The organism is Nocardiopsis sp. MT53, from assembly GCF_019598965.1.
In the GTDB taxonomy this organism is placed as follows: Bacteria; Actinomycetota; Actinomycetes; order Streptosporangiales; family Streptosporangiaceae; genus Nocardiopsis; species Nocardiopsis changdeensis.
Map to the genome: position 1 here is coordinate 1,210,500 of NZ_CP080599.1, position 57,671 is coordinate 1,268,170.

General features: G+C 72.2%; 44 protein-coding genes (2 of these 44 cut by a window edge). 24 read left to right on the plus strand and 20 right to left on the minus strand.

What is annotated here, in order from left to right; all coding sequences use genetic code 11:
• Positions 1–445, plus strand: partial view of a glycosyltransferase gene (locus K1J57_RS05075; RefSeq protein ID WP_220563320.1) — the 3' end only. 836 nt of this gene lie to the left of the window's left edge; only the last 445 of its 1,281 coding nucleotides appear in the window; its start codon lies beyond the left edge, outside the window; the stop codon is at positions 443–445.
• Here K1J57_RS05075 and K1J57_RS05080 read toward each other — a convergent pair.
• The 3 genes from K1J57_RS05080 to K1J57_RS05090 all read right to left on the minus strand — a co-directional run bounded on the left by K1J57_RS05080 (position 435) and on the right by K1J57_RS05090 (position 3,717).
• The gene (locus K1J57_RS05080) at positions 435–1,898 is read right to left on the minus strand and encodes a HAMP domain-containing sensor histidine kinase (RefSeq protein ID WP_220563321.1); all 1,464 of its coding nucleotides are present in this window, start codon (positions 1,896–1,898) and stop codon (positions 435–437) included. The genes K1J57_RS05075 and K1J57_RS05080 overlap by 11 nt on opposite strands.
• A 32-nt stretch (positions 1,899–1,930) precedes the next feature.
• A complete protein-coding gene (locus K1J57_RS05085) occupies positions 1,931–2,629 on the minus strand; it encodes a response regulator transcription factor (protein WP_220563322.1) in 699 nt (232 codons plus the stop codon).
• A 140-nt stretch (positions 2,630–2,769) separates the two neighbouring features.
• Positions 2,770–3,717, minus strand: a complete 948-nt coding sequence (locus tag K1J57_RS05090; RefSeq protein ID WP_220565351.1) for a CoA ester lyase — start codon at positions 3,715–3,717, stop codon at positions 2,770–2,772.
• Between the two features lie 115 nt (positions 3,718–3,832).
• Here K1J57_RS05090 and K1J57_RS05095 point away from each other — a divergent pair, with 115 nt between their 5' ends.
• Positions 3,833–6,160, plus strand: coding sequence for a molybdopterin-dependent oxidoreductase (locus tag K1J57_RS05095; RefSeq protein ID WP_220563323.1), 2,328 nt, complete (start codon positions 3,833–3,835; stop codon positions 6,158–6,160).
• Between the two features lie 67 nt (positions 6,161–6,227).
• Positions 6,228–6,764, plus strand: coding sequence for a GNAT family N-acetyltransferase (locus K1J57_RS05100; protein ID WP_220563324.1), 537 nt, complete (start codon positions 6,228–6,230; stop codon positions 6,762–6,764).
• Positions 6,765–6,797: 33 nt separating this feature from the next.
• On the opposite strand, the gene K1J57_RS05105 is transcribed toward K1J57_RS05100, so the two are convergent.
• From K1J57_RS05105 to K1J57_RS05115, 3 genes are all read right to left on the minus strand, one after another.
• The gene (locus tag K1J57_RS05105; RefSeq protein ID WP_220563325.1) at positions 6,798–8,948 is read right to left on the minus strand and encodes a PrsW family intramembrane metalloprotease; all 2,151 of its coding nucleotides are present in this window, start codon (positions 8,946–8,948) and stop codon (positions 6,798–6,800) included.
• A 102-nt stretch (positions 8,949–9,050) separates the two neighbouring features.
• The gene (locus tag K1J57_RS05110) at positions 9,051–10,334 is read right to left on the minus strand and encodes a methyltransferase (RefSeq protein ID WP_220563326.1); all 1,284 of its coding nucleotides are present in this window, start codon (positions 10,332–10,334) and stop codon (positions 9,051–9,053) included.
• A complete protein-coding gene (locus K1J57_RS05115; protein ID WP_370634598.1) occupies positions 10,334–11,290 on the minus strand; it encodes a hypothetical protein in 957 nt (318 codons plus the stop codon). The genes K1J57_RS05110 and K1J57_RS05115 overlap by 1 nt, the downstream gene beginning before the upstream one ends.
• A gap of 95 nt (positions 11,291–11,385) precedes the next feature.
• Here K1J57_RS05115 and K1J57_RS05120 point away from each other — a divergent pair, with 95 nt between their 5' ends.
• Both K1J57_RS05120 and K1J57_RS05125 read left to right on the plus strand, forming a co-directional pair.
• Positions 11,386–12,078, plus strand: coding sequence for a TetR/AcrR family transcriptional regulator (locus tag K1J57_RS05120; protein ID WP_220563327.1), 693 nt, complete (start codon positions 11,386–11,388; stop codon positions 12,076–12,078).
• Positions 12,079–12,406: 328 nt separating this feature from the next.
• Positions 12,407–12,904 (plus strand): NUDIX domain-containing protein, encoded by a 498-nt coding sequence (locus K1J57_RS05125; RefSeq protein ID WP_220563328.1) that lies wholly within the window; start codon positions 12,407–12,409, stop codon positions 12,902–12,904.
• A gap of 456 nt (positions 12,905–13,360) precedes the next feature.
• Here the strand turns inward: K1J57_RS05125 and K1J57_RS05130 are convergent, their stop codons facing one another.
• Both K1J57_RS05130 and K1J57_RS05135 read right to left on the minus strand, forming a co-directional pair.
• Complete coding sequence (locus tag K1J57_RS05130; protein ID WP_220563329.1) at positions 13,361–14,377, minus strand: DUF3592 domain-containing protein; 1,017 nt, start codon at positions 14,375–14,377, stop codon at positions 13,361–13,363.
• 287 nt (positions 14,378–14,664) lie between these two features.
• Entirely contained in the window at positions 14,665–16,146 is a 1,482-nt protein-coding gene (locus K1J57_RS05135) for an NAD(P)H-hydrate dehydratase (protein WP_220563330.1), read from the minus strand.
• Positions 16,147–16,289: 143 nt separating this feature from the next.
• Here K1J57_RS05135 and K1J57_RS05140 point away from each other — a divergent pair, with 143 nt between their 5' ends.
• Positions 16,290–18,239: an N-acetylmuramoyl-L-alanine amidase gene (locus tag K1J57_RS05140; protein WP_220563331.1), complete on the plus strand. Its 1,950-nt coding sequence runs from the start codon at positions 16,290–16,292 to the stop codon at positions 18,237–18,239.
• 79 nt (positions 18,240–18,318) lie between these two features.
• Positions 18,319–18,717 carry a hypothetical protein gene (locus K1J57_RS05145; protein WP_220563332.1) on the plus strand — a complete coding sequence of 133 codons (399 nt, stop codon included), beginning with the start codon at positions 18,319–18,321 and terminating at the stop codon, positions 18,715–18,717.
• A 279-nt stretch (positions 18,718–18,996) separates the two neighbouring features.
• On the opposite strand, the gene K1J57_RS05150 is transcribed toward K1J57_RS05145, so the two are convergent.
• On the minus strand, positions 18,997–20,361 hold the full coding sequence (locus K1J57_RS05150; RefSeq protein WP_220563333.1) for an aspartate aminotransferase family protein: 1,365 nt from the start codon (positions 20,359–20,361) through the stop codon (positions 18,997–18,999).
• Positions 20,362–20,575: 214 nt separating this feature from the next.
• Between K1J57_RS05150 and K1J57_RS05155 the strand changes: the two genes are divergently transcribed.
• From K1J57_RS05155 to K1J57_RS05180, 6 genes are all read left to right on the plus strand, one after another.
• Entirely contained in the window at positions 20,576–22,075 is a 1,500-nt protein-coding gene (locus K1J57_RS05155; RefSeq protein WP_255646850.1) for a gamma-aminobutyraldehyde dehydrogenase, read from the plus strand.
• A gap of 78 nt (positions 22,076–22,153) precedes the next feature.
• The gene (locus K1J57_RS05160) at positions 22,154–23,326 is read left to right on the plus strand and encodes an ABC transporter ATP-binding protein (protein ID WP_220563334.1); all 1,173 of its coding nucleotides are present in this window, start codon (positions 22,154–22,156) and stop codon (positions 23,324–23,326) included.
• 104 nt (positions 23,327–23,430) lie between these two features.
• The gene (locus K1J57_RS05165; RefSeq protein WP_220563335.1) at positions 23,431–24,696 is read left to right on the plus strand and encodes a PotD/PotF family extracellular solute-binding protein; all 1,266 of its coding nucleotides are present in this window, start codon (positions 23,431–23,433) and stop codon (positions 24,694–24,696) included.
• A 24-nt stretch (positions 24,697–24,720) separates the two neighbouring features.
• Positions 24,721–25,578: an ABC transporter permease gene (locus K1J57_RS05170; protein ID WP_220563336.1), complete on the plus strand. Its 858-nt coding sequence runs from the start codon at positions 24,721–24,723 to the stop codon at positions 25,576–25,578.
• Positions 25,575–26,414 (plus strand): ABC transporter permease, encoded by an 840-nt coding sequence (locus K1J57_RS05175; RefSeq protein ID WP_220563337.1) that lies wholly within the window; start codon positions 25,575–25,577, stop codon positions 26,412–26,414. Before K1J57_RS05170 ends, K1J57_RS05175 begins: the two co-directional genes overlap by 4 nt.
• Before the next feature lie 100 nt (positions 26,415–26,514).
• Positions 26,515–27,939 carry an FAD-binding oxidoreductase gene (locus K1J57_RS05180; protein WP_220563338.1) on the plus strand — a complete coding sequence of 475 codons (1,425 nt, stop codon included), beginning with the start codon at positions 26,515–26,517 and terminating at the stop codon, positions 27,937–27,939.
• 425 nt (positions 27,940–28,364) lie between these two features.
• On the opposite strand, the gene K1J57_RS05185 is transcribed toward K1J57_RS05180, so the two are convergent.
• From K1J57_RS05185 to K1J57_RS05220, 8 genes are all read right to left on the minus strand, one after another.
• Positions 28,365–29,933: a polyamine aminopropyltransferase gene (locus K1J57_RS05185; protein ID WP_220563339.1), complete on the minus strand. Its 1,569-nt coding sequence runs from the start codon at positions 29,931–29,933 to the stop codon at positions 28,365–28,367.
• 62 nt (positions 29,934–29,995) lie between these two features.
• Positions 29,996–30,424, minus strand: a complete 429-nt coding sequence (locus K1J57_RS05190; RefSeq protein ID WP_220563340.1) for a DUF350 domain-containing protein — start codon at positions 30,422–30,424, stop codon at positions 29,996–29,998.
• Positions 30,425–30,471: 47 nt separating this feature from the next.
• Positions 30,472–30,807: a hypothetical protein gene (locus K1J57_RS05195; RefSeq protein WP_220563341.1), complete on the minus strand. Its 336-nt coding sequence runs from the start codon at positions 30,805–30,807 to the stop codon at positions 30,472–30,474.
• On the minus strand, positions 30,804–31,340 hold the full coding sequence (locus K1J57_RS05200) for a DUF2617 family protein (RefSeq protein ID WP_220563342.1): 537 nt from the start codon (positions 31,338–31,340) through the stop codon (positions 30,804–30,806). Before K1J57_RS05200 ends, K1J57_RS05195 begins: the two co-directional genes overlap by 4 nt.
• An 8-nt stretch (positions 31,341–31,348) precedes the next feature.
• Positions 31,349–31,900 carry a DUF4178 domain-containing protein gene (locus K1J57_RS05205; RefSeq protein WP_370634668.1) on the minus strand — a complete coding sequence of 184 codons (552 nt, stop codon included), beginning with the start codon at positions 31,898–31,900 and terminating at the stop codon, positions 31,349–31,351.
• 227 nt (positions 31,901–32,127) lie between these two features.
• A complete protein-coding gene (locus K1J57_RS05210; protein ID WP_220563344.1) occupies positions 32,128–32,982 on the minus strand; it encodes a sulfurtransferase in 855 nt (284 codons plus the stop codon).
• 49 nt (positions 32,983–33,031) lie between these two features.
• Complete coding sequence (locus tag K1J57_RS05215; protein ID WP_220563345.1) at positions 33,032–33,460, minus strand: hypothetical protein; 429 nt, start codon at positions 33,458–33,460, stop codon at positions 33,032–33,034.
• On the minus strand, positions 33,453–33,815 hold the full coding sequence (locus K1J57_RS05220; RefSeq protein WP_220563346.1) for a hypothetical protein: 363 nt from the start codon (positions 33,813–33,815) through the stop codon (positions 33,453–33,455). The genes K1J57_RS05215 and K1J57_RS05220 overlap by 8 nt, the downstream gene beginning before the upstream one ends.
• A gap of 139 nt (positions 33,816–33,954) precedes the next feature.
• Here K1J57_RS05220 and K1J57_RS05225 point away from each other — a divergent pair, with 139 nt between their 5' ends.
• A complete protein-coding gene (locus K1J57_RS05225; RefSeq protein WP_220563347.1) occupies positions 33,955–34,140 on the plus strand; it encodes a hypothetical protein in 186 nt (61 codons plus the stop codon).
• A gap of 122 nt (positions 34,141–34,262) precedes the next feature.
• On the opposite strand, the gene K1J57_RS05230 is transcribed toward K1J57_RS05225, so the two are convergent.
• Positions 34,263–34,556 (minus strand): hypothetical protein, encoded by a 294-nt coding sequence (locus K1J57_RS05230; RefSeq protein WP_220563348.1) that lies wholly within the window; start codon positions 34,554–34,556, stop codon positions 34,263–34,265.
• Positions 34,557–34,808: 252 nt separating this feature from the next.
• Between K1J57_RS05230 and K1J57_RS05235 the strand changes: the two genes are divergently transcribed.
• Positions 34,809–35,639 carry a DUF4354 family protein gene (locus K1J57_RS05235; RefSeq protein ID WP_220563349.1) on the plus strand — a complete coding sequence of 277 codons (831 nt, stop codon included), beginning with the start codon at positions 34,809–34,811 and terminating at the stop codon, positions 35,637–35,639.
• 84 nt (positions 35,640–35,723) lie between these two features.
• On the opposite strand, the gene K1J57_RS05240 is transcribed toward K1J57_RS05235, so the two are convergent.
• On the minus strand, positions 35,724–36,179 hold the full coding sequence (locus tag K1J57_RS05240) for a flavodoxin family protein (RefSeq protein ID WP_220563350.1): 456 nt from the start codon (positions 36,177–36,179) through the stop codon (positions 35,724–35,726).
• A gap of 330 nt (positions 36,180–36,509) precedes the next feature.
• Here K1J57_RS05240 and K1J57_RS05245 point away from each other — a divergent pair, with 330 nt between their 5' ends.
• The 9 genes from K1J57_RS05245 (at position 36,510) to K1J57_RS05285 (ending at position 50,776) form a co-directional block, all read left to right on the plus strand.
• Positions 36,510–37,352 carry a nitrilase-related carbon-nitrogen hydrolase gene (locus K1J57_RS05245; protein WP_220563351.1) on the plus strand — a complete coding sequence of 281 codons (843 nt, stop codon included), beginning with the start codon at positions 36,510–36,512 and terminating at the stop codon, positions 37,350–37,352.
• 8 nt (positions 37,353–37,360) lie between these two features.
• Entirely contained in the window at positions 37,361–38,767 is a 1,407-nt protein-coding gene (gene hydA, locus K1J57_RS05250; RefSeq protein ID WP_220563352.1) for a dihydropyrimidinase, read from the plus strand.
• Between the two features lie 18 nt (positions 38,768–38,785).
• Complete coding sequence (locus K1J57_RS05255; RefSeq protein WP_220563353.1) at positions 38,786–39,799, plus strand: TIGR03842 family LLM class F420-dependent oxidoreductase; 1,014 nt, start codon at positions 38,786–38,788, stop codon at positions 39,797–39,799.
• A gap of 193 nt (positions 39,800–39,992) precedes the next feature.
• On the plus strand, positions 39,993–41,612 hold the full coding sequence (locus tag K1J57_RS05260) for an NCS1 family nucleobase:cation symporter-1 (RefSeq protein ID WP_220563354.1): 1,620 nt from the start codon (positions 39,993–39,995) through the stop codon (positions 41,610–41,612).
• Between the two features lie 512 nt (positions 41,613–42,124).
• Positions 42,125–43,582, plus strand: coding sequence for a bifunctional cytidylyltransferase/SDR family oxidoreductase (locus K1J57_RS05265; RefSeq protein ID WP_220563355.1), 1,458 nt, complete (start codon positions 42,125–42,127; stop codon positions 43,580–43,582).
• The gene (locus tag K1J57_RS05270) at positions 43,579–45,627 is read left to right on the plus strand and encodes a glycerophosphotransferase (protein WP_220563356.1); all 2,049 of its coding nucleotides are present in this window, start codon (positions 43,579–43,581) and stop codon (positions 45,625–45,627) included. Before K1J57_RS05265 ends, K1J57_RS05270 begins: the two co-directional genes overlap by 4 nt.
• Positions 45,628–45,932: 305 nt before the next feature.
• Positions 45,933–47,345 (plus strand): bifunctional cytidylyltransferase/SDR family oxidoreductase, encoded by a 1,413-nt coding sequence (locus K1J57_RS05275; protein WP_220563357.1) that lies wholly within the window; start codon positions 45,933–45,935, stop codon positions 47,343–47,345.
• Entirely contained in the window at positions 47,342–49,333 is a 1,992-nt protein-coding gene (locus K1J57_RS05280) for a glycerophosphotransferase (protein ID WP_220563358.1), read from the plus strand. Before K1J57_RS05275 ends, K1J57_RS05280 begins: the two co-directional genes overlap by 4 nt.
• Before the next feature lie 24 nt (positions 49,334–49,357).
• Positions 49,358–50,776, plus strand: coding sequence for a polysaccharide pyruvyl transferase family protein (locus tag K1J57_RS05285; RefSeq protein WP_220563359.1), 1,419 nt, complete (start codon positions 49,358–49,360; stop codon positions 50,774–50,776).
• 642 nt (positions 50,777–51,418) lie between these two features.
• Here the strand turns inward: K1J57_RS05285 and K1J57_RS05290 are convergent.
• A protein-coding gene (locus K1J57_RS05290; RefSeq protein WP_220563360.1) for an RHS repeat domain-containing protein crosses the window boundary here: on the minus strand, positions 51,419–57,671 show its 3' portion. It continues 293 nt past the right edge of the window; 6,253 of the gene's 6,546 nt are visible here — the last part of the coding sequence; its start codon lies off the right edge, out of view — the gene reads right to left on this strand; it ends in the stop codon at positions 51,419–51,421.

The window sequence follows — 57,671 nt, forward strand, 5'->3', positions numbered from 1 at the left end:
GTTGGAGGACCTGGCCGCGTCCGAGGGGGTCGCCGACCGGGTGGTGTTCCTGGGGTTCGTCGCCCACGAGGACCTGCCGGACGTGTACCGGGCCGCCGACGTGTTCGCCATCGCGGGCATCGCCGAACTCCAGAGCATCGCCACCCTGGAGGCCATGGCCTCCGGGCTGCCGGTGGTGGCCGCCGACGCCATGGCCCTGCCCCACCTGGTGGAGGAGGGCGCCAACGGGTTCCTGTACCCGCCGGGGTCGCCGGAGGCGCTGGCCGCCCGGCTGGACGAGGTGGTCGCCGACGAGGCGCGGCGGCGCGCCATGGGCGCGCACAGCAGGGAGATGGCCTCCGCGCACCGGCTGGAGGACTCCCTGGCCCGGTTCGAGCGGATCTACCGGGAGGCGGCCGCCGAGGGCGTGTCCCTGCCCGTGGGCGGGTTCGCCGTCAGCCGGTAGGCGGTCCGGCCGGCCCGGACGGCCCGGACGGCCCCGGGGGCGGCGGTGCGGCGGGTGTGATCACCGGGAGTGTGAAGCCGATGGCGGCCCCGCCGCCCTCCCGGTTGCGGGCGAACACGTCGCCGCCGTGGGCGCGGGCGATCTCCCGGACCATGGACAGCCCCAGGCCCGAGCCCGGCAGCCCGCGGGCCGAGGTGGCCCGGTAGAAGCGCTCGAAGATCCGCCCCGTCTCGGCCGGGTCGATGCCCGGCCCCCGGTCCAGCACCTCCACGGTGCCGTTGCGGATGCGGATCGCGATGGGCGCGGAGCCGTCGGGGTCGAACTTCGCCGAGTTCTCCACCGGGTTGGCCATCGCCCGTTCCAGCGCGCTCGGACGTCCCTGCACGGTGCTGTCGTCGGCGTCCACGACGATCTCCCGGCCGGTGCGCCGCCGGGTGCGGGCCGCCACCTTCTCCGCCACGTCGGCCAGGCGCACCGGGCTCGGCGTCTCGTCCTCGTGGTCGCCGGTGGCCAGCCCCACCAGCTCGTTGACCAGGGTCGTCAGCTCCCGGGTCTCCCCGCGCAGGTCGTCGATGAGGCTGGAGCGCGCCTCCGGCGTGAGCCGGTCGGCCCTGCCCAGCACCTGGATGTTGGTGTAGAGGCTGGTCAGCGGGGTGCGCAGCTCGTGGGCGGCGTCCTGGACCAGGCGCCGCTGCTCCTCCTGGGAGCGGGCCAGCCGGGCCAGCATCGCATTGAAGGCGTCGCCGAGGCGGTCCACCTCGTCGTGCCCGCCTTCCCCGGCGGAGGAGTCGCGGTGCCCGGCCAGCGGGTCGAGGCGGCCGGTGGAGCTGACGTATTCGGCGGTGTCGGTGAGCCGGGCCAGGCGGCCGGTGGTGCGGTGGCCGATCAGCCACCCCGCGCAGGCCGCGAACAGGGCGACGAGCAGGCCCACCCACAGGATCTGGGTGGCCAGGCGGTCGAGCATCCGCTCGGTGGGCGACATCTGCTGGATGACCTGGAGGGCGCCCGCGCCCTGGCCCAGGGACACCGTCGCCACCCGGTAGGCCTGGCCGTTCACGGCCTGCTCGCGGGTGGCCACCTCGCCGGGCCCGTCGGCCAGGACCATTTCCATGTCCTCGTCGCTGGGCGCGAAGAGCACCACCTCGGAGGTGGCCGACACCTCGACCTGGCGTCCGCCGTCCGGGGTCAGCAGGTGGATCTGGAGGTCCTTGCCCGCCAGGATCGGGCTGCTGACCGACGCGGCGGCACCCGTCCGGCTCTCGCGCAGCGAGACGATCTGGTCGGACAGGGCGGTGACGACCCGGTCGAACTCGTCGCGGACGTCGGCGCGGATGAGAGCGGCCGCCGTGGTGTAGGCCAGGGTGCCGACCAGGGCGATGGTGACCGCCACGACCAGCGCGAACATCACGGCGAACCGGGTGCCCAGGCGCCAGCCGCTCGGGTGCAGGAGCATGCGGGGCGGGGTCCGGCCCTCGGACACGGCCCTCACCCCTGCGGACGCAGCGTGTACCCGACACCGCGCACGGTCTGGATGAGCGGCGGCCCGCCGTCCTCCAGCTTGCGGCGCAGGTAGCTGATGTAGACGGCGAGGTTCTTGGACTCCGGACCGAAGTCGTAGCCCCAGATGCGGTCGTAGATGGTGGCGTGGTCCAGCACGATGCCCGCGTTGCGGACCAGCAGTTCGAGCAGGTCGAACTCGGTCTTGGACAGCTCGATCTCGCGGTCGCCCCGCCACACCCGGCGGGCGCGCGGGTCCAGGGCCAGCTCGCCGACGCGCAGCGTCCCGCCCTCCGGGTCGCCCGGGACCGGGGCGGCGCGGCGCAGCAGCGCGCGCAGCCGGGCCAGCAGCTCGTCCAGCTCGAAGGGCTTGGCCAGGTAGTCGTCGGCGCCCGCGTCCAGGCCCGCGACCCGGTCGGGGGTCTCCACGCGGGCGGTGAGCATGAGGATCGGGGTGCGGTCGTGCTCGGCCCGCAGCACCCGGGCCACGCCCAGCCCGTCCACGCCCGGCATCATCACGTCGAGGATGAGCAGGTCGACGGGGTCGGAGTGGACGGCGGCGAGCGCCTGGACCCCGTCGGCGACGGTCCGGACCGTGTAGCCCTCCAGCTGGAGCGCGCGCTCCAGCGACTCCCTGATGGCGCGGTCGTCGTCGGCGACCAGCACGGTGGCGGTGGTGGCGTCCATGGGCCTCATGCTGCCGTATCCGGGTGAGAGGCCGGTAAGAGGCGGTTCGGGCGCGTGTCAGAGCCGCGGCCGCGCCCTCCCCGGCCGGGCGCCCTGCCCTCCCCCGCCGGGCTCCGGCCCGGGGCCGGTCCGGGCGCGTGTCAGGCGGGCGGGGTGAAGGAGCGGGTGCGGGCGAGCCCCGCGGCCCGGCCCTTGCCCGCGATGACCAGGGCCATCTTGCGGGACGCCTCGTCCAGCATCTCCTCGCCGAGCATGACGGCGCCGCGCCGCTCCACCTCGGTGGCGTGGGCGTAGGCGTCCAGGATGAGCTCGGCGTGGTCGTAGTCCTCCTGGGAGGGGGCGAAGGCCTCGTTCGCGGCCTCGACCTGGAGCGGGTGCAGCACCCACTTGCCGTCGAAGCCCAGGGCCGCGGTGCGCCCGGCGGCGCGGCGGAACGCGTCCACGTCGCGGATCTGGAGGTAGGGCCCGTCGATGGCCTGCAACCCGTGGGCGCGGGCGGCGGTGAGGATGCGCATGAGGACGTAGTGGTAGGCGTCACCGGTGTCGTAGCCCGGCGGCTGCTCGCCCACGACCAGGGTCTTCATGTTGAGGGAGGCCATGAAGTCGGCCGGCCCGTACACCAGGGTCTCCAGGCGCGGGGAGGAGGCGGCGATCTCCTCCACACGGGTCAGGCCGCCGGCGTCCTCGATCTGGGCCTCGATGCCGATCCGCCCCACCGGCAGGCCGACGGCGCGCTCGATCTGGGTGAGGAGGGTGTCCAGCCACTGGACGTCGCGTGCGGCGGTGACCTTGGGCAGCACCAGGGCGTCCAGGTTCGCGCCCGCGCCCTCCACCACCTCGATGACGTCGCGGTAGGCCCAGGCGGTGCTGGCGTCGTTGACCCGCACCGTGCGGACCCTGTCCCCCCAGCCGCCGTCGTTGAGGGCGGCGACCACGGTGGCGCGGGCGGCCTCCTTCTCGGCGGGGGCGACCGCGTCCTCCAGGTCGAGGAAGAAGGCGTCCGCGTCCAGGCCGCGCGCCTTCTCCACGAACCGGGGGTTGGACCCCGGCACCGCGAGCACCGACCGTCGCGCCCTGAGCCCGCCCATACCGCTCCCCCTGTCGTCCCGCACGTCCCACCTGGTGCCGGGCCCATCATGGCATCACCGCGTGCATAGAGTGGGACGGGGCCCCGTGGGTCCCCAGAACCGGGAGGAGCCGCCGATGTCCACCACGTCGTACCCGACCAGCGCCCACTGGGGCAGCTACCGGGTCCTGGTCCGCGACGACCGGGTGGTGGGGGTACGGCCGGACCCGGACGACCCGGCGCCGTCCCCCGTCATGGAGAACACGCCCGTCGCCCAGCACCACGGGTCGCGCGTGGCCCGGCCCGCCGTGCGGCGGCGCTGGCTGGAGCACGGGCCCGGGCCCGACCCGCGCCGGGGCGACCCCGACGACGAGTACGTCGAGGTGGGCTGGGACCGGGTGCTGGACCTGCTCGCCGGGGAGCTGGACCGGGTGCGCACCGCGCACGGGAACGCGGCGATCTACGGCGGGTCCTACGGCTGGGGCAGCTCCGGGCGGGTGCACCACGCGCAGAGCCAGCTGCACCGCTTCCTCAACAGCATCGGCGGGTACACGCGCTCGCGCACGACCTACAGCCACGGCGCGGTGGAGACCCTGTTCCCGCGCATCATCGGCACCCCGGCCGCCAACCGGCTGCTGCACCGGGCCCCCTCGTGGGAGGTCATCCGGGAGCACACCGACCTGGTGGTGACCTTCGGCGGGCTGCGGGTCTCCAACATGTGGATGACCTCGGGCGGGCGGGCCGCGCAGACCGCCGGGCCGTCGATGCGGGCGGCCTCCGACGCGGGGGTGGGGTTCGTGTCGCTGTCGCCGCTGCGCGACGACACCCCCGACGACGTGAAGGCCGAGTGGGTGCCGCTGCGGCCGGGCACCGACACGGCGGTGCTGCTGGCGCTCATGCACGTGCTGTTCACCGAGGGCCTCGCCGACACGGCGTTCCTGGACCGGTACACCGAGGGTGCCGACGTGGTGCGCTCCTACGTCCTGGGCGGGCGCGACGAGCGCGGGAACCGCCCCGGCCTGCCCCGCACCCCCGAATGGGCGGAGCGGATCAGCGGGGTGCCCGCCGACGACATCCGCGAGCTGGCCCGGAGGATGGCCCGGGGCCGGACCCTGGTCAATGTGGGCTGGTCGGTGCAGCGCGCTCGGTACGGCGAGCAGCCGCTGTGGGCGGGGCTGGCGCTGGCCTGCTGCCTGGGCCAGGTGGGCCTGCCGGGCGCCGGGTTCGCGTCCGGGTACGGGTCCATGGGCAACTACGGCGGCGGGTCGACGCCGCTGGGGCTGCCGGTGATGCCGCAGGGCGACAACGCGGTCAAGGACTTCATCCCGGTGGCGCGCGTGTCGGACATGCTGCTGAACCCGGGCGGGACCTACCACTACGACGGCGAGGAGCGCCGCTACCCGGACATCCGGCTCGTCTACTGGGCGGGCGGCAACCCGTTCCACCACCACCAGGACCTGGCCCGGCTGACCCGGGCGTTCGGGCGGCCGGAGACCGTGGTGGTGCACGAGACGCACTGGACGGCGACCGCCCGGCACGCCGACATCGTCATCCCGTCCACGACGGTGCTGGAGCGCGACGACCTGACCGCCAGCCGGGGCGACCTCAGCCTGCGGGCGATGCCCCGCGCGGTGCCGCCGCACGGGGAGGCGCGCGACGAGTACGACACCTACGCCGACCTGGCCGAGCGCCTGGGCGTGCGGGAGGAGTTCACCGAGGGCCGCACCTCGGCCGACTGGATGCGGGAGATCTACCGGCGGTGGCGGTCGCTGGTGACGCGGCGCGGGATCGAGGTCCCGGACTTCGACGCGTTCTGGGCAGCGGGCCGGGTGGCGATGCCGGGCCGGGTCGAGGACGAGGCGCTGCTGGGCGGGTTCCGCGCCGACCCGGAGAAGAACGCGCTGCGCACGCCGAGCGGGCGGATCGAGCTGTACTCGGAGACGATCGCGTCGTTCGGGTACGAGGACTGCCCGGGGCACCCGGTGTGGCTGCCCGGTCCGGTGCTGTCGGACCGCGGCGGCGAGTTCCCGCTGGTGCTGGTGGCCAACCAGCCGACCGGGCGCCTGCACGGGCAGCAGGACATGGGCGCGCACAGCATGCGCGAGAAGGTCGGCGGCCGCGCGCCCGTCCGCCTGCACCCGGCCGACGCCGCCGCCCTGGGGATCACCGGCGGCGACCTCGTGCGCGTGGTCGGCCCGCGCGGCTCCTGCCTGGCCGGCGCCGTGCTCAGCGACGCGCTGATGCCAGGGGTGGTCCAGCTGTCGACGGGCGCCTGGTACGACCCGTCCTCGGCGGAGGCGACCTGCGTCCACGGCAACCCGAACGCCCTCATCGCCGACGAGGGCACCTCGTCCCTGAGCCAGGGCTGCACGGGGCAGCTGGCCCGGGTCCGGGTGGAGCGCTTCGACGGCACCCCGCCGCCGGTCCGCGCCTTCGTCCCGCCCCGCGGTACCACCCCGGCCTGACGGGGGGCGGGCCGGGCCCCGGCGATACGGGTGGACGCCCGGCCCGCCCCCGTCTAGGGTTCCTGGGATGAAGCTCAGACCAGGCGGCCCCGACGACCTCTCCACCGTTCTCGGCATGCTGGACGGCGCCGTCGAATGGCTCGTCGCCCACGGGCGCACCGGGCAGTGGGGCACCGAGCCCTGGTCCTCCCGGCCCCGGTCCGTCGAACGGATCAGGAAGATGCTCACCGAGGCCGAGCCCTGGATCGCCGAGGCCGACGGCGGGCCCGCGGGCGCCCTCGTGCTCGACGGCGCCCCCGGCCCCGAGCTCCCGCCCGCCAACGAGCCCGAGGTCTACGTGCGCCTCCTGGTCACCGACCGGCGCTTCGCCGGCCGCGGCGTGGGCGCCGCCCTCCTGGAGCACGCCGCCGAGGAGGCCCGCCGCCGGGACGTCTCCCTCCTGCGCGTGGACTGCTTCGCGGGCGGCGGGGGCCGCCTGGTCGCCTACTACACCGGCCAGGGCTTCACCCCCACCGAGACCTTCACCGTCGGCGACTGGCAGGGCCAGGTCCTCGCCAGGCGCGTCGGACCGCACCCGGCCGGGGAGGCCCCGGCGGACCGGTAGCCGACTCTCTGCGGACGGTCCGGCGACCCGCGGTCAGCGGACGAGGAGGCGGTCGGCGGAGCGGGGCAGCAGCAGGCCCGCGAGGCCGACGGCCGCGTACACCACCTGTCCCGGCGCGAGCATGCCCAGGACCGCCCCGCCGTTGGCCGAGGGCGAGCGCAGGAAGGCCCGCATGTCCGGGTGGGCGCGCGGCACCCCGTTCCCCGACACCAGCAGGAGCAGCACCGCGCACAGCAGCACCGCCGCCCACACCGCGTCGAACGCCGACAGCCCCCCGAACCAGGTCTGGAACCGCTCCAGCGCCAGCAGCGCGTACCCCGGCTCCCCCGCCGGGACACCCGGCGCGGCCACCGGGACCACGGCGACCGCCACCGCCGCCGCGCCCGCCATCGCCGTGACCCCGCCCGTGGCCGCCAGCCCCAGGCGCCGCGCCAGCTCCCGCGCCGTCCGGGTCAGGTCCTGCTGCGACGGGTGGTGCCGCCACGGCCGCCCCGCCGACCGGGCCTCCCCCATGGCGTTCGCCCGCCGCTGCCGCAGGAACCTCCAGGTGTCCCCCAGCACGGCCGGCCCGCGCCGCGCCGCGATGGTGCACGCCGCCAGCTCGTGCACGATCATCGCCAGCGTCGTCGTCAGCGTGACCGGCAGCTCCGCCCAGGCCAGCGCCGCCCGGCGGAACCCCGTCGCGATGTCCCCCGGCACCCGCACCCGCGTCGCCACCGCGCGTCCGCGCGCCCGCCGGCGCAGCCCCGCCAGCGGCGGCAGCCCCGGCAGCGGCGGGGTGCTCTCCGCCGCCGTCGCGATGAGCCGGTAGTCCAGCGCCACCGCGCACAGCACCAGCACCACCAGGAGGAACGGCGTCAGCACTCCCCCGCCGAGCAGCCCCAGCACCACGCCCGACGCCGGGTGCAGCGCCGCGCCGGCCAGGACCGCGTTCAGGTTCAGGTGCTCCAGGAACGCCAGCAGCACCGCCAGCGGCGGCAGCGCCCACAGCCACCGCCCCCGCCCCACGACCGCCAGCCCCAGCGCCGCCCCGACCAGGCCCGTGGTCACCGCGTGCCCGGAGAACACCGCGACCACGGCCCCGGTCCCCCGGTCCACGAGCTCGCTGCCGCCCGGCAGGAACCACCCGCCGCCGCCGGAGCCGCCGACCGCGAGCGCGGTGACCAGGTGCTCGGCCAGCTGGAACCCCGCCCCCGACGCGGCCGCCAGCAGCGCGAAGTCCACCGCCGCGAGCCTGCGCGCCCGGCGCGGCGCCACCAGCGGCAGCAGGAGCAGCGGGAGCAGCTTGCCCACCTCCTCCACCGTCACCGCCACGTAGGTGTACGGGACCACGTCGTAGGTGTCCGCGCCCAGCGCCCCCGCGACCGCCCGCTCGGCCAGCCCCATCGGCCACAGCAGCAGCGCCCCCAGCGCCGCGACCCTCAGCAGGGAGGCGAAGGCCACCGTGCGGGACCGCGCGAGCAGCGCCAGCTGGAACAGCACGGCGAAGAGCGTGACCACCGCCGGCAGGACCGGGGCCGCCACGGCGGAGACCGCCAGCGGCGCGATGGCCGCCACCGCCAGCGCCGTCCAGCCCGCCGCCCCGCGCAGCGCCCGCAGGCCGCGGGCGGCCCGCCCGCTCCGGACGCGGTCGGCCCCGGCGGCGACGCGTTCGTAGAGGTCGGGTCCCGGGGCGCGCTGGGGCCCCGCGCCGGAGCACCGGTACAGCGCCGCCGCCCGCACCAGGTCCGGGGTCTTCTCGATCTCCGCCCGCGACGCGAAGTGCGCCCGGGCCTGGGGGATGTCCGCCCCCACCAGTTCGCGCACGAAGTCCGCCGGGCCCGCCGCCACCGTCAGGTCGTCCGCGGTGATGAGCACCGCCGCCGAGAAGTCCTCCACGCACACCAGGAAGTCGGTGGGGTCGGGCCCCCACCCGCGCACCAGGTCGATGAGGGTGTCGGTGTGCAGCGGGATCTCGGTGACGGGCTCGTAGGAGAACTCGGGCCGGGTGCGGCACACCAGCAGCCGCTCCACCCCCATGGACCGCCCGGCGGCGATGACGGCGCGCACAAGGTTGCGGTCGCGCGGCACGAGGAACGGCGTGGTGACCTTGCCGTCGGCCCGGATCCACTGCGGGTCGAGCTCGGTCGCTCCGGCGCACACGCGCAGGACCAGGTCCCGCGCGAGCATGGCCTGTTCTTCCATCTGGGGATCCTCGGCCGTCTGGGGGTGGGGAGGTCGGGGCCGGGCGCCCGCGGCACCGCGGCGTTCCGGCCCGACCGAGCATAACGGCGGGACCCCGGCCCGTCAGGGGGCGGGCTCGGGCGCGGAGCCGGGCACCCGGGCGGGCCGCGGACCGGCCCCGAAGGCGTCGGCGGACAGCTGCGCGAAGTGCCGCACCCCGGGCAGGTCCAGGGCCCAGCCGGTGAACGCCCAGCCCAGGTGGAGGTGGTCGAGCGCGCGGGCCAGGGCGGGCACCCCGCTCCAGCGGACCCCCTCCGGGTTCTCGTAGGTGAGCCGGTACAGGACCTCGGGGTGTTCGTGCGCGTCCCGGATCCGGAGCGCCACCGGCGACCGCGCCTCGATCCACGCCCGCAGCCCCTGGCACAGCGAGCAGTCGGCGGCCACGTACAGGGTCCCGGCGGCCCGGTGCGGCCAGGGCCTCCAGCGGGGCAGCCAGGCCCGCACCCCGGAGCGGTAGCGGTCCCACTCGGGGCCGAAGGACTCGCGCAGCCGCTCGCCCTCGTGCCAGGCCGCGAACCCGGCGCCGTAGGCGAACGCGACGAGGGCCCCGTACAGCGGCCGCGGGTCGGCCAGGACCGCGGCCAGGACCAGGTAGACGGCGACGACGGTGGTCTGCATGGGGTTGCTCAGGTAGGCGTAGGGACCGCTGGTGACCAGGCGCTCGGGCGGGTCGTAGGGCAGCGGGGTGCCGCCGCCGACCCGGGCGAACTCCCGGGCGGCGGCCAGCCCGGGCAGCGCGGCGAACCCCAGCAGCTGCAGGGCCGCGGGGAGGCCCCCGGGTACGGAGAACCCGTCGCCGGGCAGGATGCCCAGGGCCGTGACCGGCAGCACCACCATCAGCCCGAAGGACAGCACCGCCTGCGCCCACATGCGCGCCCGCACGGCCTGGCCCCGGCGGGTCCAGTGGGCGAGCACCAGCGCGGGGATCAGGCACAGCGCCGACCCGGCGAACTCGCCGAGCAGCCAGGTGCCGTGGAGGACGACGACGGGCTCGGCCAGCGGCATGGCGATGATGTCCGCCCACACCAGCAGCGCGGTGAGCAGCGGCACCGGCAGGAACCGGAGCAGCACCGCGGGCAGGGCGCCCCACAGCAGCGCCCAGGCGAGCAGCAGGTCGACCGGGATGCCCGCCCACACGGCGCCCTCGGCGTGGAAGGACCACCAGCCCGCGTGCAGGGCGTAGAGGTTGAGCGGGATGAGGGTGAGCAGCGCCCAGGCGGTGGAGACGATCATGGCGGCGGTCTCGCGCGGCCGGGGCGGCCGCCACAGGCACAGGGCCACGAGCGGCAGGACGGGGACCGAGAGGCCGACGCCGCGGACGAGGAGGGCGGGGAGCTCGGGGCCCATCACCGGTCCTCCGCCGTGGACGCGGCGGCCCCGGCGCCGGCGGTGAAGGTCTCCGCGAGGTAGGACGCGGCCAGGTCGGTGGCGTAGGCCTGGATCGGCCCGAAGTACCAGGACGGCTCGTAGGTGCGGTCGTAGTCGATGGCCCAGTCCATGCGGGTGCCGTCCCCGTCGGCGGTCCAGGTGGCGGTGGCGCGGTGCATGTCCATCCACTTGGCGAACGCCGCGTCCTCGGTGACCTCGAACACGACCCGGCCGCCGTCGGCGCGGACCTCGCTCTCGACCACCTCCAGCTCCATGTGGCGGGGGGTGGGCTCGGAGCCGATCTGGAGGGTGGTGCGCGGGGTGAACTCGATGCGGCGGGTGTCGCCGACCTCCAGGCCGGTCCCGGTGGCGGCGACCGGCTCGGGGAAGGGAACGGCGCGCAGGAACACGGCCTCGAAGGGCCCGTAGGCGGGCGGGGCCGCCAGCGCGGCGGCGACCTCGGCGGGGTCCGCGCCGGTGGAGGCGCCGCCCTCCCCCCGGTCGGCGCGGGGCAGGAAGGAGATCCCGGCGACGCCCTCCAGGGTGAGGACGAACAGCAGCGGAACGGCGAAGAGGGCCTGGTGGGACCGGGGGCCGCCGCGGGCGATGGCGGTGGCGACCGCGGTGACCAGGGCGACCACCCCGTAGAGCAGGGGCGCGGCGATGACCAGGCAGACCATGCCCTCGCCGAGGATGACCGCGGACATGGCCAGGACCACGGTGAGGACCGCCATGGAGACGCCCATGGCGCTGCGGGGCCGGGCCGTGAACACCACGAGCAGGGCGATGCCGGTGGGCAGGCCGAGGTAGAAGAGGGCGGTCTGGTCGAGGGCTCCCCAGTGGGTCAGCCGGATCGCGACGACCGCCACCGGCAGGACCAGGACCAGGGCCGCGAGCAGCCAGCGGGACCCGCTGGCCAGGGGGTTCTCGGACACGGCGATCTCCTTCATCGTCCGGCTGAATCAATCGATTTAATCACTTGATTAAACCGTATGATGAAGAAGATCGGCAACGGCGGAGGAGCGAGGGCATGGCCAGGAGCGGCGGCGCGGGGCGGCGGACCAGCGAGGAGACCCGGGAGAAACTGATCGCGGCGGCGGCGGAGACGCTCCGCGAGGAGGGGTACGCCGGGGCGTCGGCCCGGGCCATCGCCACGCGGGCCGAGGCCAACTCGGCGCTGGTCTTCTACCACTTCGGGGGCGTGGACCAGCTGCTGCTGGCCGCGCTGGACCGGTCCAGCGCCGAGCGCATGGCCATGTACCGGGAGCTCACCGCGCCCGCGCGCACCCTGGAGGAGCTGGTGGAGGCGGCCGTCCGGATCTACCGCACCGACCTGGAGCGGGGCTACATCACCGAGTTCTCCGAGCTGGTCGCGGCGGCGGTCACCAAGCCCGAGCTGCGCGACGGGATCCGCGACCGCGCCGAGCCGTGGATCGCGTTCATCGAGCAGGAGTGGGAGCGGGTGCTGGGCGGCTCCCCGCTGGCCCGGCTGCTGCCCGCCCGGGAGGTGGCCTACGGGGCGATCACGTTCTACCTGGGTGTCAACCTGTTCTCGGTGCTGGACGAGGACCACTCGCGCACCGAGGGGGTGTTCGAGCTGGCCGGGCGGCTCGCCCCGCGGGCGAAGCTGCTCACCCTGCGGCTGCCGCGCCGGGGGCGCGGCGCGGCGGAGCCCGAGGAGGCCGGGGGCGGGGGCGGGGGCGGGGTCGACGAGGCGGGCTGACCCGGGCCGCGGGGAGCGGACGCCGTCGGCTCCGGGGCCGAGGAGACCTGCGGGGACGCGGCGGCCTCGCGAACGGGGACCCGACGGCCGGCGAAGGCGAACGTCCGAGCCGCCCGGGGAAGCCGGAGGTCGGGAGGCCTCCGGTCAGGGCGGCACGGCCGAGTGCCCCGGGAAAGGGAGCGATCAGGGGACGTCGCACGGCCGCCCCCGCCCTCCCCCGAAGACGGGGGCGGCCGAAAGGCCGAGGGGGAAGATCATCCGGAAGACCGAGGTCGGCGGCACCGGCGAACCATAGGGTGGAACCCACAGTCGAGCACGGGAGAAGTCCATGACGCACGGGATCGACGACATCGAGGTGGCGCCGGGGATCGTCTTCCCCGACACCTCCGACGGGCGCACCCACGTGGCGGGCGCGATCATCGCCGCCCCGGACGGGCGCATCTTCGCCCAGCGGCGGTCCCCGCACCGCAAGGTGTTCCCGCACTGCTGGGACATCGTCGGCGGGCACGTCGAGCCCGGCGAGACCATGCTGGCCGGCCTGGTCCGCGAGGTCGAGGAGGAGACCGGCTGGCGGCTGCGCCGGGTGGAGGCGGAGCTGTTCCGCCTCGACTGGGACCCGGGCGACGGGCTCACCCGGCACGAGGTGGACTACCTGGTGCGGGTGGACGGCGACCTGGAGGCGCCGCGGCTGGAGGCGGACAAGCACACCGAGTTCATGTGGGTGGACGAGGAGAAGGTGCCGCTGCTGCGCGACGCCCGCGACCCGGGCGACTACTTCATCACCGACATCGTCAAACTCGGCCTGGACGCCGCCCGCCCACGCTGACCCGGGGCCCCGGGCGAGGCCCCGCCCGGAGGCGCGCCGCCTCTGGCAGCCACATGCCGTCGAGCACGGTGACCGGCCGGACGAAGTCACACCACGGGGAGGGGCACGCCCAAGGGCCCCGGTTCGCGGTCGCTCGATGATCCGCACGCCGACGGGGCCCTCGCATCCCGCTCGACGGGTACACCGCTCCGAACGTCAGGGCTCGGCGCCTTGGCAGAGAGAGGATGCGCTCAGCGGCCGCGGGGATGCCGCAGGGGCAGTCCGCGTTCGCGCTCGAGACGTTCGAGGAAGTCGACCAGGTCGGCCCGCTCCGCGGTCACCGCCCCCACTCCACGTACTCGGGGGTGTCGGCGGCCCCCGCACTCGCGGCCTCCGCACGCAGGATCTCCCGCACCGAGCGCTGCGGAACCGGGCGAGGGCCCCCGGGACGCCCCCGCCGCTGTTCGCGCTTGCGGCTCACCGGCGGCCCTCCACGCGGACCAGGGTCGGGTCGTCGGCGTCCCAGGCCACCAGGGCCTCGTCGCCGGGGGCGAAGTCGAAGCCCACGTCGTCCGTGGTCTGGGTGTAGCGGAGGCCGTCGACCTCGTACTCCAGGGCGACCAGATCCCGGCAGCCCCGGGAGTTGCCGACCACGTCGCCGCAGCCCGCGGCGAGCACCCGGGCGGTGCCCTCCTCGGGGGTCTCCACGTCGGCCGCGACGGACACGAACACCAGCAGCACGATCGGTGCCGTGCAGGCCACGCCGAGAAGGCCCATGTACAGGCCGCCGCGGAACAGCCGGGGCGGGACCGGCTCGCGCCTGCCGGGAACGCGCTCCAGGTAACGGAGCCGGCCCTGGAAGAGCATGTCGAGGCCGGGCGGCAGCAGGGCCGCGCCGACCAGGCCGAGCACGGGGAACAGCGGGCCGTCGCCCCAGGTGTCGAACCCGTACAGGGAGCCCGCCATGAGCGCGAGGGCACAGGCCGTGAGGACGGATCCGGGGACCGACCAGAGGACCACCGGCAGGCCGAACGCCCCCTCGGGCGGGCGGCCGTGTTGCCGGGCGCGGATCCGGGCCCGGTAGGCCCGGGCGCGGGGCCCGTTCGGGTGGCGCAGGACGAGGAGGACGGCGACCGGGAGGAGGGGGACCGCGAAGAGGAGCGGGGGCACCCACAGGGTGTCGCCGACCGTCGCCTCCCAGGGGTCGTGGGGCAGGTAGCGGACCGTGACGTCGAGGGGGTCGCCGCGCCGGTACCCGCCTCGCGCGGTGGCGGTCACCTCGGTCCCGTCCGCGGTGGTGAAGACCACGACGGGCCGTCCGCGCTCGACCTCCACCACCGTGCCGGGAGCGGTCACCGAGTCCGTCTCGTAGGCCAGCCGGGTGACCACGTCCCCGACACCGAGGGCGCCGAGGAGGGCGAGGGCGACACCGAGGAACGGCATGAAGACGAAGATCCGCGCGAAGACCGCACCGGGCTTCGGGGGCTCCTCCACGGGGGCGGGGTGGGGGTTCAGGGGTGGGCCTCCTCGTCCGCTCTGCCGGAAGCACGGGAATCCGTATCCGCTTTGTCCTTTTCATGGACGTATGAGGAAACAGAACGGTTTCCTTGCCGGGCCGGGATCCCGGCGCCCGGTGAGCACGGCGCTTCGAGGCCGAGCGCCGGAGCCCCCGTCCGGGCCGGGACGCCCCGGCCCCGGGGACGGCCAGGGCCGCGAGGCCGGCACCGGTCCGGGCGGGGGGCGGGTCCGGCGGGAACACGTGCTTCCGGCCGGGGCGGGGGTCAGGGGGTGGCGGAGGCCCGGATGGCGAGGAGGGCGGCGGGGATGCCGTCGAGGAGGTCCGAGGCGCTGACGGGGGCGCCCGCGCGGACCAGGGTGGCGGCGCGCCCGTGCAGGTGGGCGCCGCAGACGGCGGCCTCCGTGGCGGGCAGGCCCGCCGCCATGAGCGCCCCGACGATCCCCGACAGGACGTCACCGGAGCCCGCGGTGGCCAGCAGCGGGGTCCCCGTCGCGTTGACGGCGACCGGCGAGCCCGGGTGGGCGATGAGGGTCGTCGAGCCCTTGAGCAGCACCGTGCAGTCCAGTTCGCGCGCCGCCCGGGTGGCGTGCTCCAGGCGCCGCGCCTCCACCTCCTCGCGGTCGGTGCCCAGCAGCCGGGACAGTTCGCCCGCGTGCGGGGTGACCAGGGTCGGCGCCGTGCGCTCGCGCACCAGGTCCGCCAGGGCGCCGTCGCCCAGGAGCGTGATGGCGTCGGCGTCCGCGAGGACCGGCAGGTCGCTCTCCAGCACCACGCGGAGCTCGTCGGCGTTGCCGGGCCGGGTCCCGCGCCCCGGGCCGATGACGGCCGCCGCGGCCCGGCCCGGGTCCAGGCGGGTGCTGCTCAGCGGGTCGTTGACCTCGGCGACGACCTCGGGCCAGCGGGCGAGCACCTGGTCGACGACCGGCTCGGCCCCCGCGTAGCGGACCATGCCCACCCCGGTGCGCAGCGCCCCGCCGACGGTGAGGACGGCGGCGCCCCTGTAAGGAGCCGATCCCGCCCGGACGGCGAGGACGCCACGCCGGTACTTGTCGGACTCCGGCCCCGGGACGGGGAGCAGCGCGGCGACGTCGGCGTCGTCGAAGGACAGCAGGGCCGGGCCCGGCAGCTCGGGCCCCAGGCCGATGTCCACCGGGTGCACGCGCCCCGCGCGGGCGGCCCCCGGGTCGACGAGCAGGCCCGGCTTGTGGGTGCCGAACGTGACGGTGACGTCGGCGCGGACGGCGGCCCCGGCCACCTCGCCGGTGTCGGCGTCCACCCCGCTGGGCAGGTCGACGGCGACCACCGGCGCCGGGGCGTTGGCGGCCAGCACCGCGAGCGCGGCGAACGGGGGCCGCAGCCCGCCGCGGCCGCCGATGCCGAGCAGGCCGTCGACGATGAGGTCGGCGTCGAACAGGGCGTCCTCGGCGCGGTCGGCCGGGACGACGCGCCCGCCCGCCGCCCGCAGGGCGGCCAGGCCCCCCTCGTGGGCGCGCCCGGCGGCCGGGACGGCGCGGACGGCGGCGCCCCGGGCGGCCAGGTCGGCGCCCGCGTAGAGGGCGTCGCCGCCGTTGTCGCCCGGGCCGACGAGCAGCACGACGCGCGCCCCGTACACGCGCGGGAGGAGGCGGGCGCATTCCACCGCGAGGCCGGCGGCGGCGCGGCGCATGAGCGCTCCTCCGGGCAGCCGGGCCATGAGCGCGGCCTCGGCCTCGCGGACGACGCCGACGGTGTGTGCGTAGCGCACGGGCGGACCTCCCGGGAAGGTGGCGGAAGCACCATCGTGCCGTATGGGAGCGGTGGGGCACAGGGGGCGCCACGCGGGGGATTTTCCGACCGGATATCACCATTCCGCTACACAACGGAGTGCCTTCTTGACACACTGGAGTCATGCCACGACCGAGCAAGTACGTCTCCCGGTCCGACCTCGGCTGGGGTCCCTCTCCCGCCGGGCACGCCGATCCCAAGAGCGGCCTGGTCGTCCACTACGACAGCGTCGACCAGAACCTCGCGAACAGGGACCACTCGGCCTGCATCGCCTATTGGAAGAGCACCCGCCGCTTCCACACCGGCCCGAGCAGGGGCTGGGCGGACATCGGCTACTGCGTGGACGAGGACACGCAGATCCTCACCGAGGACGGGTGGCGCCCCTTCGACGCCATCGCCCCCGGCGACCTCGTCCTGACCCTGGACCACACCACCGGCCTGTCCCGCTGGCAGCCCCTGCTGGCGGTGAACGTCTTCCCCGCGGTACCGCGCGAGCTCCTCCTCATGGAGGGCCGCGGCCACTCCTCCCTCAGCACGCCGGGCCACCGCTGGCCGGTGGAGCGCAGGACCGGCAGACCGGGTCGCGACCCGAGGCCCGGCAGCGGTTTCGCCCCCGCCTGGACGACCAGCGGGGAGCTGACCGTCCGCGACCGCATCCGCACCGCCGCCCCCTGCGCGGACCTGCCCGGCCGGGCCAAGTGGTCCGACGCCCTGGTGGAGCTGGTGGCCTGGGCGTGGTCGGTGCCGGGTCCGGGAACGGTGGTCCGGCGTCCGCTGCGGCGCGGCACCGAGGACGCGGCCCGGGTGCGCGCCCTGCTGCACGGCCTGTTCGGCGCCGCGGCCGCGGGCGCCCCCGAGCGGCCGGACGCGGTGGCCTGGTGGGAGGAGCACACCTCGGCGGAGGCGGTGTTCCGGCTGTCGGCGGGCGCCGAGGGGGCGCTGGCCGAGCAGATGCCGGGGGGTGTGCCCTCGCACGGGTTCCTGAGGTCGCTGACCCGCGCCCAGCTCGACCTGTTCCTGCGGGTCGTCATGGCCTCGGCCGGCCGGGACGACCGGTTCCTGGACCGGCCGGACGAGGCGGGCGCCGAGGCGTTCCGGTTCGCGGCGGTCCTGGCCGGGCGGACGGCGTCGGTGCGCGGCGTCCCGCTCGGGGGGTGGCGGGTGGAGCTGTCGGCGGAGCAGACCTTCAGCCCCAGGGCGGTGGCGGCCCGCACCGACGGGTTCACGGTCGAACGCGTCCGCCACACGGGCCGGATCTGGTGCCCCACCACCCCGGACGGCACCTGGCTGGCCCGGCGGGCGGGCACCGCCTACTTCACCGGGAACTCGTTCATGGCCTGCCCGCACGGCCACGTGCTGGAGGGCCGCGGGCTGTACCGCGTCCAGGCCGCCCAGCCCGGCGGCAACTCCTCGCACTACAGCGTCACCCTGGCCACCGGCCCCAAGGATCCCGTCACCCCGGAGCAGATCGAGGCGGTCCGGCAGCTGCGGCAGTGGCTGATGGAGCCGGACACCTCCATCTCCGGCAAGGTCTTGGGGCACCGGGACTTCATCGCCACCTCCTGCCCCGGAGACAAGGCCTACCGGATGGTCCGGGACGGCACCTTCAGCAAGCCCCCGAGCGGATCCGAAGGAGACGACGACATGCCCAGGCACCGCAGGTTCGAGAAGGACAGCGCCCAGGAGCTTCCCGCCGGGACGTGGACGTCCCTGAAGTTCGACCGGCTCCACGACGGGCGCACCGGGGAGCTGTACTCGCTAGTGGGCGTCGACGAGCCGGACGGCGCCCTGTACGACCTGTCGGTGGGGGTGGTGCTGGAGGACCTGCCGACGGGCACCGAGGTGCAGCTGCGCGCCACCGAGTACGAGCAGGACGGGGACGGCGGCTGGAAGGTGGCCCGCAACCGGCCGATCGACTCCCCCCTCCAGGCGGCGGGGTTCGGGCACTTCACCTACACGTGGAAGGGGAACCTGGCGGCGGGCCGCCGGGTCCGGGTGCGCGTGGCCCAGTACGGCGAGCGGCCGGCGCGGATCAAGGAGGCCACCGCCGAGGTCTTCTACTGGCCCAAGTGACACGGGCGCGGGGTCGTTGATCGGTGACCCTCGGGGCCGGATGCTGGACCCGACCGGCGACCGGCCCCGAGGAGTCCGCATGCCCGAGCACCACCGTTTCACGAAGGACACCCGCGTCACCCTGGCCCCGGCGACCTGGCACGACATCGGGTTCGACCACCGCGGGGACGGAACGGCGGACGTCCGGGTGCTGGCGCTGGAGGGGCGCTACGACCTTTCGGTGGGGGTGACCCTGATGGGGGTCACCCCGGGCACCGAGGTGCAGCTGCGCGCGGTCGAGTTCGACGCGGGCGGCGGCGCGCTCTCCGAGCGGCCGGCGGGCAGCGCCGTGCACGCCATCGGCCGGGGCCGGTTCGCGTACTCGTGGAAGGGCACCGTCCCCGAGGGCGGCTGGGTGGGGGTGCGGGTGATCCAGTTCGGCCAGTCCGACGCCCACCTGGTGTCCGCCGAGGCCGACGTCTTCACCTGGCCCGCCTGACCCCGGGCGCCACTCGCGGCCGCCCCGTCGCCGTCCCGGTCCGGGTGCCCCCTGGCCCGGGCCCCCGCGCCGGACGGGCACCGCGGTTCCGGTGGTACCCGGGGGCTCCGCACCAGGCACCCGCGTCCGCCCCGCACGGGAACGCCCCCGCCGCCTGTCGGCGGACGGCCCCGCACGCGAAGGCCGCCGCTGCGGCCGTCCGCGCCCGCGCCGGGGGCGGGCACGGGGACGCCCCCCGCCCGAGGGGAACGGGGGGCGTCCGCGGGGAGGGGCGGGGGCCTACAGCCGGTCCCAGGCCTCGGTGAGGACCTTGCGCAGGATCGACTCGATCTCCACGAAGTGCTCCGGGCCGCAGGTGAGCGGCGGGGAGAGCTGGATGACCGGCTCGCCGCGGTCGTCGGCGCGGCAGATGAGCCCGGCGTCGAACAGCGCGCCCGACAGGAAGCCCTTGAGGAGGCGGTGCGACTCCTCGTCGCTGAACGTCTCCTTGGTCTCCTTGTCCTTCACCAGCTCGATGCCGTAGAAGTACCCGTCGCCGCGCACGTCGCCCACGATCGGCAGGTCCAGGAGCTTCTCCAGGGTCGCCCGGAACACCGGTGCGTTGCGGCGGACGTTGTCGAGGATGCCCTCGCTCTCGAACAGGTCGAGGTTGGCCAGCGCCGCCGCGGCCGCCACCGGGTGGCCGGCGAAGGTGATGCCGTGCAGGAAGGAGGACCCCTTCTCCTTGAACGGCTCCATGAGCTTCTCGCGGGCGATCATGCCGCCCAGCGGGACGTACCCGCTGGTGGCGCCCTTGGCGAAGGTGATCATGTCCGGCACGTAGCCGTACCTGGTGGCGCCGAAGTACTCGCCCAGGCGGCCGAACGCGCAGATGACCTCGTCGGACACCATGAGCACGCCGTACCGGTCGCAGATCTCGCGGACCCGCCGGAGGTACCCGGGCGGCGGCGGGAAGCAGCCGCCGGAGTTCTGGACGGGCTCCACGTAGACCGCGGCGATGGTGTCCGGGTCGTTCTGGACGATCGCCTCCTCGATCTGGTCGGCGGCCCAGCGGCCGAACGCCTCGATGTCGTCGCCGTGCAGGGGCGCCCGGTAGAAGTTGGTGTTCGGCACCTGGAGGGTGCTGGGGACCAGCGGCTCGAACGGGGTCTTGATGCCCTGGAGGCCGGTGATGGACAGGGCGCCCATGCTGGTGCCGTGGTAGGCGATGCGCCGGCTGATCACCTTGTGCCGGGTGGGCTCGCCGATCGCCTTGAAGTACTGGCGGGCCAGCTTCCAGGCGGACTCCACGGCCTCGGAGCCGCTGGTGGTGAAGAAGACGCGGTTCAGGTCGCCGGGCGCCAGGGAGGCGATCCGCTCGGCGAGCTCGACGGCCTTGGGGTGCGCGTACGTCCAGATGGGGAAGTACGCCAGCTCGCGGGCCTGCTCGGCGATGGCGTCGGCGATCTCGGCGCGGCCGTGGCCGACCTGGCTGACGAAGAGTCCCGCGAGCCCGTCGAGGTACCGCTTGCCCTTGTCGTCGTAGACGTACACGCCCTCGCCGCGGCTGATGACGGGGACGTCGGCGTCGTTGTAGGCGGCCATCTCCGTGAAGTGCATCCACAGGTGGTCCTTGGCGGCCTGCTGGAGGTGCTCAGGACTCATGTGCGCTGCCACTTGATGCTCCAAGCTCGTCGGTAACGCGGGGACCACGCTCGGGTCGACCCGGGGGTCACATGCTCGACCCTCTCAATAGAAATAGTCGCACCGTTCCATGTTCTGTCAAGTATCCGTTGGGAAATCTAATCTTTACAACGGAATCCATTGGCAGATCTTGATCTCGCCGTTGCCGGATGGCAGTGTGACAGATCACAGCGCTATGCGCGCGCGCATCAACAGCCAGTCGGCGCACCGACGCGCCCGACCGACCCGGGAGCAGAGCACCGTGACCCAAGACCTGCGCAACTTCGTCAACGGCGAGTACGTGGACACGGCCGACGGGATCCGCAGCGACCTCGTCGACCCGGCCACCGGGAAGGTCTTCGCCACCGCCCCGGTCTCCACCGCCGAGGACGTCGACGCGGCGTTCCAGGCCGCCCGCACCGCCTTCGAGAAGGGCTGGCGCGACTGGACCCCGGCCGAACGGCAGATCGCCCTCAACAGGTTCGCCGACCGGGTGGAGGAACGCGCGGACGAACTCGTCGCCGCCGAGGTCCAGAACTGCGGCAAGCCCGTCGAGCTCACCAGGAGCGAGGAGATCGCGCAGGTGCTGGACGCCCTGCGCTTCTTCGCGGGCGCCACCCGCAACCTGGAGGGCCGCGCCGCCGGGGAGTACCTCGCCGACCACACCTCCTGGATCCGCCGCGAGCCCATCGGCGTCGTCGGCCAGATCACCCCGTGGAACTACCCGATGGCCATGGCGGCCTGGAAGATCGGCCCCGCCCTGGCCGCGGGCAACACCATCGTCCTCAAGCCCTCCGACACCACCCCGGTCTCCACCCTGCTGCTGGCGGAGATCGCCGCCGAGTTCCTGCCGCCGGGCGTGTTCAACGTGGTCGCGGGCGACCGCGACACCGGCCGCGCCCTGGTCGAGCACCCGGTCCCGGGCCTGATCTCCCTCACCGGCTCCACCCGGGCCGGGTACGAGGTGGCGCAGTCCGGGTCCAAGGACCTCAAGCGCCTGCACCTGGAGCTGGGCGGCAAGGCCCCGGTCATCGTCTTCGACGACGCCGACATCGAGCGGGCCGCCGCGGGCATCGCCGAGGCGGGGTACTTCAACGCCGGCCAGGACTGCACCGCCGCCACCCGGGTGCTGGCCGCGCCGGGCGTCCACGACGACCTGGCCGCCGCCCTGGCCGAGCAGGCCCGCAACACCGTCACCGGCCCGCCGAGCAACGCCGACGCCGCGTTCGGCCCGGTCAACAACGCGAACCAGCTGGCGCGGGTGAGCGGCTTCCTGGACCGGGCGCCCGACCACGCCGAGGTGCTGGCGGGCGGCTCCCGGGTCGGCGACGAGGGCTACTTCTACGCCCCGACCGTCGTCTCGGGCCTGCGCCAGGGCGACGAGCTGGTCACCGACGAGATCTTCGGACCGGTCATCACGGTGCAAAGGTTCACCGATGAGGACACCGCGGTCGCGTGGGCCAACTCGGTGGAGTACGGGCTCGCCTCCAGTGTGTGGACCAGGGACCACGCCCGGGCCCTGCGGGTCTCGCGCCGCCTCGACTTCGGGTGCGTGTGGATCAACACCCACATCCCGATCACCGCGGAGATGCCGCACGGCGGCTTCAAGCACTCGGGGTACGGCAAGGACCTGTCCATGTACTCCTTCGACGAGTACACCCGCGTCAAGCACGTCATGAGCTACATCGGCGAGTGACACGCCCCGGCCGGTACGCCCGGGCGGACCGGCCGCCTCCCGGTACGGCAACGAGCAAGCGACAGGACCACCCCCACCATGGCCACTACCAGCACCACAGCACCGGAGACGCCCGACGTGGAGACCGCAGCCGCGCGGCAGCCCGCGATCAGCCTGGAGGGGGTGTCCAAGTCCTTCCGCTCCGGCTCCGAGACCGTGAACGCCGTCGACGGCGTCGACCTGGCCATCGAACAGGGCGAGTTCTTCTCCCTGTTGGGCCCCTCCGGCTGCGGCAAGACCACCACCATGAGGATGATCGCGGGCTTCGAGGAGCCCACCCGGGGCGTCGTCCGGCTCAACGGGCAGGACGTCACCGGGGTCCCCGCCAACCGCCGCGACGTCAACATGGTCTTCCAGAGCTACGCGCTGTTCCCGCACATGAGCGTCGCGGACAACGTCGCCTTCGGCCTCAGGCGCAGGGGCGTCGCCAAGGACGAGATCAGGCGGCGCGTCGGCGAGATGCTCGAACTGGTCGAACTCGGGCACCGGGCCAAGCACCGGCCGTCCCAGCTCTCCGGCGGGCAGCAGCAGCGGGTGGCCCTGGCCCGCGCCCTGGTCAACCAGCCCGCCGCCCTGCTGCTCGACGAGCCCCTGGGCGCCCTGGACCTCAAGCTCCGCCAGGCGATGCAGGTGGAGCTCAAGCGCATCCAGCGCGAGGTCGGCATCACCTTCGTCTACGTCACCCACGACCAGGGGGAGGCGCTGACCATGTCCGACCGCATCGCGGTGATGAACCACGGCCGGGTCGAGCAGCTGGGCACCCCGGCGCAGGTGTACGAGCGGCCGGCCACCCGGTTCGTGGCCGACTTCATCGGCACCAGCAACCTGATCAAGGGCACGGTGGTCGGCGGGTCCGACGGAGCGTGGCGGGTGGAGGTCGCCGACGGCGCCACCGCCCTGCTCGCGGAGCTGCCCGCGGCGCTGGCCGCGCAGGGGTCGGAGGCGGCCGGATCCGCGGTCTGCCTGACCGTGCGCCCGGAGAAGATCCGCATCGGCGCCGAGCGGCCGGACGAGGGGGTCAGCGCCGTTCCCGGCACCGTCACCGAGACCGTCTACCTGGGGTCGGCCACCCACTACCAGGTGGACATCGGCGGCGGCGAGACCGTCACGGTGTACCTGCAGAACTCCTCCGACTCCACCCTGGCCGCCGACCGCGGCGACCGCGTGTGGCTGTCCTGGCCCGCCCACCACTCCTACCCCCTGCTGGCCTGACCTCTGCGGCCCCCACTCCCCCGAGGCGCCGACCGGAACCGGCGCCACCGGCCACGAACCCCCCGCTCTCCCCGGCGGAACACCGGAAGACCAAGGAACGACCCATGAACAACCGCTCGCGCGCCGGCATCGACCCCGCACTCCTCCGCGGCCTCACCCGGGCACGCCGCAGCCCCCTCGGGCCGCCCGGCCTGACCCGGCGGCGCACCCTCCAGGCCGGCGGAGCGGCGGCCGCCGCCCTCGCCCTGTCCGCGTGCGGGGTCGGGGGGCAGCAGCGCGACCCCGCCGCCGACGCGAACTTCTGGGAGGGCAAGGAGCGCACCGGCAACCTGCGCTGGGCCAACTGGCCGCTGTACATGGACTCCGAGCGCACCCAGATCCAGCAGTTCACCGAGGCCACCGGCATCGAGGTCGAGTACAAGGAGGACGTGCAGGAGGCGGCCTCGTTCTTCGGCCAGATCCAGCCCAAGCTCGCCGCCGAGGACGACCTCGGCTACGACCTGATCGTGCTGCCCAACGGGTTCGAGCTGGCCAAGCTCATCGAGCTGGGCTACCTGATCCAGCTCGACCACTCGCAGCTGCCGAACTTCGCCGAGTACGCGGGCGAGATCTACAAGAACAGCGCCTTCGACCCGGGCAACAGGTACACGGTCCCCTACGCCTCCGGCATCACCGGCATCGCGTACAACCCCGAGTTCATCGACCGGGAGATCACCAGCATCCAGGACCTGTGGGACCCGGCCTTCGAGGGCAAGGTCGGCATGTTCTCCGACCCCCAGGAGATCGCCAACTTCGGCCTGCTGGCCACCGGCGTCACACCGGCCGACTCCACCTCCGCGGACTGGGAGGCGGCCGCCGACAGGCTCCGCGAGCAGCGCGACTCCGGCATCGTGCGCGCCTACTACGACCAGGACTTCATCCAGCCGCTCACCAACGGCGACCTGTGGATCACCATGGCCTGGTCCGGCGACATCTACCAGCAGAACTCCGAGGAGGGGACGAACCTGAAGTTCGTCATCCCCGAGGAGGGCGCCACCCTGTGGACCGACAACCTCATGATCCCGTACACCACCCAGGCCCCGGTGGACGCGATCGAGCTCATGAACTTCCTGTACGAGCCGGAGATCGCCACCGGCCTCACCGAGTACATCGCCTACATCTCACCGGTCCCCCACGCCCAGGAGGTCATGCTGGAGTGGGCGGCGGCCGAGGGCGACAGCGACCGCGGCACGGCGCTGACCGAGATGGCCGAGAGCCCCCTGGTGTTCCCCACCGAGGAGGACTACCAGAGGCTGCACAACTTCGTCGTCCTGCCGACCGAGGAGCAGGATGGGTTCTCGTCCCTGTTCCAGGCCGTCACGCAGAGCTGACACCGAGCGATCCCGAGTCTCCCCATGAGAAACCGCAAGCTGACGCCCTACGTGCTGGTGCTCCCGGCGTGGACCTGGTTGGCGCTGTTCTTCGTGGTCCCCATCGGCGGGATGCTGTCGCTGTCGCTGACCACGGGCAACGTGATCACCGGCTTCCAGCAGACCTTCGAGGTGGGCAACTACGCCGACGCCATCGGGACCTACTGGGAGCAGATCCTGCGCTCCCTGTTCTACGGCGGCTGCGCCACCCTGGTGTGCATCGCCGTCGGCTACCCGATGGCCTACTGGATCGCCTTCCGCGGCGGTGCCTACAAGTCCACGTACCTGCTGCTGCTCCTGCTGCCGTTCTTCGTGTCGTTCGTGCTGCGGACGATCTCGTGGCGGTTCTTCCTGTCGGACAACGGCGTGGTGCTGGGGCCCCTCAAGGACCTGGGGCTGCTCCCGGACGGGTTCGCGGTGCTCAACACGGCGCCCGCCGTGATCCTGGGGCTGGCCTACAACTTCCTGCCGTTCATGGTGCTGCCGATCTACGCCGTGCTGGAGCGGATGGACCCGCACCTGGTGGAGGCGGCGCACGACCTGTACTCGAACCGGCTGCGGGCGTTCGCGCACGTGATCCTGCCGGTGTCGCTGCCGGGCGTGTTCGCCGGCGTGCTGATGACCTTCATCCCGACCAGCGCCGACTACGTCAACGCGTCGGTGCTGGGCGGCACGCACAACACGATGATCGGCAACGTCATCCGGACCCAGTACCTGGTCAACAACAACTACCCGATCGCCGCGTCGATCACCTTCGTGCTCATGGGGCTGCTGCTCGTCGGCATCTTCAGCTACGCCAGGGCCCTGGGCACCGAACGGGTCATGGAGGTGCACACGTCGTGAGCGCCACGTTCGAGACCGAGGGCCGGACCGGCTCCGCGCCGCGGCCCCCCGCACCCGCGGTCCGGCGCCGGACCGACTGGGGCCGCTGGTACACGTGGGCCGTGCTGGCCTGGCTGTTCGCGCCGATCCTGTTCATGATCGTGTTCAGCTTCAACGACCCGGCCGGCCGGCACAACATCACCTGGCAGGGGTTCACCCTGGAGTGGTACGCGAACGCGTTCGCCTACCCCGACCTCAACGAGGCGATGTTCAACTCGGTGACCATCGCGCTGCTGACGATGGTCATCGCCGGGGCGCTGGGCACCCTGCTGGGGATCGCGCTGGGGCGGTTCACGTTCCGCGGCAAGCAGCTCACCAACCTGGTGATGTTCGCGGCGATCAGCGCTCCCGAGGTGGTGCTGGGCGCGGCCCTGCTGTCCACGTTCCTGATGCTGAACATCACCACCGGGTACTGGACGACGGTCATCGCGCACGTGATGTTCTGCGTGTCGTTCGTCGCCATCACGGTGCGGGCGCGGGTGATCACCCTGGACCCGAGCCTGGAGGAGGCCGCCCGCGACCTGGGCGCCGGGCCGTGGGAGACGTTCCGGCTGGTGACGCTGCCGATGCTGTTCCCCGCGGTGATGGCGGGCGGGCTGCTGGCGTTCGCCCTGTCCATCGACGACTACATCATCACCACGTTCGTGAGCGGCGACGTGAACACGTTCCCCCTGTGGATCTGGGGCGCCACGCGCGTCGGAATCCCCCCGCAGGTGAACGTCATGGGCACGCTGTTGTTCGCGGTCGGGCTCACCATGGCCGTCATCAACATCATCGCGGCCAGGCGCCGGGCCTGACGTCCGCCCCCGGGGCACCGGTCGGGCGCTCTCGCCCGGCCGGTGCCCCGTCCCGTATCCGAGTCCCTTTCCCACGACCGACGAAAAGTGTGTGATACCCATGGCCGACGCGGTCACCGCAGGGGCCCGCGAGGCGCTGAAGGGCGCCCGCCCCCGGGTCTTCTGGCTCGATCCCGACGTGCCCGGGCACGATGTGCCCGAGGCCGCCCCGGCGCTGGAGGGCGACGCCTTCGCCGACCTGGCCGTGGTCGGCGGAGGGTTCAGCGGGTTGTGGACGGCGCTCATCGCCAAGGAGCGCGACCCCGGCCGGGACGTGGTCCTGGTGGAGGCGCGCACCGCCGGGTGGGCGGCCTCCGGGCGCAACGGCGGGTTCTGCGCCGCCAGCCTCACCCACGGGTACGACAACGGCGCCGAGCGGTGGCCAGAGGAGATCGCGGAGCTGGAGCGCCAGGGGTACGCCAACCTGGACGCCATCGGCGAGGCGGTGGAGAAGTACGGGATCGACTGCGAGTTCGAGCGCACCGGCGAGCTGCTGGTGGCCACCGCGCCCTGGCAGGCCGAGGGGTTCGCGGAGTCCGCCGCGGCGATCACCGCCCTGGGGCACCGGGCCGAGGTGTGGGACGCCGCGCGGACCCGGGCCGAGATCGACTCCCCCACCTACGTGGGGGCGCTGTACGAGCCCGACGGGGTGGCGATGCTGCACCCCGCCAAGCTGGCCTGGGGGCTGCGGGCGGCGTGCCTGCGGCTGGGGGTGCGGATCTTCGAGAACACCCCGGTGCGGGCGATCCGGTCCACCCCGGCGGGGCTGCGGCTGGAGGCGCGCGGCGGGTCGGTGCACGCGCCCAGGGTGGCCTGGGGCACCGGTGCCTTCCCCGGGCCGCTGCGGCGGCTCAAGCACTACCTGGCCCCGGTGTACGACTACGCGCTGATGACCGAGCCGCTGAGCGGGGCGCAGATGGAGTCGCTGGGGTGGAGGGGCCGCCAGGGGGTGGGGGACGCGGCGAACTTCTTCCACTACTACCGGCTGACCGCGGACGACCGGATCCTGTGGGGCGGGTACGACGCGGTCCACCACTACGGCGGGAAGGTGCGGCCGGAGTACGACCAGCGGCCGGAGACGTTCCGGACGCTCGCCGAGCACTTCTTCGAGACGTTCCCGCAGCTGGCGGGGGTGCGCTTCACCCACTCCTGGGGCGGGGTGATCGACACGTGCAGCCGGTTCTCGGCGTTCTTCGGGACCGGGTACGGGGGCAGGCTGGCCTACGCCGCCGGGTACACCGGGCTGGGCGTGGGGGCGACGCGGTTCGGCGCCCAGGTGATGCTGGACCGGCTCGACGGGCTGGACACCGAGCGGACCCGGCTGCGGATGGTGCGGGAGAAGCCGCTGCCGTTCCCGCCCGAGCCGGTGCGCTCGATCGGCATCGGCCTGACGCTGCGGGCCACCGCCGCCGCCGACCGCAACGAGGGCAGGCGCAACCTGTGGCTGCGGACCCTGGACGCGCTGGGCATGGGCTTCGACAGCTGACGTTATGTGGCGGTTCGTGCGGCGTGTCGGGAAAAGGGTCGGTAGAGCGGGGTAAGGGATTGCCCGGGGCGGCGCGGCGTACGTGCCCCCACCCCGCGGTGGGACAGGATGGGTCCGGTCACGGGACGTCTCCCGTGCCAGCCCCCGCAGACCACCGCGCGGCCGCCCACCGGCCCGACACGTGAGGCTGCGCGGTGTCGGTCCGCTCCGGCCCGGGTGCGCCCGGGCCGGAGCACCGGACCGGAACGCGGCCCCCGGGGCACCGGCCGCCTGTGGAAGGCTCGTCGGCCGCAGGCCGTCCGTACGCGGGAAGGTCGTCGGCCGCAGGCCGTCCGTTGAAGGTGGCGGCGGGTGACGGGCGGGCGGTGGCGGGTGACGGGCGGTGGAAGGCGACGGTCCACCCCCGGCACCGGACCGGGGTGCGGCTAGTAGCCGCGCCAGGCGCCCTGGTGGTAGGCGATGATGCGCGGGTGCATGAGCGTGGACGCCTCGACCTCCCCGTCCTCGCGGCGGTCCCGCGGGAAGACCTGGGCGGCCTCCAGCAGGGCCTCGTCCAGGAAGCGCAGCGGCGGCGCGTCCTCGGGGATGTCCAGTTCCGGGGCGCTCCGCACGGACGTCAGGTAGAAGCCCCAGTTCCCGAACGAGGGCACGTCCACGTTGTAGGGGGTGCCGAACAGGCCCGCCTCCTCCAGGGAGCGGCCCACGCTCCAGTAGGCGTCCGGGGCGAAGAACGGCGACCCGGCCTGCACCACCATCCGCCCGCCGTCGGCCAGGGAGTGGCGGGCCAGGGAGTAGAACTCCACCGAGTACAGCTTGGACGGGCCCACGTCCTGGCCGTCGGGAAGGTCGGCGACGATCACGTCGAAGTCGCCGCGGTGTTCGCGCAGCCACTGGAAGGCGTCGGCGTTGACCACCTCCACCCGCGGGTCCCGGAAGGAGTCCTCGTTGAGCTCGGTGATGACCGGCTCGCTGGAGGCCAGCTCGATCACCGCCGGGTCCAGGTCCACCAGGGTCACCGACTCCACGTCCTCGTAGGCGAGGATCTCGCGCAGCGCCAGCCCGTCGCCCCCGCCCAGCACCAGGACGTCCTCGTGCGGGCCGGCCATCGCCGGGTGGATCAGCGCCTCGTGGTAGCGGTACTCGTCCAGGGTGGAGAACTGCAGGTCGCCGTTGAGGAACAGCCGGACGTCCCGGCCGTCGATCGAGCGGGTGAGCACGATCTCCTGGTAGGCGGTGCGCTCGGCGTGCACGATCGGGTCCCGGTACATGGCCTGGCGCGCGTCCACCTCGAACCGGTCGGCGTACAGGTACGCCAGGCCCAGGAAGCCGAGGATGAAGGCCAGGCCCACCGCCAGCCCCGCGTACGCGCGGCGCGACAGCTCGGCGCGGAACAGCCACAGCACCACGGCCATGCCCACCACCGCGTTGAGCGCGCCCACCGCCAGCGCGCCCTTGGGCAGGCCCAGCAGCGGCAGCAGCAGGAACGGGAACGCCAGACCGCCGATGAGGCCGCCCACGTAGTCGGCGGCGAAGAGGTCGGCGACCGCCTCCGACGCGTCCTGCCTGCGGATGCGCTGGATGAGCGTCATCAGCAGGGGGATCTCCATGCCGATGAGCACGCCGATGGCGAACGCCAGGAGCACCAGGGCGGGCTGGTAGGCGGAGAACCACGCGAACGCCCCGTACAGCAGCAGCACCGACAGGCCGCCCACCAGCGACAGCAGGCCCTCGATGACCGCGAACGACACGGCCGGGCTGCCCTGGAAGCGCTTGGACAGCAGCGACCCGATGCCCATGGCGAACACCATCACCGACAGGACCACGGAGGCCTGGGTGATGGTGTCGCCCAGCAGGTAGCTGCCGATGGCGACCAGGGCCAGTTCGTACACCAGGCCGCAGGCGGCGCAGACGAACACCGCGGTCAGGACGAGGAACCGGGCCACCCGCGGCGGTACCGGAAGTCGGGGCCGCTGCGGGGCCGGTGACTCGATCACGATGGGGTGCTGCTTTCTCTACGGGCGGGGCCGGACGGGCCCCGCGAGGGGGCGCGGCGCCGTCAGGTCAGTGCGGCGGCGACCACCGCCGCGATCGCGAGGTGGGCGGAGGCGCTCACCCAGGTCGCGGGGTGCGGTTCGGGGTTGCTGATCATGTGGGCGATCTTGGCCGGGATGAGCAGGTCGATGAGCACGAAGGACAGGGCCATCACGCCCAGGCCGATCAGCCCGTACACGGCGGTGGACAGCAGGCCGGCGCCCAGGCCGATCTCCGAGTCGCTGGAGAGGATGGCCGTGGTGACGATGACGGCCACGCCCAGGGTGTTGGCCGACACCAGGATGACCGCGTTGGGGTTGCGCTCCTCCCAGATGAGCTTGTGCAGCTTGCCCGGGGTGAGCAGGTCGATGAGCAGGTAGCCGACCGCGAGGACGACCACGCCGACCCCGGCGTAGGCGAGGGCCGCGAGGCTGTTGAAGAGGATCTCGTTCATTGTCCGGTCTCGTTAGGGGATGGGGGGTTCGGTTCTGGTCGGATGGGTCACTTGCCGAAGCCGCTGCCGCCGCCGCGGAAGCCGCTGCCTCCGCTGGAACCGCTGGAGCCGCCGCGGTAGCCGTCGTCGTACCTGCTGCTGGTCCCGCCGAAGAAGAAGAACCCGCCGCCCCCGGAGGTGCCGGAGGACGACTGCTCGCACTCGTCGTCGTCGTAGGCGGGGTCGGAGACGTAGTCGTCGTCGGGGCAGTAGGTGTTGTTGGAGCTGTTGTCGCAGGCCGCCAGCAGGATGAGCAGCAGCACGATACCGCCGATCACCACGAACAGCGTGACCACGGTCTTGTTGTTCTTCGCCGGCTCTGCGTGGCCGTGCTGGTGGGTCATCTGGTCTCTCCGCATGGGTGGGCGGACACGGTGGAGTGGGTGGTCACGAGTTCTCCGCTCTGGGGGTAGACGTGCCAGGTGCGCCAGTGGAGCGGGTTCCCGTCACCGTGTGCGCCACCGGGGTCCAGGTGCAGCGCGGTCACGGCCAACGGGTCGCCGGGGAAGGCGACGAGGAGGCCGCCGGGGTCGTCGGCGACCTCGCGGTGGAGGTCGTCGACCCGGCGGGCGAGTCCGGTGCGGGTGAGGTTCTCCACCCGCGAGTCGAACCGGTACCGGCCCGTCCCGTGGGAGCGCTCGGCACTGCCCGGCAGGGCGCCGTCCACTCCCGGCAGGCAGGCCACGGTCTCCACCAGGACGCCCGCCGCCGACGTGACGACGACCTGGTGGGAGGCGCCGAGCACGCGCAGCTCGACCCCGGTACCGCCGAACCGCAGGGAGCGGACGGCGAGGGGGTCGATCAACGGGTGCCCGAGCGCCCAGACCAGGTCGTCGGCCCGGGTGTCGACGAAGGGTGCGCTGATGCCGACTCGCATGGGGTGGATCAGCTCCCCGGGTAGATGGTGAAGGTGCCCTCGGCGACCTTGGTGCCGGTGCTGACCTCCCAGGGGCCGTGGTCGAAGCGCTCGAAGGAGAGCAGGCTGCCGTCCGCGGCCTCGTAGTCGGCGTAGTCGAAGCCGCCCTCGGCCTTGAGGCCGGTGGTGCCCTCGGAGCGGTAGGAGCCGCTGCCCTTCTCCTCGAGGTGGTAGGTGGTGCCCTCGAGTTCGATCTTCTTGCCGTGGGGGGTCAGGTCGAGGTCGGGGCGCCCGGTCCACAGGGCCATCTCCAGGTCGGGGTCCTCCTCGGTGGAGAGCCAGCGCTTGCCGCCCTCGACCTCCAGGAAGTGCTCGGCCCAGACGTAGCCGCCCTGGGACAGGCGCAGGGTGCCGCGGATCCAGGTGCGTTCGGTGCCCCAGTCGATCATGTCGCCGGCCTTGAGGCTCCGGGGGTCGCCGGAGGTGCTGTCCCCGGTGCCGGCGAAGGGGTCCTTGGGGGTGGGCGGGGGCTGCGGGGGCGGGGTGCTGCTGCGCCGCGCGGCGCGCACGGCGAGGGCGATGGCGGCGACCGCCACCGCAAGGGCGGCGATCACCAGGAGCACGATTTCGATGGCCACTGTTCCTCTTTCGCGTGGGGGGAGCCTCGTCATCGGCCCGACCCCGGGCCGGGCAATCCTACTGGCTGGTCAGACGCGTGCACCGGCCGGGAGGTTCCCGGCCGGATCCGGACACGCCGAAGAGGCCGCCCGTGTGCGCGGACGGCCTCCCGGAACACCCGATGGCCCGGCTAGCCGGCGGCGGGGTCCCCGGTCTCGGCGGGCAGGGAGTCGTCGCCGCCCCACAGGCTCCAGGAGCCGGGGTAGAGGCGGGGGGCGGTGTAGCCCGCGTGCTCCAGGGCGAGCAGGTCGTGGCAGGCGGTGACCCCGGACCCGCAGTAGGCGGTGATGGTGACGGCGTCGTCGGCGCCCAGGGCGGCGAAGCGCTCGCGCAGTTTCTCCGGGGCGGCCAGCAGGCCGTCGGGGCCGAGGTTGCCGGTCCACTCGGCGCTGCGGGCTCCGGGGACGTGGCCGGGCCGGGCGTCCACCGGCGCGGGCTGCTCACCGGTGTAGCGGCCGTACGCGCGGGCGTCGATGACCAGCTGGCCGGGCTCGCCCGCAGCGGCCCGGACGGTGTCGGTGTGCACGACCCGGTCGGCGGGCCAGTGCTGGGGGGTGCGGTGCGCGGGCTCGGCGACGTGCTCCCCCTCCTCCAGCGGCCCCGCCCAGGTCCGCAGGCCGCCGTCGAGGAACGCGGCGGGGGTGCCCAGGACGCGGAGCATCCAGACCAGGCGGGCGGCGACGGACCCCCCGGCGTCGTCGTAGACGACCACCCGGGAGTGGTCGCCGATGCCCAGGCGGCCCAGGGTGCGGGCGAAGTCGGCGGCGGCGGGGAGCGGGTGCCGCCCGCCCTCGGGGCTCGCCGGGGCGGCCAGGTCGGCGTCCACGTCGGCGAACACCGCTCCGGGGAGGTGTCCGGCGAGGTAGGCGTCGCGGCCGGAACGGCCGTCCAGGTACCACCGGGAGTCGACCACGACCACACGGTCGAGGTTCTCGTGGAGCCAGTCGGCCGAGACGGCCACCGGCAGGGGAAGGGGCTCTGACATGGGCCCAGGGTAGCGGTGGGGTCACGCCCGGGTCACGGCCCGGGCGGGGTCAGTCGCGGTCCAGGCGGTGCACGTGCAGGATCCACCACAGGCCCAGGGCGGGCAGGACCAGGGGGATGAAGAAGTAGCCGCTGCCGAACCCGGACCAGACGGTGTCGTCGGGGAAGACCCCGGGCAGGAGCAGGCTCGCCGCGCCCACGACCAGGACGCCGACCATCTCGACGCTGCACGAGACCAGGGCGACCCGGCGGGAGGTCCGCCCGGCGCGGGCCAGGCCGACGGCGGCGACGAGGTAGATCACCCCGGCGAGCACCGACAGCAGGTAGGCGACCGGGGCCTCGTCGAACCTGGTGGCCAGCTGGTAGGCGCCCCGCGCGGTGGCGGCGAGGGCGAACACGCCGTAGACGGCCACCAGCAGGCGGCCGGGGCCGGTGCGCAGGGTCTTCGCGGCGTCGGAGGCCGGGGCGGTGTCAGGCAACGGGGCTCCAGAGCTGTTCGAGGCGGACGAACAGGACGGGCAGGATCAGGCAGGCGAACGCGATGACGGCGGGGCCCCACTTGCTGCGCTCCATGAACCCCCACACGGCGCAGGCGGGCGGCAACAGGACCACGGTGGCCAGGTAGGAGACGAACATCGCCGTCTCGGCGGGCCGCTCCCCGCCCACCATGGCGGCGACGGTGGCCACGGCCTGGCCGATCACCAGCAGCCACAGGACCCCCATGCCGACCAGGTGCGGGACGAGCATGGGCTGGTCGCGGAAGGTCGACACGAGGCACCACCCGGCCATCGCCAGGGAAGCCATCTGAATGGTCATGGTCAGCCACTCGACCACGGCGCCTCCTCCCGCCCCTCCCGTCCGCCCAGGTGGGCGGCGCGTTCTACGACACACGGTAGTACGACCGGCGGACCGCACGGCACGGCCCTCCCCCGAACCGCTTCCGGGTGGGAGCGGGTTCCGCTACGGTGCGGGCATGAGCGCAGTCCGCGATGACACCGCGATGAAGCCCTCGGGGATCTGCCGGGCGGGACGCCACCGCTGGCGGCACGACCCGCCGGGCGGCAGGCGCCGGATGTGCGTGCACTGCCGGTCCATGTCGATGATCAACTACCCCTGCGGGGCCGACTGCCTGGAGTGCCACCCCGAGGAGGAGTCCTAGACCCTGTTCTTCGAACGCTCTCCTCTGCCGCCGGGGGTTCGTGAGCCGCCCGGCGGGGTTCTGGAGGTTCCGCAGGAGCGGTCCGGGGAACCAAGCGCGGCGGAGGTTCGAAAGAGCACGGCCTAGATCCTCTTGGTGAGGGGCAGCAGCAGGGCGTCGCGGACCTTGTTCCACTCCACCGCGGCCAGGCCGCCGACGCCCATGTCCTCCACGACCGCGCCGATGGAGCGCAGGTCGTACTCGTCGCCGAGCTCGCGGTCCCCGTCCCGCTGCTCGTGGACGAGCCCGGTGACGTAGCGGCGCAGCTCGTCGGAGCCGACGGCGGCGGCCGCCCGGGCCGCCTCGTGCCAGCGGGCGTCGTGGGGGATCCAGGAGGCCACGACCTCGGTGGGGGTGGGGTGGTAGTCCGTGCGCATAGCCGCAAGTTACCAAGGCCGGGCGGCCCCATCAGGGCTTTCCGTGGCGAAGGCCACCGGCTCCCGCGCGAACCGTTCGAGTACCGGACACCATCCGATGCGACGGTGAGGGTAGGGTCACAGGGCGGCCCCCAGCCCCGCCGCCCGCGTGCGGGCGGTGCACCCTCCGCACCGCGTGTGTTCCGTTCGAGGTACACGACGCATCCTTCCGCGGCGCACGCCGTCCCGCATCCGAGAACCGGAGCACTCACGATGTCCTACCCCAACGACCCGTCAGGTCCCCAGCCCCCGTACGGCGGTCAGCCCCCGGGCGGCCAGCCGCCCTACGGCCCTCCCGGCGGGCAGCCCCCGTACGGTCCCACCGGCGGCCAGCCGTCCTACGGGGACCACACCGGCGGTCAGCCGTCCTACGGCGCCCCGACCGGGGGCCAGCCCTCCTACGGGGACCCGTCCGGCGGCCAGCAGCCGTACGGCGGCCCCGGCGCGCCCTACGACCCGTACGGCTCGACGGGCGCCCCGCAGCAGAAGCAGGGCATGTCCACCGGCGCCAAGGTCGGCATCGGTGTGGGCGCGGGCTGCCTGGTCCTCGTCGTGATCGCGGTGGTGATCGTCGTGGTCATCGCGATGTCCTCCTCCGGCGGCGACGACAGCGGCACCACGACCACCTCCCCCACGACCGCGGAGACCACCGAGCCGGACGGCGGCGGCGAGGAGGGCGGCGGCGACGCCCCCGTCGAGGCCCCGGCCGAGGACGGTGTCACGCTGACGGCGACCAACGCCGGCACCGTGAGCGGCACCATCGACCCCAACGAGACCTACACGGCCCTCGACGTGACGTTCGTGAACAACTCCAGCGAGCCGCTGTCGATCAACCCGCTGTACTTCACCTTCATCCTGGACGACGGCACCGAGGTCGTCGACTGGGAGCTCTTCGCCGACATCACCCAGCTGGAGGCCGCGGACCTGGCGCCGGGCGACCAGGTCAGCGGCCAGGTCGCGGTCGCGGGCGAGGTGACCGTGGTCGAGGTGAGCTACGACCCCTCCTTCGGCATGGAGGAGCCGATCGTGGTGCCCGTCCAGTAGGGACGCTGCGCCCGCCCGGCAGGGGCGGGCGCGCACCACGGCGGCTTCGGGCCCCGGTCCGCGCGGCGCGCGGGGCGGGGCCCTCTACATGCCCAGGGCGGCCAGGGCGGTGACGGCGCCCAGCTCCCGGCAGGCGTCGCGGTCGGCCGCGGCCGGGGCCCCGGTGACGGAGACCGGCGGCCGGTGGCGGGCCCAGCCCATGCCCTTGGCGGCGCCCTCCACCGCGCGCACCGCCCCCGCGGTGTCGTCGTTGCCGTGCACGTACAGCGCGTAGGGCACGGAGCGGCCGGCCGACAGCGCCGGGTAGTAGACGAGGTCGAACCAGTACTTGAGGGCGCCCGACATGTACCCGATGTTGGCGGGCGTCCCCAGGACGACGGCGTCGGCCGACAGCGTGTCGGCGACCGAGGCCGCCAGCGCCGGCCGGGCGACGACCTCCACGCCCTCGATCTCGTCGTCGCGCGCCCCCTCCAGCACCGCGTCGAGCAGTTCCTGGGTGGCCGGGGAGACGGTGTGGTGAACGATGAGCAGTCGTGCCATGCCCTCACCCTAGGGGCGTCCGCCGGACGCCGGGGGTGTGGAGGGAAGTATGAAATCCTCCCCCGGAAAGCATGGAAACCTGGATTTTCCTCCAAATAGTTGCACCCCGAAAAAGGGACATCGGCCACCATCGGGTGTTTTTGCGAAATCGCGCAACACGGAGGAATCCTGTTCGCAAGGATGTCGGATATTGACCCGCCATTCCCCTCTCTCTATGGTGCGATTCTCATAGCGCACCGCCCCGCCGGCACCCCGCGTGCCAGCAGGGCATACGCGGACGCACCGACCGTTCCGGGCCGACCGCGACGGCCACGGAGGAACGAGGGAACCATGCCGCAGATCGTCCGTTCCGCACTCGTCCAGACCGAGTGGACCGGCGACACCGATTCCATGCTCGCCGCCCACGAGAAATACGCGCGCGACGCCGCCGCCCAGGGGGCGCGCGTCATCGGCTTCCAGGAGGTGTTCAACGCCCCCTACTTCTGCCAGGTCCAGGAGGCCGAGCACTACCGGTGGGCCGAGAGCGTCCCCGACGGGCCCACCGTCACCCGCTTCCGGGAGCTGGCCCGGGAGCTCAACATGGTGATGGTGCTGCCCGTGTTCGAGGTCGAGAAGCCCGGGTTCTACTACAACACCGCCGCCGTCATCGACGCCGACGGCACCTACCTGGGCAAGTACCGCAAGCACCACATCCCGCAGGTCAAGGGGTTCTGGGAGAAGTACTACTTCCGCCCCGGCAACCTGGGCTGGCCGGTCTTCGACACCGCCGTCGGCCGCGTGGGCGTCTACATCTGCTACGACCGCCACTTCCCGGAGGGCTGGCGGGCGCTCGGGCTGGCCGGGGCGCAGCTGGTGTACAACCCGTCGGCGACCAGCCGGGGCCTGTCCGCGTACCTGTGGAAGCTGGAGCAGCCCGCCGCCGCGGTCGCCAACGAGTACTTCGTCGCCGCCATCAACCGGGTGGGCCGGGAGAAGTACGGCGACAACGACTTCTACGGCACCAGCTACTTCGTGGACCCGCGCGGGCGGTTCGTCGGCGAGGTCGCCTCCGACACCGCGCCCGAGCTGGTCGTGCGCGACCTCGACTTCGACCTGATCGACGAGGTCCGCACCCAGTGGGCCTTCTACCGCGACCGCCGCCCGGACGCCTACGGGCCCCTGGTCGAGGGTTAGGGGACGCCATGGGACGCACCCTCATCACCGGCGGCCTGGTCGTCACCGCCGCCGACGAACTGGAGGCCGACGTCCTCGTCGAGGACGGGACGGTGGCCGCCCTGGCGCTGCGCGGCGGCGACACCGCCCGCTCCTGGGCGGAGAGCGGCGCCGAGGTCATCGACGCCGCCGGGCACTACGTCATCCCGGGCGGGGTGGACGCGCACACCCACATGGAGCTGCCGTTCGGCGGCACCTTCGCCTCCGACACCTTCGAGACCGGGACCCGGGCGGCCGCCTGGGGCGGCACCACCACCATCATCGACTTCGCGGTGCAGAGCCCGGGCCGGCCGGTGCGTGCCGGGGTGGACGCCTGGATGGCCAAGGCCGAGGGCAACTGCGCGATCGACTACGGGTTCCACGCGATCCTGTCCGACGTCAACGAGTCGTCGCTGAAGGAGATGGACGCCCTCGTGGACGAGGGCATCACCTCGTTCAAGATGTTCATGGCCTACCCGGGCGTGTTCTACAGCGACGACGGGCAGATCCTGCGGGCCATGCAGCGCGGCGCCGCCAACGGCGCGCTGACCATGATGCACGCCGAGAACGGAATCGCCATCGACGTGCTCGTCGAGCAGGCACTGGCGGCCGGCCGGACCGACCCCCGCTACCACGGCGAGGTCCGCAAGGCCCTGCTGGAGTCGGAGGCCACCCACCGCGCCATCCAGCTGGCCCGGGTGGCCGGGGCCCCGCTGTACGTGGTGCACGTGTCGGCGGGCGAGGCGGTCCAGGAGCTGGCCCGCGCGCGCGACATGGGGCTCAACGTGTTCGGCGAGACCTGTCCGCAGTACCTGTTCCTGTCCGCGGACGACCTGGCCCGGCCCGGCTTCGAGGGCGCCAAGTACGTGTGCTCGACCCCGCTGCGGCCCGAGGAGCACCAGGAGCTGCTGTGGCGGGCGCTGCGGACCAACGACCTGTCCGTGGTCTCCACCGACCACTGCCCGTTCTGCTTCACCGGGCAGAAGGAGCTGGGCCGGGGCGACTTCTCCAAGATCCCCAACGGCCTGCCCGGGGTGGAGAACCGGATGGACCTGCTGCACCAGGCGGTCGTGGACGGCCACATCGACCGCCGCCGGTGGATCGAGCTGGCCTGCGCCACCCCGGCGCGCATGTTCGGGCTCTACCCGCGCAAGGGCACCATCGCCCCGGGCGCCGACGCCGACATCGTGGTCTACGACCCCAACGCCGAGCACGTCATCTCTGCACAGACCCACCACATGAACGTGGACTACTCCGCGTACGAGGGCAGGCGGGTGACGGGCCGGGCCCGCACCGTGCTCTCCCGCGGCCGGGTCGTCGTGGACGGCGGCGAGTACCTCGGCGCGGCCGGGCACGGCCGCTACCTGTCCCGCGGCACCTGCCAGTACCTGATCTGAGATCTGAGAGGAGAGCACATGGACATCGGACTCGTCCTCCAGACCGACCCGCCCGCCGACCTTCTGGTGGACCGGATGGCGCGGGCCGACCGGCTCGGCTTCACCCACGGGTGGACGTTCGACTCGGTGGTGCTGTGGCAGGAGCCGTTCGTCATCTACAGCCGCGTCCTGGAGCGCACCGAGAACCTCGTGGTGGGTCCGATGGTGACCAACCCGGGCACCCGCACCTGGGAGGTCACGGCCTCCCTGTTCGCGACCCTGAACGACATGTTCGGCAACCGGACGGTGTGCGGGATCGGCCGCGGCGACTCCGCGATGCGGGTGGCCGGGCGCAGCCCCGCCACACTGGCCCGTCTCTCCAGGGCCATGACCGCGATCAAGGACCTGGCCGAGGGCCGGGAGGCGGACGTGGACGGGGCGTCCTTCCGCCTCCCGTGGGTGCGCGACGGGTCGCTGCCGGTCTGGATGGGCGCCTACGGCCCCAAGGCCCTGGAGCTGGTGGGGCGGCAGGCCGACGGGTTCATCCTCCAGCTGGCCGACCCGTACCTGACGGAGTGGATGGTCAAGGCCGTGCGGGCGGCCGCGGCCGACGCGGGCCGCGACCCCGCGGAGATCACGGTGTGCGTGGCCGCACCGGCCTACGTCACCGACGGGTCGGCGCGGGGCCTGGCGCACGCGCGCGAGCAGTGCCGCTGGTTCGGCGGGATGGTGGGCAACCACGTCGCCGACCTGGTGGCGCGGTACGGGCACACGGGGGCGGTCCCCCAGGAGCTGACCGACTACATCGAGGCCCGGCAGGGCTACGACTACAGCCACCACGGCCGGGCGGACAACCCCGACACCGCGTTCGTCCCCGACAGCGTGGTGGACCGGTTCTGCCTGCTGGGCCCGGTGAAGGAGCACGTGGCCAAGCTGGAGCGGCTGCGCGCGGTGGGCGTGGACCAGTTCGCGGTCTACGCGATGCACGACGACGTGGACGGGGTCATCGACGCCTACGGGCGCGACGTGGTCCCCGCCGTGTCCGGGATCTGACCCGGCCGGAACACGGAAGTCACACGGGGCGCGCACACTGCCGGGACGGGTGCGGCGGCGGCCACCACCGGCCGCCGCCGCACCCGCGGTGACGTGCGAGGATGTTCGACGGCCCGAAACGGGTCCGCGACCCCCGCACGCCCCGCCGCGCCCACTCCCCGATCCCCCGTACCACCGAAGAATCAGGTGCCCCGTGACCCAAGCCCCACCCTCCCCGGAACCGAGAGCCGTCACCCACCCCGACGGCCGCGTCTCCCTGGCCGAGGGCGTGTCCATGCCCGAGAGCCCCTACGTCAACGAGGACCTCCAGCCGGTGCCGATGTCCCGGCGCACCTGGGGCACCGGCAGCTTCACCGCCCTGTGGGTGAGCATGTCGGTGAGCATCCCCGCCTGGACCCTGGCCAGCGGCCTGATCGCCGCGGGCATGGACTGGCGCCAGGCGATCCTGTGCGTGGTCCTGGGCAACGTCATCGTGCTGCTGCCGATGGTGCTGACCGGCCACGCGGGCGCCAAGTACGGCATCCCCTTCCCGGTGTTCGCCCGCGCCTCCTTCGGCCTGCGCGGCGCCAACCTCCCGGCGCTGCTGCGCGGCGCCGTCGCCTGCGGCTGGTTCGGCATCCAGACCTGGGTGGGCGGCCAGGGCGTGCACGTGCTCGCCGGTCGGCTGTTCGGCGAGGGCTGGCTGGACGCCGCCGCGATCGGCGGCAACCCGTGGACCCTGTGGCTGTCCTTCGCCGTCTTCTGGGTGGCCCAGGTGGCCATCGTCCTGTGGGGCATGGAGGGCGTCCGCAGGGTGCAGGTGTGGGCGGCCCCGCTGATGATCGTCGGCGGTGTGGCCCTGCTGGTGTGGATGGCCGCGGAGGCCGGCGGCCCGGGCGTCATGCTCGCGGGCGACCCGGACGGCCTGGACTGGGGCCCGTCGTTCTGGGCCCTGTTCTTCCCCTCGCTCATGGGCGTCATCGGCTACTGGGCGACGCTGACCCTGAACATCAGCGACTTCACCCGGTTCTCCGACTCCCAGCGCGCACAGGTGCTGGGCCAGTCGCTGGGCCTGCCCACCACGATGACGCTGTTCTCGCTGCTGGCCGTCATGGTGACGGCGGGCACCGCCGCCGTGTACGGCGAGCCGCTGTGGAACCCGATCGACATCGTGGCGCAGATGGGCAGCGGCCTGGGCCTGCTGTTCGCGATCTTCATCGTGCTGCTGGCGACGGTGTCCACCAACATCGCCGCGAACCTGGTGGGCCCGGCCTACGACCTGGCCAACCTGGCGCCGCGCCTGATCGGTTTCCGCACCGGGGCGATCATCACCTGCTTCCTGGGCGTGCTCATCTTCCCGTGGAAGCTGCTGGAGAACGAGAGCGTCTACATCTTCACCTGGCTGGGCACCGTCGGCGGCGTCCTGGGCACGGTGGCGGGCATCCTGCTCGCCGACTACTGGCTGGTGCACCGGACCCGGCTGGACCTGCCCGGCCTGTACCGGCGCGGGTCGCGGTACTGGTACGGCGGCGGCTGGAACTGGCGGGCGCTGGTCGCGTTCGGCGTCGGCACCCTGCTGGCCGTGGGCGGCTCCTACTCGGGCGTGGACGCGGAGACCGGCGCCAGGCTCGGCCCGTTCCCGGAGGACGGGCTGATCCCGCTGCTGTCCCCGCTGGCCGACTACGGCTGGGTCGTCGGCCTGGTGGTGTCCTTCCTCCTGTACTGGGTGCTGAACCTGGTGGCGCCGGTCCGCGCCGCGGACGGCGGTGAGGCCGCGGCCGCCGGGGGCGACGACCGGCCGGAGCAGGGCGAACCGGAGAAGGCGGGCGCCTGACCCGCCCGGGGCACCGCCCCGATCCGCTCCCGCGGGGGCCGCACCGAACGGTGCGGCCCCCGCGCCGTTCCGGGCCGCCGGGTCCGGTGCCGCCGTGTTCCGTGCCACCGTTTGCCGTGCCGCCGTCTTCCGTGTCACCGTGACGTGGAACATGTGTTACCCGGTCGTGACCAGTACCCGGGCGCGGGTACCGTCGAAAACCAGAATGTCCTCTCCGGCATCAGACCAGGTCAACAGGGTTCTCTTTGGCCAGCGCCCGGCGGGGGCCACTCGGCGCGACGAAAACCTCCTACGGATGCGGTCAACCCACCGACAGGGATCTTCGTCCCATTCACACCGGAACCCGAACAACGGGTTAAGGCGATAGAAACAGTGAACCGATCTATGACGAACGGCGCACGCACCCTTCAAGGGTGACCCCGCGCCCCTCGACCTCTCGTGCCCGGAACCCGCACGTTTCCCCCAAGGTCGGGCATTACATCCCCCAACTCTTCGCGAAGAGGGAGACGACCTTGCCTGAGAGCAGTACCTTTCCACGGCCGGCGCCCGCCACAAGGACGGTCGCGGTCGTCCTGGCCGGCGGCAGCGGCCAGCGCATCGGCCTGGCGACGCCCAAGCAGCTCCTGAAGATCGCCGGGAAGACGATCCTGGAGCACACGCTCGACGTCTTCGAGCAGGCCCCGCGCGTGGACGAGGTCATCGTGATGATGAACCCCGGCTTCGTCAACGACGCCGAGGCCATCGTGCGCAAGGCCGGGTTCACGAAGGTGACCCGGGTGCTGCCGGGCGGGACCTCCCGCAACGCCACCACCCAGCTCGCCCTGGACGCCCTGTCGCACCTGCCCGCCGACACCACCAACCTGCTGTTCCACGACGCGGTCCGGCCCCTGCTGTCCCAGCGGGTCATCGACGACTGCGTCACCGCCCTGGACACCTACCGGGCCGTGGACGTGGCGATCCCCTCCTCGGACACCGTCATCGAGGTGGACGACGACGTCATCACCGACGTCCCCACCCGCGCCCGGCTGCGCCGCGGCCAGACCCCGCAGGGCTTCCGGATGTCCGCCATCCGCGACGCCTACGAGCGCGCCTGGGCCGACCCGGGCTTCGAGGCCACCGACGACTGCACCGTCGTCCTGCGCTACTCCCCCGGCACCCCGATCCACGTGGTCGCCGGCGAGGAGCAGAACATGAAGGTGACCCAGCCGGTCGACATCTTCATCGCCGACAAGCTCTTCCAGCTCTCCTCGGCGGACACCCCCGAGTTCACCGACCAGGACCGCGACCGGCTGCTCGGCGGGCGGACCGTGGTGGTCTTCGGCGGCAGCCACGGCATCGGCGCCGAGGTCGCCGACCTGGCGGAGAAGCACGGTGCCCGGGTCTTCCGCTACTCGCGCAGCGCCACCCGCACCGACGTGGCCGACCCCGCGCAGGTCGCCGCCGCCCTGGAGCAGGCGCACAGCGCCACCGGCCGCATCGACCATGTGGTCAACACCGCCGGGGTGCTGCGCATCGGACGGCTGGACGCCACCGGCCCGGAGGCGATCGAGGAGGCGCTGCGGGTCAACTACCTGGCCCCGGTGCACATCGCCCGGGCGGCCTTCCCGTACCTCGCCCAGACCAAGGGCCAGCTGCTCCTGTACACCTCCAGCTCCTACACCCGGGGCCGGGCCGAGTACAGCCTGTACTCCTCCACCAAGGCCGCCACGGTCAACCTGACCCAGGCCCTGGCCGACGAGTGGTCCGAGGACGGCGTGCGCATCAACTGCATCAACCCCGAGCGCACCCGTACTCCGATGCGGGTGAAGGCCTTCGGCGAGGAACCGGCCGGGACGCTGCTCAGCGCCGAGAAGGTGGCCCGCACCTCCCTGGACGTGCTGCTGTCCGACCTCACCGGCCACGTCGTCGACGTCCGCCGCGAGGACCCGGTGGCCGCCGCCCGGGCGCGCGGGACGGAGGAGGCGAAGTGAACCGGCTCCGCCATCTGGGGGTGAACGGCACCGCGCTGGCCGTCCTTGCGGCCATGGGGCTCTCCTTCCTGCTCCAGGCCGTCGAGGTGGCCATGGCACAGGTCTGGGTGTTCGGGGTGCTGACCCTGGTCCTGTACACCACCGAGTGGCTCGTCGCCCAGCGCGTCACCGTGCTGACCAAGGTGCTCAGCCGCATCCGGGTGGGGCTCACCGTGCGGATGCTGCTGCGGCAGATCCTCCTGATCGCGCTGTACGTGTCCGTGGGGGCGATCGGCACCACGGCCTACTGGTCGACGTTCGCAGGGCTGGCCGCGTTCTTCGTGCTGTCCCTGGGCTACGACCTGATGCGGATGCAGATCCTGCGCCGCTCCCGGCTGCCGGTGCGGACCCGCAACCTGGACCTGTCGGCGCTGAACCTGCCGCAGGTCCCCCGGTTCGTGCGCGAGCTGCCGATGAACCGCGTGTTCCTCGCCGACTTCGCCCTGGTGGCGGGCGGTGTGGCGCACCTGGCCGGCGGACCGGAATGGCTCGCGGTCGGCGGTGCCGCGCTGAGCGCGGGCGCCGTCCTGGTACTGGCGCTGGCCACCGTGCCGACGCTCTTGGCGCACCTGCGCTTCCCCTCCGACGCCGAGGTCATCGAGGAGGTCAACGAGCGGCTGCGCGCGTACCGGCCCGAGGTGGTCCTGTACTTCACGTTCGGCGTGGGCAGCCAGAACGGCGTCTACCAGGCCAACATGTGGCTGGAGGCGGTGGAGCGGCTGGACCGGCGGGCCCTGGTGGTGTTCCGCGAGCACGCCAACCTGCCGCACCTGGAGCCGACCCCGCTGCCGGTCGTGTGCGTCCCGCGCGCAGACGACCTGGCCGCCCTGGACCTGTCCACGGTGCGGGTGGCCCTGTACCCGGGCAACGCGGGCAAGAACATCCACCTGGTGCAGCGCGCCGAGATCAAGCACGTGTTCGTCGGGCACGGCGACAGCGACAAGCTGCCGAGCAGCAACCGGGTCAGCCGGATCTTCGACGAGATCTGGGTGGCCGGTCGCGGCGGGCGCGAGCGCTACCGCAGGGTCCGGCACGCCATCGACGACCGCGACGTGGTGGAGGTGGGCCGCCCCCAGCTGGACGTGGTCAAGGGCCCGAGGTCGGCGGCCGAGCGGTCGGTGCCCACCGTGATCTACGCGCCCACCTGGGAGGGCGTGGACGACAACAACTACCTGACCTCGGCCGACACCGTCGGCGTGGAGCTGGTGGAGCGGCTGCTGGCCGACGGCGGACCGGTCCGGCTCATCTACAAGCCGCACCCGCTGCTGGGCAAGCGGTCCCCGCGCGCCGCGGAGGCGCACCGGCGGATCGTGGAGGCGATCACCGCGCACAACCGCGGCCTGGACCCGGTGACCCCGGAGGCCGAGCGGCGGCTGGCGGAGCTGCGGGCGCGGATCGAGCACTTCCGGCAGGAGTCCTCGGAGCGGAACCTGACCCCGGGCGACCTGGCCGGGTACCGGGACCTGCTGCGGCAGTGGCACGACCTGTACTGGACCTCCTCCGGACCGCTGCGCCACCACGTGGTCACCGACCCGTTCCCGACCCTGTTCTCGTGCTTCAACGAGTCGGACGCGATGGTCAGCGACATCTCCAGCGTGGTGGCCGACTTCATCGCCAGCGGCAAGCCCTACGCCATCGCGGACCTGTGGGACACCTCCGACGACGAGTTCCGCGCACAGTACCCGTCCGCGGGGGCCGGGTACCTGCTGCGCCCCGGCCTGGCCGGGCTGGACGAGGTCCTGGCGGCCGCCCGGGAACCGGCGGGCGACGCCATGGCCCGCCGCCGGGAGATCCTCAAGGAGTACCTGCTGGGACCGGACGAGCCGGACTCCCAGACCCGGTTCTCCGCGGCCGTGGACGCCCTCTACGAGCGGGGCCTGCGGGACTTCCCGCTCGGCACCTTCGCCGAGCCGATCCCGGCCGACCCGTTCCGCGGGGAGGAACCGGACGGGCCCGAAGGCGCCGCGCTCCCGGTCAACGTCCCCGACACGGAGAGAACGGTCTGAGACCCGTCCCTGGACCATGAGGAAGGGGCCGCGCGAACCATGCGCGGCCCCTTTCGCGTGTCCGGGCAACGTCCACTTATGACCTGATCGTCACCTGAACCGGTCCGTGAGTCATCTAACCCACAAACCACAGGTAAACCCCATATCCTGTTAAAGCGTCTTTTGTCTGCCCGGTGAAGTCTCGTCGAGCAGGGACCGGTCGCACACGACCTCCCCGAGCTTCCCTTGCGGTACGACCCCACCCGCAACTTCCCTTTCGGAGTCCAGCCTTGCCCAGCCATGCCACCGAGCCCGCAGCCCGATCCGTGACCCGCACCGTCGCCGTCGTCCTGGCCGGCGGCAGCGGCCAGCGCATCGGCCTGGCGACGCCCAAGCAGCTCCTGAAGATCGCCGGGAAGACGATCCTGGAACACACCTTGGAGCTGTTCGAGCAGGCCCCGCGCGTGGACGAGGTCATCGTGATGATGAACCCCGGCTTCGTCAACGACGCCGAGGCCATCGTGCGCAAGGCCGGACTGGGGAAGGTCTCCCGGGTGCTGCCGGGCGGGACCTCCCGCAACGCCACCACCCAGCTCGCCCTGGACGCGCTGTCGCACTACTCGGCGGAGAACACCAACGTGCTCTTCCACGACGCGGTGCGCCCCCTGCTGTCCCAGCGGGTCATCGACGACTGCGTCACCGCCCTGGAGACCTACCAGGCCGTGGACGTGGCCATTCCGTCCTCGGACACCATCATCGAGGTGGACGACGACGTCATCACCGACGTCCCCACCCGGTCGCGGCTGCGCCGCGGCCAGACCCCGCAGGGCTTCCGCCTGGCCACGATCCGCAACGCCTACGCCAAGGCCTGGGCCGACCCGGGCTTCGAGGCCACCGACGACTGCACCGTCGTCCTGCGCTACGCGCCCGAGGTGCCGATCCACGTGGTGGCGGGTGAAGAGCAGAACATGAAGGTGACCCAGCCGGTCGACATCTTCATCGCCGACAAGCTCTTCCAGCTCTCCTCGGCCGCCACCCCCGAATTCACCGAAGAGGACTACGCCGCACGGCTCACCGGCAAGACGGTGGTCGTGTTCGGCGGCAGCTACGGGATCGGCGCCGGGATCGCCGACCTGGCGGAGAAGCACGGCGCCCGGGTCTTCCGCTACTCGCGTAGCGCCACCCGCACCGACGTGGCCAACCCGGCCGACATCGCCGGGGCCCTGGAGCAGGCGCACAGCGCCACCGGCCGCATCGACTACGTCGTCAACACCGCCGGGGTGCTGCGCATCGGCCGCCTCGACCAGACCGACGACGCCGTCATCGAGGAGGCTCTGCGGGTCAACTACCTGGCCCCGGTGCACATCGCGCGCGCCTCCTTCCCGTACCTCGCCCAGACCAAGGGCCAGCTGCTCCTGTACACCTCCAGCTCCTACACGCGCGGACGCGGCGAGTACAGCCTGTACTCCTCCACCAAGGCGGCGACCGTCAACCTGACCCAGGCCCTGGCCGACGAGTGGTCCGAGGACGGCGTGCGCATCAACTGCATCAACCCCGAGCGCACCCAGACGCCCATGCGGGTCAAGGCCTTCGGCGAGGAGCCGGCCGGAACGCTGCTCAGCGCCGAGAAGGTGGCAGTCACCTCCCTGGACGTGCTCCTGTCCGACCTCACCGGCCACGTCGTCGACGTCCGCCGCGAGGACCTGCCGGGCATCGGCGGCGCCGGGGGCGCCAAGTGAGCAAGCTCCGCGAACTGAGCCGGGAGACCCTCTTCGGGGCGGCCCTGCTCGGCCTCACCTATCTGGCCATGCTCGCGGGTGTCATCACCGAGTCGTGGTGGACCTTCGCCATCGGGGCCGCGGGCAGCTACGCCGTGGACGCGCTGCTGCTGCACCGGCTCCAGGACCTGGCCAAGCTGGTCCAGCAGATCCGCCTGGGCATCACCCCGCGCGCCCTGCTGCGCCAGCTGCTCGTCCTGGGCCTGCTCATCACCACCACCAGCGCCACCTCCACCGGTATCGGCATGGTCCTGCTGGCGTTCCTGCTGCTCTTCGGACTCCAGCTCGTGGCCGGCATCGCCGCCAGGATGCTGCGTGCCTCGCGCAAGCTGCCGGTCGTCACCCGCAACATCGACCTGGAACCCCTGAACATCCCCGACAGCCCTCCCATGCCGCTCGTCCGCGAGCCCATGAGCAGGCTGCTGCCGCTGGACGCCTTCCTGGTGTTCGGCGTCGTGGGATACGTGGCGCTCGGTTCGGCGTGGATCGTGGCGGCCGGGGCCGTGCTGACCCTGGGCGTCACGGTCCTGGCACTGCTGATGCTGGCCTGGCACATCCGGCGCGCCCGCACCATCCCTTCCCCCGAGCAGGTCATGGAGTTCACCCAGTCCTGGCTGGACTCCTACCGGCCCGAGGTCGTCCTGTACTTCTCCGGGTCGGCCGACTCCGCCTACCAGGTGAACATGTGGCTGGACACGATGGCCCGGCTGCCCCGGCGCGGGATCATCGTGCTGCGCGAGCGCGTCATCGCCGCCCAGCTGGCGCCCACCTCCGTCCCGGTGCTGTGCGTCCCGACCTCCACCGACCTGATGGCGCTGGACTTCGGTCCGGCGCGGGTGGCCCTGTACCCGGCCAACACCGGCAAGAACATCCACATGCTGCGCAACCCGGTGATCAAGCACGTGTTCATCGGACACGGCGACAGCGACAAGATCGCCAGCGTCAACCCGTTCAGCAAGGTCTACGACGAGGTGTGGACCGCCGGCCGGGCCGGGCTGGACCGGTACGTGCGCGCCCAGGTGGGCGTGCGCACCGATGAGATCGTCGAGGTGGGCCGCCCCCAGCTGGACGCGATCCGCACCGACACCGCGCCCAACGCCGTCCGCACCGTGCTGTACGCGCCGACCTGGGAGGGGTGGACCGACGAGCCCGGCAACACCTCCCTGACCGACGCGGGTCCCACCCTGATCGCCCGGCTGCTCAAGGCCGAACCCGGGGTGCGCGTTCTGTACAAGCCGCACCCGTTCACCGGCATCCGCTCGGCGCAGGCGCGCCGCGCCCACCAGAAGATCGTCGCTCTGCTGGAGGCCGCGAACAAGGCCGCCGGCCACGGCGAGCCGGACACCCGCGAACTGGCCGCGCTCGACCGCCGCCTGGCCGTCTTCGACGACGACCGGGGCGCCACCGACGAGGCCCACAACTCGCGGGAGGAGGGCCGGACCGACCCCGGGATCATCGCCGAAGCGGCCGCCCTCGTCGACGACTGGCACCGGGTGTACTGGAAGGGCCGACCCGACACGGCGCACCTGGTCATCCAGGGGCCGCGGCCGTCGCTGTACTCCTGCTTCGACCAGGCCGACCTGCTCATCAGCGACATCTCCAGCGTGGTGGCCGACTTCGTCGCCACCGAGAAGCCCTACGCGATCACCAACTGCGAGGGCATCACGCACGAGGAGTTCCGCGTCAAGCACCCGACGTCGAGCGCGGCCTACATGCTCCTGCCCGACGGGAAGGGCCTGGACACCGCCCTGGCCGCCGTGCACCTGCGCGAGGCCGACGAACTGGCCGAGCAGCGGCGCGCACTGCGCACCTACCTGCTGGGGCCGTCCGACGTCACCTCCATGAGCCGCTTCACCGCCGCCGTGGACGACCTGTACACGCGCGCCGCCGACCTGCGGCCGCTCACCCCTCTCGGCGGGGAGACCCCCGCCGGACTCAGCCGCCCCTGACCAGGGCCTCACAAAGGCAACATCATGAAGCGCATCCTCATGCGGTCGAGGAAAGACCCGTTCCGCATCGTTCACGCGGGTGCCGCCATCGAAGAGAACGTCTTCGGTGACAACGCCGGGAACCTCATCTTCAGCCAGGCATCGCACAAACTGCTCCAGACGTCGGACACGGAGATCGTCTCCAACGGGTTCCGTGCCGACGCCTCCGAAGCGGAACGGATCAACGAGGAGTACGACGCGTTCGTCGTACCTCTGGCCAACGCCTTTCGCGTGTCCTTCGTCCCCCACCTCAACAGGCTGAGCTCCCTCATCGAGAAGCTGACCATCCCGGTCGTGGTCCTGGGAGTGGGGGCCCAGTCCGACCTGGACTACGGCCTGAAGCGCATGGAACGGCTGAACGAGCCCGTACGGCGCTTCGCCTCGGCGGTCCTGGACCGCTCCGCGAGCATCGGCGTGCGCGGCGAGTTCACGGAGCGGTACCTGAAGAGCCTCGGCTTCAACGACGTCGAGGTCATCGGCTGCCCGTCCATGTTCATGGACGGGGACCGGCTCTCCGTCACCAAGAAGGTGGCGGAGCTCGACTCCGACTCGGCCGTCGCCGTCAACGCCTCGCGCAGCGCCCTGGGCGCCGGCGACGTGGGCGGCATCGTCAGCTCGAACTTCGAGCGCTACCCGAACATGCGCTACTTCGCCCAGGAGACGAAGGACCTGGCGCTGCTGTACTGGGGCGACGCCTCCGGCGTGGAGGACCGGCACGACCCGATGCCGGTCCACCGGACCCACCCCCTGTTCCTCCAGAACAAGGTGAACGTCCACCTGGACCCGGCGACCTGGATCGACGCCCTGCGGGAGTACGACTTCTCCTTCGGCACCCGCATCCACGGCAACATCGCCGCGCTGCTCGCGGGCACCCCGGCCGTGGTCCTGTGCCACGACTCGCGCACCCTGGAGCTGTGCCGGTACTTCGACATCCCGCACCGGGTCATCCGGGACCTGCCGTCGGACGTGGACGCCGCCGACCTGCACCGGGAGGCCGACTACACCGCGATGCACGCCGGGCACGCCGAGCGGTTCGCACGCTTCACGGCCTTCCTGGAGAAGAACGGGCTCTCCCACGTGCACCAGCCCGGAGAGGACGGCGGGGCCGCGTTCGACGAGCACGTGCGCGCGACGGCCTACCCTCCGGCCGTGGACGCCTGGACCAGCGCCGAGGCGGGCGTGGGCGACCGCATCGGGTGGCTGCGCTCCCGCCACAAGGAGAGCGAGGCGGCCCGCACCGAGCTGACCAAGCGGGTGACCTCCCTGGAGAAGGACACCGAGCGCAGGTTCAAGGCCATGGAGAAGCGCCTGAAGGCCGCCGAGAAGGCGGCCCAGCAGCCTCTCACGAGCCGCATCCGCAGGCCCGTCGGGAGGATCCTGCGCAAGGCCGGCCTGCGCCGCTGACCCCGACCCCCGGAGACGACGACCGCGGTCCGCGCCCCACCGGGCGCGGGCCGCGGTCCCTTCGTTCCGGGCCGACCCGGTGAAGTCACCGGCTGGAACCTGATCACGACGAACACGGGAAACCTGCTGTCCCAGTGGTGCTCTTGCGACAAGCACATTTCTCTCACCAAGAACGATGATCTCAAAGGGTTGATTTTCACGCGCTAACCGGCCGATAGGCTCGGGGCGTGGCGTTCATCAAATGTGTCCGCACGACCTCCGGGACCAACACGGTGGTGCCGCCGCTGGTATAGGACTGATCCCAGCGGCGGGTGGACACGCGGCCCACACACAAACAGTGCGCCACCACAGTGGGCGGGATCTCTTCGGCCAGCAGGTCCACGGCTTACAGGCGGAGGAGTTTGCACATCGACATCGGGCGGCGGCGAGAACGTCACCGCACGCACACCTCATACCCTACGCGATATCTCCGAAAAGACCACGAGGCCTGCGCCCAACAGGCTGACAATTCACAACTTCACTAAGTTGGACTCAGGGCCATGGCTCGACGAGGCCAGCTGGGGAAACCTCAAAAATGGAGCTTCCCCAGCCGACACGAACGCCTATCCACACATCCCTGCACACAAGGGTTTCAGCGATCCCCTAAAACCTGCACGCAAAAGCCCCGCCAACCCATCCAATATCTTGACCTATTTCGTTCCCAGCCCATCCACCCAGCGCAACACCACTACCGACGCCGGCAACGGTGCCTGACGGGCCGGCAGCGGAACCGATGAGCCCAAATGCAGCACCATATATAACAGCATGCGGATATTTAAAAGCGTTCCCCACGAGGTTCACGTGAAGCTGTCGACATTGCTCATTATCTAGCGCGTAGGCTTCAAATGAACCCCCCGGAAGAAGCCTCCTTTCTTTTCGCATCCAATAAGGGCTCCTCGGATCAGCCACTCCGACTCCCTTGCTTTGCCGTGGAGCAATTTCAGGCCATTCATGCATCTCATCCGAGAGGCCGAGCCGTTCCGGCTTCCTGGGATTCTCAGAAGAAAATCCCTTGGGACCGTCATACATGCCAAGATTCTTGTCTCTCGAGGCGTTGCTCCGAGCAGCCTTTTCCCGGGCAATGCGATCTCGAGCGGCCTTGGCGGCAGCTGCCCTTCGGGCGGCGGCGATGCGCATTGCCGCGGCCTTGCGGGCGGCGTTGGCGGCCCTCGCCGCGCGGATCTGTGCAGCGCGGATCTTCGCAGCACGGATGGCGGCCTGGCGGGCCCGGTAGGCACGGATGGCGGCCTGGCGGATCCGGTAAGCGCGGATCGCGGCCATCCGGGCCTGGTAGGCGCGGATCGCGGCCTGGCGGGCCCGGTATGCAGCGGCCCACTTGCGGGCCTGGGAGAAGCTCTTGCGGTAGTACAGCCCGTCGGGGTCCGTGAACGACGTCGGGTTGTTGTTCGCGTACGCGTACCCGTTCATCTGCTGCGAGTCGCTGAAGTCGACGACCGGGTCCGCCGAGATGAACATCCCCGTCTCACTGTCGTAGGAGCGCGCCCCCAGTCGAGTGAAGCCGGCCTGTTCGTCGATCACTCCGCCCACGTACCCGCGTGAGTTCGGCCAGGTCCCGGTGGCGGTTCCGCGCTCCGTACCGAAAGCGGTGAACCTGCGGCGAACACTCTCGCCGGTCAGCGAGTTGATCGCCAACTGCCCGGTCTGGTGGTGGTCGGAGAAGATCCAGTGGACATCCCCGCTGCTGGAGCGGCTGGCGATGACCTCGCCCTCGTGCTCGTACAGGCGCGTCGCCTGGCTGGTGAGCTCCTCCTTGTTGAAGGAGACCTCCATTCCGGGCAGGAACAGCGTCACAGCGTTGCCATCGTCGCGGATCAGGCGTTCGCCTTCGGCGTCGTAGACGAACCGAGAGGTGTTGCCGCCTTCCCGGACGGCGGCGAGCTGCCCTTCGGCATTCCATTCCAGGGTCTGGTCACGGGTGGCGCTGCGCCGGGAGGTCATGTTCCCGGCCTCGTCGTAGGTGTAGGTGGCGAGACCGCTGTTGCCGTTGGAATCGACCTGGGTCACCGCGTGCGGGCGCTCCTCCCCCGCTCCGGGGCGGTGGTAGGTGCTCTCGATGTCCCCGGCCTCGATCAGGCCGCGGCGCGTCTCGGAGGTGCGGTTGCCGAGCGCGTCGTAGGTGTAGCTGTTCCAGTACGGCGCTGCACCGCCGACGTTCTCCCGTGCCGGTCCCCCGTCACAGGCCTGTTCGCCGCCCTGCAGGGAGGTCCACTCGTCGGTGAGGCGTCGCATGTCGTCGTAGGCGAAGCACTGCACGTCGGGGAGGAGGCCCTCAGCCGTGGGCTCGTCCTTGATGCTCAGCACGTTGCCGGCATCGTCGTAGGTGTAGGCCTGCTCGACGAGGGTGCCGTGGCCGACCTCGGGGTGGACCCTCGCCACCGTCACGCGGTCGGTCGCCGGGTCATAAACGCGGGTGGCCCAGGTCTCCCTGGCCTGACTGTTGCCGTCGTTGCGGTAGAAGGTCCGCTGCAGAATCTGTCCGCGGTGGGAGTAGGTGACCGCGTTCAGGTAATCCGTCCGGAAGGTTTCGCTCGCCCCGTGAATGCCGGTCACCAGGCCCGCCCTGTTATAGGCGTAGGTCACGACCTCTTCGGGCAGTCCGCCGGCCGCGGGCAAGGTGTTCGACTTGATGGTGCCGTCGGAGTTGTACGTGGTGCGGAACCGGTAGGGTCCGCCGAGTCCTCCGTTCTCCGGGGTCCGCGGGATGTAGACGGTGGTGGCCGTGGACCGCCCCAGGGGGTCGTAGGCGTGGATGGTGGTGGTGTACTGCTGCCCGTCGACATATCGGACGGCGTTGCTCAGTTGCCCCTTGGCGACGGTGTCGAAGGTCCAGGAGGCGAGCAGCGGTCCGTCCGTCCCGCCCTGGTGCTGACCGGTCTTGCGTCCCAGTGCGTCGTAGACGTACGAGACGGTTTCACCGCGGGCGTCGGTGCGGGAGACGAGGCGGTCGGCGTCGTCGTAGGTGTAGGTGGTGGTCCCCCGGTCGGGGTCCTCGGTCTTGATCTTGCGACCGCGCAGGTCGTAGTGGTTGCGCCAGACGTTTCCGGCCCCGTCGGTGATGGTGGCCACCTCACCGGCTTCGGTGTAGGTGTAGGTCAGAGCGGTGTAGTCGGCCTGGGGGGTGTCCCCTTCGTGCTGGCGCAGCTCGACCGTCTGGCCCAGGGCGTTCTTGATGGTGGTGGTCGGAATGGCCCCGTCGGCAGGGGTCACCAGAACGCGATCCCCCAGGTCCTGGGAATTGGTGCGCCACAGTTCCCCGCCGCGGGAGAGGGAGATGACCTCGACCGGGCGTTCCGCACCGTCGTAGACGGTCTCGGTGTACCGGGGAATGCGGTCGTCCCCTTGGGCCGGCTCGAAGAGCGTCTGCCCGGGCCCGGCCTCCTCGTTGTGGTACCCGTGGCGCTCCTTGATCTTCAACCCGCGGCCGTCGTAGAAGACGTCGCTGATCAGCCGACCGTCGCCGACGGCCGCCGGAGCCTGCTCCTGGCGCAAGCGCAGCAGCCCGTCGTAGATCTGGTAGGTGGAGGCGTAGGTGCCGTCCTCCCTGCGGGTGTGCGTGATGACCGCGGACGGCGCGTCGTTGCGCACGTGGTACTCGAACCGCATGGCGGGGTCGATTCCGTCCGCCTTCTTGCGGTCGGGCGTCCACACCTGGGTGAGGCGGCCCAGGGGGTCATGGGCCATGTCCGTGCGGTTGCCGTTGGGATCGATCTCGGCAACGGGCAGTCCGCGGAGGGGGTCGAAGTGTTCTGTATCGACGTGTCCCAGCGGATTGGTGGTGGTGACGGTGGTCGCCACTCCCCCTGCGATCTTCGGTGAGTAGGAGGTCACCGTGGCGTTGCCCAGGGCGTCGCTCTCGGAGACCGGCCGGCCGAAGGCGTCGTACTCGGTCTCCTGGACCGTCTGGTAGACGGCCGTGGAACCGTCATAGTCCTCGATGCGCTGAGTGGCGGTGGGCAGCCCGGCCGTGGGCGCCTGTCCGTAGCCCCGACCGTCGTAGAGCACCCGCTCATCACTGATGACGTCGCCAGGGCGCGAGGGGGTTGCACCGCAGCCCACAGCGACCTTCTCCGTCCGCGCCACGGCGTCCAGGATTCGCAGGGTGGTGTTGTCGGCGTAGGTGTAACGGGTGCACTGGTCGTCACCGGTGTCGTCGACATCCCCGTGGTGGTGGACCTGGGTGGTACGCCCCAGAGCGTCGTACTCGGCGGTCTCTTGTGTACGCATCCAGCCGCCGTCCACAGCGATGTACTGGGTGGTGGACGCCATCCCGGTCATGCGTGATTCGAGGGTGCCCCAGGAGTAGGTCCGCTGTGCGGTCACCCGGCTCCAGGGCAGGGAGATCGTCTTCTCGACGATGTCCCCGCCCGGTCCGTTGCGGGTGATCTCCTCCAGGGTGAACCCGTTGTACTCGTTGAGGTCGGTGTGCTCGTTGCCCTCACTGTCGGTCACCTTGACCGTACGGGTCCCGGTGGGCTGGCGGTCGCCGTGCATACCGCGGAAGAAGCGGTGCTCGGTCTCCGAGCGGGTCTCGTTCGGCAGGCCCTCGATCACGCGGACCTGCGCGTATCCGCGCCAGTCGGACCAGGTCCGGAGCTTGTCCCGGATGAACCCGTCGGCATCCCGGTAGCGCCAGGCGGCATCACCGACGTAGTCGTAGGTGGTGCGCCGTTCCGGCTGGTCGGTCACCAGGTCCAACTCGCTGACCTGGGTCACCACGTACTTGTGGAACCAGTCGGTGTACTCGCTCTTGCCGTCGGCGGTCGTGTTCACGACGGGGAAGCAGCGGGTGCCGTTGTCGTGGGGCGCAGGCGTCTGCGCCGGATCGCACTCGCCCCCCTCGTAGGTGATGTCGATCTGGCTGCCGCTCTCGGTGAGGATCTTGGTGATCCGCCACTTGAGCATGGGGGCGAAGCCGTCGTCGGTGGTATCGACCCGGTTCTCCATCGGCGTGCCGCCGAACTCCAGCAGCGGCATGCTCTCCTCGCCACCGACGTGGCCGGTGTGCTCGATGGATTGCAGCCACAGGTCCGGCGGAGTGCCGTCACCGGTCTGGGGGTAGGCGTGGGTCAGCTTCCAGGAGTCGACGTTGCGGTAGGTGGTGCCGTCGTGGACCTGGGTGGTGATGCTGTTCAGCTTCTTGCGGGTCCAGAAGGTGGGCGAGAAGCGGTTGGTGCAGTTCTGCCCCTGCGCGCAGTGCTGGTCGAAGGGCACGTCGGGCCAGTGGCTCGCGTTCGCGCTGGTGAACTTGTTCTCCGCGCAGTCGAAGGAGTCCGTGGGGATGCAGCGCTCGCCGACGGAGAAGTTCACCCGGCCCGGCGCGGTTCCGTAGACGTTGTCGGAGCGCAGGCCGTACTCGATGCGGTTGAGGTGACCACCGCGTGTATAGACGGTGGGGGAGTCGGCCTTCATGTTGCGGCCGTAGTAGTTGTTCTCCTTGGTGTAGTAGTACGTCATCACGTTGCCGTGCACGTCCACCACGTAGTCCAGGTTCCATCGCCAGCCCTGTTGGCACCACGAGTCCGCGAAGGAGGACTTGTTGCAGGGCTCCCCGGAGCCGTCCCCGTAAACCGGAGCGGTCCAGGCGGAATTGGTCTCGGTCTTGCCGCTCGAGTAGCCGGGCAGGCGGTTCATACCGAAGTAGTACTGGGTCCCGTCGGTGGTGGTGATACGCCAGTACTCGCCGTCGTTGTCACCGTTGGTGGTGCCGGTGAGGCGTTCGATCTCGGAGGCGTCGTCGTGACGCATGCGCCAGGTGCCGTCCTCGTCCAGGAACATCTCACCGGAGCGACCGTTGAGGGAGAACGTGGCGTTGTGGCGCGACCAGCACAGGTCCCCGGTCTTACCGGAGTCGGGCTGGCTGTCGGAGCAGGGCGCGTACCGGCGCTCGATGAACCCGGGGCTGTAGTTGAAGCCTTCACCGAGCCAGGAGGTCTGGTTGTTGGAGGAGGCGACCCGACCGTCGACCGACCCCGAGGAGTAGGTGAGTTCGATGCCCGGTGTCAGGTCGGAGGCCACCGGAGGCGTGTCGATCGGGTAGTTCCAGGAGAAGTCACCACTCTGGAGGCCCACATCCCAACTGGACGCGGCCGCCAGGTCGGTGGCCTTGTAGTCGCCCCGAGGGCTCTCCCCGGCTGCGGCGACGGCCAGAAGGAGGCCCTCGCCGGCGAGCGCGGGAACGGTTCCGCTGACGGTGCGCGCTTCGGCGTCGTTGTCCGTCGTGAAGAGCTGCGGAGCCCGGTCCTGACAGCCGGTCCCCTCCTCGGCCAGGCAGGGGTCCACTTCGATGAGTTGGAGCCGGGCCCCGAAGTCACCGCCGAAGGCGTCGGCGAACTCCGAGTAGTCGACGGTCAGGTCGACCGGGCCGACTCCGGCGTGGCCGTCGGCCCGGGTCACCCGGAGCAGGAGCCCATGGACGCCGACCGCTTCGGCGGTGTCCTGACCGAGGACCTCGACGTGGACCGATTCGACCGGAGCGGCCTCCTCGACCGTCTCCTCTTCTTCCTGTTCCACCTCGACGTCAGGAACTGCGGGTTCCTCGGCTTCCGGAGACGGTTCCGCCTCAGGAGCCGGCTGTTCGCCGTCCGTCTCCTCTTCGGCCTCGGGTCCGGTCTCCGCCCCACCGTCCTCCGGGCCCCGCTGCGGTTCCCGTTCTCCGGTACCGTCGCCGCCTTCCTCGACCGGCGGTTCCATACCGGTGGTGGGTGCGATCCGCGTACCGTCCGGGTCCGCCTCTTCCGCGGGATCGGTGGAAAAGACCTCCGCCTCGGTCTCCGTCCACGTGGAGAAGCCGTCCTCCGTGACCTGGGAAACGGTGACCAGGCCTTCGACGGCCTCG

Bases quoted from the DNA above. Each gene is read 5' to 3' on its own strand.
- K1J57_RS05090 (WP_220565351.1), bottom strand. From the start codon at position 3,717: ATGGGCGGGCTCAGGGCGCGACGGTCGGTGCTCGCGGTGCCGGGGTCC.
- K1J57_RS05095 (WP_220563323.1), top strand. From the start codon at position 3,833: ATGTCCACCACGTCGTACCCGACCAGCGCCCACTGGGGCAGCTACCGG.
- K1J57_RS05150 (WP_220563333.1), bottom strand. From the start codon at position 20,361: ATGAGTCCTGAGCACCTCCAGCAGGCCGCCAAGGACCACCTGTGGATG.
- K1J57_RS05110 (WP_220563326.1), bottom strand. From the start codon at position 10,334: ATGGGCCCCGAGCTCCCCGCCCTCCTCGTCCGCGGCGTCGGCCTCTCG.
- K1J57_RS05140 (WP_220563331.1), top strand. From the start codon at position 16,290: ATGCCACGACCGAGCAAGTACGTCTCCCGGTCCGACCTCGGCTGGGGT.
- K1J57_RS05230 (WP_220563348.1), bottom strand. From the start codon at position 34,556: ATGCGCACGGACTACCACCCCACCCCCACCGAGGTCGTGGCCTCCTGG.
- K1J57_RS05240 (WP_220563350.1), bottom strand. From the start codon at position 36,179: ATGGCACGACTGCTCATCGTTCACCACACCGTCTCCCCGGCCACCCAG.
- K1J57_RS05210 (WP_220563344.1), bottom strand. From the start codon at position 32,982: ATGTCAGAGCCCCTTCCCCTGCCGGTGGCCGTCTCGGCCGACTGGCTC.
- K1J57_RS05200 (WP_220563342.1), bottom strand. From the start codon at position 31,340: ATGCGAGTCGGCATCAGCGCACCCTTCGTCGACACCCGGGCCGACGAC.
- K1J57_RS05285 (WP_220563359.1), top strand. From the start codon at position 49,358: ATGAAGCGCATCCTCATGCGGTCGAGGAAAGACCCGTTCCGCATCGTT.
- K1J57_RS05080 (WP_220563321.1), bottom strand. From the start codon at position 1,898: ATGCTCCTGCACCCGAGCGGCTGGCGCCTGGGCACCCGGTTCGCCGTG.
- K1J57_RS05120 (WP_220563327.1), top strand. From the start codon at position 11,386: ATGGCCAGGAGCGGCGGCGCGGGGCGGCGGACCAGCGAGGAGACCCGG.
- K1J57_RS05160 (WP_220563334.1), top strand. From the start codon at position 22,154: ATGGCCACTACCAGCACCACAGCACCGGAGACGCCCGACGTGGAGACC.
- K1J57_RS05255 (WP_220563353.1), top strand. From the start codon at position 38,786: ATGGACATCGGACTCGTCCTCCAGACCGACCCGCCCGCCGACCTTCTG.
- K1J57_RS05105 (WP_220563325.1), bottom strand. From the start codon at position 8,948: ATGGAAGAACAGGCCATGCTCGCGCGGGACCTGGTCCTGCGCGTGTGC.
- K1J57_RS05195 (WP_220563341.1), bottom strand. From the start codon at position 30,807: ATGACCCACCAGCACGGCCACGCAGAGCCGGCGAAGAACAACAAGACC.
- K1J57_RS05225 (WP_220563347.1), top strand. From the start codon at position 33,955: ATGAGCGCAGTCCGCGATGACACCGCGATGAAGCCCTCGGGGATCTGC.
- K1J57_RS05125 (WP_220563328.1), top strand. From the start codon at position 12,407: ATGACGCACGGGATCGACGACATCGAGGTGGCGCCGGGGATCGTCTTC.
- K1J57_RS05170 (WP_220563336.1), top strand. From the start codon at position 24,721: ATGAGAAACCGCAAGCTGACGCCCTACGTGCTGGTGCTCCCGGCGTGG.
- K1J57_RS05180 (WP_220563338.1), top strand. From the start codon at position 26,515: ATGGCCGACGCGGTCACCGCAGGGGCCCGCGAGGCGCTGAAGGGCGCC.
- K1J57_RS05245 (WP_220563351.1), top strand. From the start codon at position 36,510: ATGCCGCAGATCGTCCGTTCCGCACTCGTCCAGACCGAGTGGACCGGC.
- K1J57_RS05190 (WP_220563340.1), bottom strand. From the start codon at position 30,424: ATGAACGAGATCCTCTTCAACAGCCTCGCGGCCCTCGCCTACGCCGGG.
- K1J57_RS05100 (WP_220563324.1), top strand. From the start codon at position 6,228: ATGAAGCTCAGACCAGGCGGCCCCGACGACCTCTCCACCGTTCTCGGC.
- K1J57_RS05145 (WP_220563332.1), top strand. From the start codon at position 18,319: ATGCCCGAGCACCACCGTTTCACGAAGGACACCCGCGTCACCCTGGCC.
- K1J57_RS05165 (WP_220563335.1), top strand. From the start codon at position 23,431: ATGAACAACCGCTCGCGCGCCGGCATCGACCCCGCACTCCTCCGCGGC.
- K1J57_RS05085 (WP_220563322.1), bottom strand. From the start codon at position 2,629: ATGGACGCCACCACCGCCACCGTGCTGGTCGCCGACGACGACCGCGCC.
- K1J57_RS05155 (WP_255646850.1), top strand. From the start codon at position 20,576: ATGCGCGCGCGCATCAACAGCCAGTCGGCGCACCGACGCGCCCGACCG.
- hydA (WP_220563352.1), top strand. From the start codon at position 37,361: ATGGGACGCACCCTCATCACCGGCGGCCTGGTCGTCACCGCCGCCGAC.
- K1J57_RS05235 (WP_220563349.1), top strand. From the start codon at position 34,809: ATGTCCTACCCCAACGACCCGTCAGGTCCCCAGCCCCCGTACGGCGGT.